The 53,872-nt window shown below is 63.3% G+C and carries 58 protein-coding genes and 3 pseudogenes (2 of these 61 only partly in view); 29 read left to right on the top strand and 32 right to left on the bottom strand.

All coding sequences use genetic code 11. From position 1 onward, the window contains the following. The 4 genes in view from ABQM86_RS02485 to ABQM86_RS02470 are tightly spaced (each overlapping or abutting the next) and all read left to right on the top strand, a layout consistent with a single transcriptional unit that may run on beyond the window. Positions 1-414, top strand: partial view of a squalene/phytoene synthase family protein gene (locus ABQM86_RS02485; RefSeq protein ID WP_207595950.1) — the 3' end only. The gene continues 507 nt to the left of window position 1, outside the view; 414 of the gene's 921 nt are visible here — the last part of the coding sequence; its start codon lies beyond the left edge, outside the window; it ends in the stop codon at positions 412-414. After that, complete coding sequence (gene crtI, locus ABQM86_RS02480; protein ID WP_369745854.1) at positions 411-2,063, top strand: phytoene desaturase family protein; 1,653 nt, start codon at positions 411-413, stop codon at positions 2,061-2,063. The genes ABQM86_RS02485 and crtI overlap by 4 nt, the downstream gene beginning before the upstream one ends. After that, positions 2,063-2,413, top strand: a complete 351-nt coding sequence (locus tag ABQM86_RS02475; RefSeq protein WP_369745853.1) for a lycopene cyclase domain-containing protein — start codon at positions 2,063-2,065, stop codon at positions 2,411-2,413. The genes crtI and ABQM86_RS02475 overlap by 1 nt, the downstream gene beginning before the upstream one ends. Continuing rightward, entirely contained in the window at positions 2,410-3,621 is a 1,212-nt protein-coding gene (locus tag ABQM86_RS02470; RefSeq protein WP_207595947.1) for a prenyltransferase, read from the top strand. Before ABQM86_RS02475 ends, ABQM86_RS02470 begins: the two co-directional genes overlap by 4 nt. On the opposite strand, the gene ABQM86_RS02465 is transcribed toward ABQM86_RS02470, so the two are convergent. Further along, complete coding sequence (locus tag ABQM86_RS02465; RefSeq protein WP_337340743.1) at positions 3,616-4,152, bottom strand: MarR family transcriptional regulator; 537 nt, start codon at positions 4,150-4,152, stop codon at positions 3,616-3,618. The two genes, ABQM86_RS02470 and ABQM86_RS02465, sit on opposite strands and share 6 nt — an antisense overlap. Before the next feature lie 148 nt (positions 4,153-4,300). On the opposite strand from ABQM86_RS02465, the gene ABQM86_RS02460 reads away from it, so the two are divergent. Together ABQM86_RS02460 and ABQM86_RS02455 are read left to right on the top strand one after the other, a co-directional pair. Then, on the top strand, positions 4,301-5,110 hold the full coding sequence (locus tag ABQM86_RS02460) for a tryptophan-rich sensory protein (RefSeq protein WP_207595945.1): 810 nt from the start codon (positions 4,301-4,303) through the stop codon (positions 5,108-5,110). Between the two features lie 126 nt (positions 5,111-5,236). Further along, the gene (locus ABQM86_RS02455; RefSeq protein WP_369745852.1) at positions 5,237-6,661 is read left to right on the top strand and encodes a DUF222 domain-containing protein; all 1,425 of its coding nucleotides are present in this window, start codon (positions 5,237-5,239) and stop codon (positions 6,659-6,661) included. Positions 6,662-6,700: 39 nt separating this feature from the next. Here the strand turns inward: ABQM86_RS02455 and ABQM86_RS02450 are convergent, their stop codons facing one another. The 3 genes and pseudogenes from ABQM86_RS02450 to ABQM86_RS02440 all read right to left on the bottom strand — a co-directional run. Next, the gene (locus tag ABQM86_RS02450) at positions 6,701-7,036 is read right to left on the bottom strand and encodes a hypothetical protein (protein WP_089593344.1); all 336 of its coding nucleotides are present in this window, start codon (positions 7,034-7,036) and stop codon (positions 6,701-6,703) included. Between the two features lie 95 nt (positions 7,037-7,131). Then, positions 7,132-8,250: a hypothetical protein gene (locus tag ABQM86_RS02445; protein ID WP_369745851.1), complete on the bottom strand. Its 1,119-nt coding sequence runs from the start codon at positions 8,248-8,250 to the stop codon at positions 7,132-7,134. A 390-nt stretch (positions 8,251-8,640) separates the two neighbouring features. Beyond that, positions 8,641-8,781 (bottom strand): annotated as a pseudogene (locus ABQM86_RS02440) (SAM-dependent methyltransferase); the annotation flags it as partial. A gap of 60 nt (positions 8,782-8,841) precedes the next feature. Here ABQM86_RS02440 and ABQM86_RS02435 point away from each other — a divergent pair. Then, positions 8,842-9,372, top strand: a complete 531-nt coding sequence (locus ABQM86_RS02435) for a MarR family winged helix-turn-helix transcriptional regulator (protein WP_369745850.1) — start codon at positions 8,842-8,844, stop codon at positions 9,370-9,372. Here ABQM86_RS02435 and ABQM86_RS02430 read toward each other — a convergent pair. Then, positions 9,308-10,555: a glycoside hydrolase family 26 protein gene (locus ABQM86_RS02430; protein WP_369745849.1), complete on the bottom strand. Its 1,248-nt coding sequence runs from the start codon at positions 10,553-10,555 to the stop codon at positions 9,308-9,310. The genes ABQM86_RS02435 and ABQM86_RS02430 overlap by 65 nt on opposite strands. Positions 10,556-10,716: 161 nt before the next feature. On the opposite strand from ABQM86_RS02430, the gene ABQM86_RS02425 reads away from it, so the two are divergent. From ABQM86_RS02425 to ABQM86_RS02415, 3 genes are all read left to right on the top strand, one after another. Continuing rightward, positions 10,717-12,219 (top strand): MFS transporter, encoded by a 1,503-nt coding sequence (locus ABQM86_RS02425; RefSeq protein WP_369745848.1) that lies wholly within the window; start codon positions 10,717-10,719, stop codon positions 12,217-12,219. A 72-nt stretch (positions 12,220-12,291) separates the two neighbouring features. After that, on the top strand, positions 12,292-12,621 hold the full coding sequence (locus ABQM86_RS02420) for a hypothetical protein (RefSeq protein ID WP_369745847.1): 330 nt from the start codon (positions 12,292-12,294) through the stop codon (positions 12,619-12,621). 150 nt (positions 12,622-12,771) lie between these two features. Then, positions 12,772-13,179 (top strand): hypothetical protein, encoded by a 408-nt coding sequence (locus ABQM86_RS02415; protein WP_369745846.1) that lies wholly within the window; start codon positions 12,772-12,774, stop codon positions 13,177-13,179. On the opposite strand, the gene ABQM86_RS02410 is transcribed toward ABQM86_RS02415, so the two are convergent. The 6 genes from ABQM86_RS02410 to ABQM86_RS02385 form a co-directional block, all read right to left on the bottom strand. Then, positions 13,150-13,959, bottom strand: coding sequence for an RNA polymerase sigma factor (locus ABQM86_RS02410; RefSeq protein ID WP_369745845.1), 810 nt, complete (start codon positions 13,957-13,959; stop codon positions 13,150-13,152). The genes ABQM86_RS02415 and ABQM86_RS02410 overlap by 30 nt on opposite strands. Before the next feature lie 163 nt (positions 13,960-14,122). Then, positions 14,123-14,503 (bottom strand): RidA family protein, encoded by a 381-nt coding sequence (locus ABQM86_RS02405; protein WP_207595938.1) that lies wholly within the window; start codon positions 14,501-14,503, stop codon positions 14,123-14,125. Positions 14,504-14,543: 40 nt separating this feature from the next. After that, positions 14,544-15,308, bottom strand: a complete 765-nt coding sequence (locus tag ABQM86_RS02400; RefSeq protein ID WP_369746616.1) for an amino acid ABC transporter ATP-binding protein — start codon at positions 15,306-15,308, stop codon at positions 14,544-14,546. Continuing rightward, on the bottom strand, positions 15,308-16,231 hold the full coding sequence (locus ABQM86_RS02395) for an amino acid ABC transporter permease (protein WP_369745843.1): 924 nt from the start codon (positions 16,229-16,231) through the stop codon (positions 15,308-15,310). The genes ABQM86_RS02400 and ABQM86_RS02395 overlap by 1 nt, the downstream gene beginning before the upstream one ends. A 27-nt stretch (positions 16,232-16,258) precedes the next feature. Next, positions 16,259-17,200 carry an ABC transporter substrate-binding protein gene (locus ABQM86_RS02390; RefSeq protein WP_207595936.1) on the bottom strand — a complete coding sequence of 314 codons (942 nt, stop codon included), beginning with the start codon at positions 17,198-17,200 and terminating at the stop codon, positions 16,259-16,261. Next, complete coding sequence (locus ABQM86_RS02385) at positions 17,200-18,501, bottom strand: alpha-hydroxy acid oxidase (RefSeq protein WP_207595935.1); 1,302 nt, start codon at positions 18,499-18,501, stop codon at positions 17,200-17,202. The genes ABQM86_RS02390 and ABQM86_RS02385 overlap by 1 nt, the downstream gene beginning before the upstream one ends. 194 nt (positions 18,502-18,695) lie before the next feature. On the opposite strand from ABQM86_RS02385, the gene ABQM86_RS02380 reads away from it, so the two are divergent. After that, on the top strand, positions 18,696-20,279 hold the full coding sequence (locus ABQM86_RS02380; RefSeq protein WP_369745842.1) for a PucR family transcriptional regulator: 1,584 nt from the start codon (positions 18,696-18,698) through the stop codon (positions 20,277-20,279). Positions 20,280-20,313: 34 nt separating this feature from the next. On the opposite strand, the gene ABQM86_RS02375 is transcribed toward ABQM86_RS02380, so the two are convergent. The 4 genes from ABQM86_RS02375 to ABQM86_RS02360 all read right to left on the bottom strand — a co-directional run bounded on the left by ABQM86_RS02375 (position 20,314) and on the right by ABQM86_RS02360 (position 24,666). Beyond that, the gene (locus ABQM86_RS02375) at positions 20,314-22,668 is read right to left on the bottom strand and encodes a glycoside hydrolase family 65 protein (protein ID WP_369745841.1); all 2,355 of its coding nucleotides are present in this window, start codon (positions 22,666-22,668) and stop codon (positions 20,314-20,316) included. 30 nt (positions 22,669-22,698) lie between these two features. After that, positions 22,699-23,424, bottom strand: a complete 726-nt coding sequence (locus ABQM86_RS02370; RefSeq protein ID WP_207595930.1) for an HAD family phosphatase — start codon at positions 23,422-23,424, stop codon at positions 22,699-22,701. 80 nt (positions 23,425-23,504) lie between these two features. Continuing rightward, a complete protein-coding gene (locus ABQM86_RS02365; protein WP_369745840.1) occupies positions 23,505-23,858 on the bottom strand; it encodes a hypothetical protein in 354 nt (117 codons plus the stop codon). 190 nt (positions 23,859-24,048) lie between these two features. Continuing rightward, entirely contained in the window at positions 24,049-24,666 is a 618-nt protein-coding gene (locus ABQM86_RS02360) for an alpha/beta hydrolase (protein WP_207597425.1), read from the bottom strand. A 26-nt stretch (positions 24,667-24,692) separates the two neighbouring features. Between ABQM86_RS02360 and ABQM86_RS02355 the strand changes: the two genes are divergently transcribed. Continuing rightward, positions 24,693-25,160, top strand: a complete 468-nt coding sequence (locus ABQM86_RS02355) for a helix-turn-helix transcriptional regulator (RefSeq protein ID WP_280626063.1) — start codon at positions 24,693-24,695, stop codon at positions 25,158-25,160. Between the two features lie 10 nt (positions 25,161-25,170). Beyond that, a pseudogene (locus ABQM86_RS02350) lies at positions 25,171-25,573 on the top strand (VOC family protein). 63 nt (positions 25,574-25,636) lie between these two features. On the opposite strand, the gene ABQM86_RS02345 reads toward ABQM86_RS02350, so the two are convergent. The 3 genes from ABQM86_RS02345 to ABQM86_RS02335 all read right to left on the bottom strand — a co-directional run bounded on the left by ABQM86_RS02345 (position 25,637) and on the right by ABQM86_RS02335 (position 28,297). After that, complete coding sequence (locus ABQM86_RS02345; protein ID WP_337340731.1) at positions 25,637-26,815, bottom strand: glutamate--cysteine ligase; 1,179 nt, start codon at positions 26,813-26,815, stop codon at positions 25,637-25,639. 37 nt (positions 26,816-26,852) lie between these two features. Continuing rightward, a complete protein-coding gene (locus tag ABQM86_RS02340) occupies positions 26,853-27,308 on the bottom strand; it encodes a hypothetical protein (RefSeq protein ID WP_207595925.1) in 456 nt (151 codons plus the stop codon). A gap of 215 nt (positions 27,309-27,523) precedes the next feature. After that, a complete protein-coding gene (locus tag ABQM86_RS02335) occupies positions 27,524-28,297 on the bottom strand; it encodes a GAF and ANTAR domain-containing protein (protein ID WP_207595924.1) in 774 nt (257 codons plus the stop codon). Between the two features lie 175 nt (positions 28,298-28,472). Between ABQM86_RS02335 and ABQM86_RS02330 the strand changes: the two genes are divergently transcribed. The 5 genes from ABQM86_RS02330 to ABQM86_RS02310 all read left to right on the top strand — a co-directional run bounded on the left by ABQM86_RS02330 (position 28,473) and on the right by ABQM86_RS02310 (position 33,793). Continuing rightward, positions 28,473-28,904, top strand: coding sequence for a hypothetical protein (locus tag ABQM86_RS02330; RefSeq protein ID WP_207595923.1), 432 nt, complete (start codon positions 28,473-28,475; stop codon positions 28,902-28,904). A gap of 723 nt (positions 28,905-29,627) precedes the next feature. Then, complete coding sequence (locus ABQM86_RS02325; protein ID WP_280626056.1) at positions 29,628-30,419, top strand: DeoR/GlpR family DNA-binding transcription regulator; 792 nt, start codon at positions 29,628-29,630, stop codon at positions 30,417-30,419. Then, entirely contained in the window at positions 30,416-31,408 is a 993-nt protein-coding gene (locus ABQM86_RS02320; RefSeq protein ID WP_207595921.1) for a 1-phosphofructokinase family hexose kinase, read from the top strand. Before ABQM86_RS02325 ends, ABQM86_RS02320 begins: the two co-directional genes overlap by 4 nt. Further along, the gene (locus tag ABQM86_RS02315; protein WP_280626052.1) at positions 31,405-33,414 is read left to right on the top strand and encodes a fructose-specific PTS transporter subunit EIIC; all 2,010 of its coding nucleotides are present in this window, start codon (positions 31,405-31,407) and stop codon (positions 33,412-33,414) included. Before ABQM86_RS02320 ends, ABQM86_RS02315 begins: the two co-directional genes overlap by 4 nt. Positions 33,415-33,514: 100 nt before the next feature. After that, on the top strand, positions 33,515-33,793 hold the full coding sequence (locus tag ABQM86_RS02310) for an HPr family phosphocarrier protein (protein WP_017197107.1): 279 nt from the start codon (positions 33,515-33,517) through the stop codon (positions 33,791-33,793). A gap of 100 nt (positions 33,794-33,893) precedes the next feature. On the opposite strand, the gene ABQM86_RS02305 is transcribed toward ABQM86_RS02310, so the two are convergent. The 4 genes from ABQM86_RS02305 to ABQM86_RS02290 form a co-directional block, all read right to left on the bottom strand. Beyond that, on the bottom strand, positions 33,894-34,481 hold the full coding sequence (locus ABQM86_RS02305) for a TetR/AcrR family transcriptional regulator (RefSeq protein ID WP_207595917.1): 588 nt from the start codon (positions 34,479-34,481) through the stop codon (positions 33,894-33,896). Between the two features lie 6 nt (positions 34,482-34,487). Then, a complete protein-coding gene (locus ABQM86_RS02300; RefSeq protein ID WP_207595915.1) occupies positions 34,488-35,048 on the bottom strand; it encodes a hypothetical protein in 561 nt (186 codons plus the stop codon). A 77-nt stretch (positions 35,049-35,125) separates the two neighbouring features. Next, positions 35,126-36,112, bottom strand: a complete 987-nt coding sequence (locus ABQM86_RS02295) for a DNA topoisomerase IB (RefSeq protein ID WP_369745839.1) — start codon at positions 36,110-36,112, stop codon at positions 35,126-35,128. 42 nt (positions 36,113-36,154) lie between these two features. Beyond that, complete coding sequence (locus ABQM86_RS02290) at positions 36,155-36,634, bottom strand: Dps family protein (protein ID WP_024819119.1); 480 nt, start codon at positions 36,632-36,634, stop codon at positions 36,155-36,157. 311 nt (positions 36,635-36,945) lie between these two features. Between ABQM86_RS02290 and ABQM86_RS02285 the strand changes: the two genes are divergently transcribed. Continuing rightward, positions 36,946-37,116 carry a hypothetical protein gene (locus ABQM86_RS02285; RefSeq protein WP_207595912.1) on the top strand — a complete coding sequence of 57 codons (171 nt, stop codon included), beginning with the start codon at positions 36,946-36,948 and terminating at the stop codon, positions 37,114-37,116. Between the two features lie 109 nt (positions 37,117-37,225). On the opposite strand, the gene ABQM86_RS02280 is transcribed toward ABQM86_RS02285, so the two are convergent. After that, positions 37,226-37,447 (bottom strand): hypothetical protein, encoded by a 222-nt coding sequence (locus tag ABQM86_RS02280; protein WP_369745838.1) that lies wholly within the window; start codon positions 37,445-37,447, stop codon positions 37,226-37,228. Between the two features lie 116 nt (positions 37,448-37,563). Between ABQM86_RS02280 and ABQM86_RS02275 the strand changes: the two genes are divergently transcribed. Together ABQM86_RS02275 and ABQM86_RS02270 are read left to right on the top strand one after the other, a co-directional pair. Next, complete coding sequence (locus ABQM86_RS02275) at positions 37,564-38,088, top strand: DUF6328 family protein (RefSeq protein ID WP_207595908.1); 525 nt, start codon at positions 37,564-37,566, stop codon at positions 38,086-38,088. Positions 38,089-38,093: 5 nt separating this feature from the next. Then, a complete protein-coding gene (locus ABQM86_RS02270; RefSeq protein WP_207595906.1) occupies positions 38,094-38,807 on the top strand; it encodes a DUF6766 family protein in 714 nt (237 codons plus the stop codon). 161 nt (positions 38,808-38,968) lie between these two features. Here the strand turns inward: ABQM86_RS02270 and ABQM86_RS02265 are convergent, their stop codons facing one another. After that, complete coding sequence (locus tag ABQM86_RS02265) at positions 38,969-39,835, bottom strand: Ku protein (protein ID WP_207595905.1); 867 nt, start codon at positions 39,833-39,835, stop codon at positions 38,969-38,971. Positions 39,836-39,873: 38 nt separating this feature from the next. Here ABQM86_RS02265 and ABQM86_RS02260 point away from each other — a divergent pair, with 38 nt between their 5' ends. Then, the gene (locus ABQM86_RS02260; RefSeq protein WP_369745836.1) at positions 39,874-42,429 is read left to right on the top strand and encodes an ATP-dependent DNA ligase; all 2,556 of its coding nucleotides are present in this window, start codon (positions 39,874-39,876) and stop codon (positions 42,427-42,429) included. Between the two features lie 91 nt (positions 42,430-42,520). Here the strand turns inward: ABQM86_RS02260 and ABQM86_RS02255 are convergent, their stop codons facing one another. Continuing rightward, positions 42,521-42,781 (bottom strand): hypothetical protein, encoded by a 261-nt coding sequence (locus ABQM86_RS02255; protein ID WP_207595896.1) that lies wholly within the window; start codon positions 42,779-42,781, stop codon positions 42,521-42,523. 34 nt (positions 42,782-42,815) lie between these two features. After that, positions 42,816-43,049, bottom strand: coding sequence for a hypothetical protein (locus tag ABQM86_RS02250; RefSeq protein WP_207595895.1), 234 nt, complete (start codon positions 43,047-43,049; stop codon positions 42,816-42,818). 294 nt (positions 43,050-43,343) lie between these two features. Between ABQM86_RS02250 and ABQM86_RS02245 the strand changes: the two genes are divergently transcribed. Continuing rightward, entirely contained in the window at positions 43,344-44,168 is an 825-nt protein-coding gene (locus tag ABQM86_RS02245) for a putative protein N(5)-glutamine methyltransferase (RefSeq protein ID WP_369745835.1), read from the top strand. 229 nt (positions 44,169-44,397) lie between these two features. Then, positions 44,398-46,023: an MFS transporter gene (locus ABQM86_RS02240; protein ID WP_207595890.1), complete on the top strand. Its 1,626-nt coding sequence runs from the start codon at positions 44,398-44,400 to the stop codon at positions 46,021-46,023. Between the two features lie 156 nt (positions 46,024-46,179). On the opposite strand, the pseudogene ABQM86_RS02235 reads toward ABQM86_RS02240, so the two are convergent. Continuing rightward, positions 46,180-47,594 (bottom strand): annotated as a pseudogene (locus ABQM86_RS02235) (PLP-dependent aminotransferase family protein). Here ABQM86_RS02235 and ABQM86_RS02230 point away from each other — a divergent pair. From ABQM86_RS02230 to ABQM86_RS02220, 3 genes are read left to right on the top strand one after another with little or no spacing between them, the layout of a single operon-like run. After that, the gene (locus tag ABQM86_RS02230; RefSeq protein WP_369745834.1) at positions 47,593-48,513 is read left to right on the top strand and encodes a DMT family transporter; all 921 of its coding nucleotides are present in this window, start codon (positions 47,593-47,595) and stop codon (positions 48,511-48,513) included. The pseudogene ABQM86_RS02235 and the gene ABQM86_RS02230 sit on opposite strands and share 2 nt — an antisense overlap. A gap of 7 nt (positions 48,514-48,520) precedes the next feature. After that, positions 48,521-49,144 (top strand): FMN-binding negative transcriptional regulator, encoded by a 624-nt coding sequence (locus tag ABQM86_RS02225; RefSeq protein WP_207595887.1) that lies wholly within the window; start codon positions 48,521-48,523, stop codon positions 49,142-49,144. A gap of 9 nt (positions 49,145-49,153) precedes the next feature. Further along, a complete protein-coding gene (locus tag ABQM86_RS02220) occupies positions 49,154-49,573 on the top strand; it encodes a VOC family protein (protein WP_369745833.1) in 420 nt (139 codons plus the stop codon). Positions 49,574-49,584: 11 nt separating this feature from the next. Here the strand turns inward: ABQM86_RS02220 and ABQM86_RS02215 are convergent, their stop codons facing one another. Both ABQM86_RS02215 and ABQM86_RS02210 read right to left on the bottom strand, forming a co-directional pair. Continuing rightward, entirely contained in the window at positions 49,585-50,100 is a 516-nt protein-coding gene (locus ABQM86_RS02215) for a GNAT family N-acetyltransferase (protein WP_207595885.1), read from the bottom strand. Further along, positions 50,097-50,567, bottom strand: a complete 471-nt coding sequence (locus ABQM86_RS02210) for an SRPBCC family protein (protein WP_207595884.1) — start codon at positions 50,565-50,567, stop codon at positions 50,097-50,099. Before ABQM86_RS02210 ends, ABQM86_RS02215 begins: the two co-directional genes overlap by 4 nt. Positions 50,568-50,700: 133 nt before the next feature. Here ABQM86_RS02210 and ABQM86_RS02205 point away from each other — a divergent pair, with 133 nt between their 5' ends. Next, entirely contained in the window at positions 50,701-51,774 is a 1,074-nt protein-coding gene (locus tag ABQM86_RS02205) for an FUSC family protein (protein WP_369745832.1), read from the top strand. A gap of 196 nt (positions 51,775-51,970) precedes the next feature. Here ABQM86_RS02205 and ABQM86_RS02200 read toward each other — a convergent pair whose 3' ends face one another. The 3 genes from ABQM86_RS02200 to ABQM86_RS02190 all read right to left on the bottom strand — a co-directional run bounded on the left by ABQM86_RS02200 (position 51,971) and on the right by ABQM86_RS02190 (position 53,740). Continuing rightward, complete coding sequence (locus ABQM86_RS02200) at positions 51,971-52,195, bottom strand: hypothetical protein (RefSeq protein ID WP_280625999.1); 225 nt, start codon at positions 52,193-52,195, stop codon at positions 51,971-51,973. 365 nt (positions 52,196-52,560) lie between these two features. Beyond that, entirely contained in the window at positions 52,561-53,154 is a 594-nt protein-coding gene (locus ABQM86_RS02195) for a hypothetical protein (RefSeq protein ID WP_369745831.1), read from the bottom strand. Positions 53,155-53,215: 61 nt separating this feature from the next. Next, entirely contained in the window at positions 53,216-53,740 is a 525-nt protein-coding gene (locus tag ABQM86_RS02190) for a recombinase family protein (protein ID WP_369745830.1), read from the bottom strand. A gap of 78 nt (positions 53,741-53,818) precedes the next feature. On the opposite strand from ABQM86_RS02190, the gene ABQM86_RS02185 reads away from it, so the two are divergent. Then, a protein-coding gene (locus tag ABQM86_RS02185; RefSeq protein WP_369745829.1) for a hypothetical protein crosses the window boundary here: on the top strand, positions 53,819-53,872 show its beginning. It continues 423 nt past the right edge of the window; 54 of the gene's 477 nt are visible here — the first part of the coding sequence; the start codon lies at positions 53,819-53,821; its stop codon lies off the right edge, out of view.

Raw genomic sequence — 53,872 nt, 5'->3', positions numbered from 1 at the left:
ATGCGGGATGAAAACATCGACGACGGCGACGCCGCAGCTTTGCAGTATGGCGCCAGCAGGTTGGGCGCTGCGTTCCAGAACATCAACTTCCTCCGGGATCTGGCGGACGATACCTCCCGGTTGGGCCGCAATTACCTCAGCACTGCGGACCACCTCGAGGAGCACGACCGGGTGGAGTGGGTCAAGACAGTCCGGGCCCAGCTGGCCGACGCCAACGCCGTCATTCCGATGCTGCCACGCGATGCCAGGGCCGCTGTCCGGAGCGCGTTGGCGCTGTTCCAGGCCCTCACGGACCGGATTGAACAGACCACGGTGGACGAGCTGTATCGCTCAAGGGTCCGGGTGCCGGATGCCGTTAAAGCCGGGCTCGCCGCCCGGGCCGTCGCCTCAACCTGGATGGAGCTGCACCGATGACGCGGACTGTAGTGATCGGCGGTGGCATCGCTGGGCTCGCCACCGCTGCACTCCTTGCCCACGAGGGCCACGAGGTCCAGCTCCTGGAGCAGCGCGACCAGGTGGGCGGACGCGCCGGAAGCCTTGAACGGGACGGTTTCCGCTTCGACACCGGTCCCTCCTGGTACCTGATGCCCGGCGTCTTCGACCACTTCTTCAAGCTGCTCGGCACCAGCGCGGCGGAACAGCTGGACTTGCGGACGCTCAGTCCCGCGTACCGCATCTTCAGCGAGCCGGACCACGACGGCGGACGGCCGGTCCCGCTGACAGTGCCGCTGGGCAGCGATCAGGTTCTGGAAACCTTCGAGAGCGTGGAGCCCGGCAGCGCCAGGGAACTGACCTCCTACCTCGCGTCCGCGCGCCACACCACTGAAATGGCTGAACGGTTCTTCCTCTACAACCCGTTCACCAGGCTGCAAGGGCTGCTTCATCCGGAAGTGCTGCGGAGCCTGCCCAAACTCGCGCAACTGCTCCTGACACCGTTGGATAAGTACGTATCCCAACGGTTCCAGCACCCCGTGCTCCGGCAGGTCCTGGGATACCCGGCGGTGTTCCTTGGCACCAATCCTTCCGATGCTCCCGCCATGTACCACTTGATGAGTGCCCTGGACCTGGGCGACGGCGTGCAGTATCCGATCGGCGGATTCTGGGAGCTCGTGAGGCGACTGGAGTCGTTGGCGGTGGATGCCGGTGTCAGGATCCATACCGGTGCCGAAGCTTTGAAGATCACCACCCGCGAGGCGCCCCGGACCAGGAAGGTGGGCCGCTTCGATGGCGTGAAGCTCCCGCCTGCCCTGTCCGGGAAGGATTGCCGTGAAGTCACCGGGGTCAAGTGGCGCGACAACTCGGGCACGGAGCACTACAGCGTTGCGGACCTGGTGGTCTCCGGCGCCGACCTGCACCACACCGAAACCCAACTGCTGGGCGTCAGGGACCGGAGCTACAACAGCAGGTACTGGCAGAGCCGCACCAGCGGACCCGGCGCCGTCCTGGTGATGCTGGGCATCAAGGGTTCCCTGCCGGAACTTCCCCACCACTCCTTGTTCTTCACCCGCGATTGGGAGGCGAATTTCGCAGCCATCTTTGGCGAGGAGACCAAGATCCCGGATCCTGCTTCCATCTATGTCTGCAAACCCAGCGCCACCGACGCCGGGGTCGCGCCACAAGGGCACGAGAACCTCTTTGTCCTCGTCCCCGTCCCGGCCGATCCGCAGCTGGGGGCAGGCGGCCCCGACGGCAGCGGCGATGTCCTCATCGAACGAACCGCGGACGCCGCCATCGACCAGATCGCCCAGTGGGCCAACATCCCGGACCTCCGCGACCGTGTGGTGGTCAGGCACACCATCGGACCCGCTGACTTCGCTGATGAGTACAACTCCTGGCGCGGCGGCATGCTGGGACCAGCGCACACGCTGGGACAGAGCGCCATGTTCAGGGCGCAGAACGCCTCGAAGCGTGTGCAGGGCCTCTACTACGCCGGTGCCACCACAGCCCCCGGGGTAGGCGTGCCCATGTGCCTCATCAGTGCCGAGCTGGTCTTGAAACGGATCCGCGGCGACCACAGTGCCGGCCCTACCACTGTGAGGCCCGTAGCTAGCAGGATTGGCTGATGGGTGTTATCTACTTGGTGTCGTTGCTGCTGGGTATCACCTGCATGCTCCTGCTCGACCACCGCTTCCGTCTGTACTTCTGGCGGGGTCCTAAAGCAGCGGCGATCGTCACCGCCGTCGGGGTCTTGTTCCTTCTCGCCTGGGACCTGGCCGGGATCGGTTTGGGAATCTTCCTGCGAGGTGAAGGCACCATCGCCACGGGACTGTTGATCGCCCCGGAGCTGCCCATCGAGGAACCCGTCTTCCTGCTTTTCCTGGTGCTGTGCACCATGGTCCTCTACACAGGCGCCCGGCGGCTGCTTGACCGGGCACCGGCCACACGCAGTGCGAAACAGCGGGAGCACGTATGACGTACTTATGGCTCGCGCTCGCCTTCATCGTCGCGGCAGGAGCAGCCGGCGTGATCTTTGCCCGCCGGGGCGCGTATCCCGGCGAGGCCGGCAGGCATTGGAAAGCCGTAGGCCTGGCCTTCACGGCCTTGGCCGTCCTGACCGCGGTGTTCGACTCCGTCATGATCGGGATGGAACTCTTCCACTACGACGCTTCGCACATCCTCGGCGTCAAAGTAGGGCTCGCGCCGATCGAGGACTTTGCGTACCCGCTGGCCGGCGTCGTGGCGCTTCCCGGGCTGTGGATGTGGCTAACGCGAAAGCGCACGCAATCCAGCCAAAGCCGCACGGAACCGGGGCGCAAGGGCCTCGTCCCGCAGGCCTTGCTCGCCTCCCGCCCGGTCAGCTGGATCAACACCGCTTACCCGTTTGCCGCGGCCATGCTCCTGACCACCCGCGAGATCGACTGGGTCCTGGTCGTGGGCACCTTCTATTTCCTCATCCCCTACAACCTGGCCATGTACGGGATCAACGACGTCTTCGACTACGAATCCGACCTGAAAAACCCCCGCAAGGGCGGCATGGAGGGTGCACTCCTCCAACCCCATCTTCACCGCCCCATGCTGTGGCTCGCAGCGATCACCAACGTGCCGTTCCTGGTGGTCCTCGCCGTCGCGGGCGGTCCTGCCGCGTGGCTGAGCCTTGCCGTCAGTGCCTTCGCGGTTGTGGCCTACTCCGTGGCCGGGCTTCGCTTCAAGGAACGCCCGGTCTTGGACTCGCTGACGTCCAGTACGCACTTCGTCAGTCCCGCCGTCGTCGGCTTGACGCTGGCCGGTGCCGAGGTGACGCCTGGTCTCCTCATCCTGCTGCTCGCGTTCTTCCTGTGGGGCATGGCCGCCCATGCCTTCGGCGCCGTCCAGGACATTGAGCCTGACCGGCAGGCCGGCATCGGCTCCATAGCAACAGTCATCGGTGCCCGCCGCACGGTGCGGCTCGCCGTCGTGCTCTGGTTTGTTGCCGGCCTGGCGATGCTGGCCACGCCGTGGCCCGGACCGTTGGCGGCCATCATTGCCGTCCCCTACATCGCCAATTGCGCGCCGTACTGGAACGTGACGGATACGACGGCGGCGCGCACCAATGTGGCATGGCGACGGTTCATCTGGCTCAACTACGGGTCAGGATTCCTGGTGACGCTCATCGTGATCCTGCAGTGGAGCCTCACGTCATGACTGGGCTGGTTTCCCGGCATCAGGGCCCACAGGCTCTTCGTCGATGGTGTCCAGTGCTTCGCGCATGTGCTGCAGGAAGTTCACCACAATCTGCGACTCGTCCGGGCTCAACGCGCAGGCAGCGTCGAGCATCCGCCGGTGCATTCCACCAAGCGTGTGCCGCACTTCCTGGTCCGACCCCGGCGTTGCCTTCAGTATCAGCGCGCGACGATCGGTGGGATGGGGTTCGCGGCGAATATGGCCGGACTCCACCAGGCGGTCGATCAGCGTGGTCATGGAAGCCGACGTTATCCCTAGCTTGTCGCCCAGATCCTTCGGCTTCATCACCTTGCCCGCGGCTTCAGCTTCGAACAGGTAGCGCAGGGCCAGCAGGTCCTTCTCACCCATCCCCATGGAGGAACGGGTCCTGCGGCGCATCGCTTGCTCGGAAGCACGGTAATCGCGCAGGGCATTCAGCACGTCAATGGCAATGGCCTTCTGACCTGGGTCTTTGCCGTACCAATAGCCCTTTGCGTGGCCTTCCGAGTCCATCCGACGGTCCTTTGATAAACGTAAAGCTTGTCTTGCTAGCAATTTGATAGTAAGTCACGTACCCCGCGAATGCATGACGCCGCACATCCGCCGCCCCGCTCGTCCACAGCACGTCCCCCGCACGTCCCCTAGGAAAGAGGCTTTGCACATGGCAACAGTAAGCCCGGACCTCGCCCGGCAGATCACGGTTACCGTGAGCTTGGTGATCTGCATTGTTGGCTCGATGATCGGCGTCGGAGTCTTCGGCGGAACCCCGATCGCCCAGGCAGCGGGCGGTGCTTTGTCCGCCGACTCCACGCTCCTCGCCCCCGCAACCCCCGCCTTCTCCATCTGGTCCGTGGTGTACACCGGCCTGGTTGCCTACACGGTATGGCAGTGGTTGCCGTCCCAGCGGGCCAATCCGCGGCAGCGCTCCCTCGGCTGGATCGTGGCCTTGTCCATGGTCCTGAACGCCGCGTGGATCCTGTCTGTCCAGGCTGGCTGGCTCTTTGTCAGCGTGCTGGTGATCCTGGCCCTGCTGGTGACACTTGTCCTGGCGTTCCTTCGGTACAGCCAGAGCCGCGCCACTTCGTGGTTTGAGGCTGTAGCGGTGGACGGGACTCTGGGGTTGTACCTCGGCTGGACCAGCGTGGCCGTGTGCGCCAACATTGCCGCCGCTTTGAAGGCTTCCGGCTTCTCAGGCTTCGGGTTGCGGCCCGAGGTCTGGTCAGTGGCTGTGTTGGTAGTGGTGGCCGTTGTGGGCATCGCTCTGGCCATCAAGGGACACGGCCGCCTCGCTCTCGCAGCCGCCATTGCGTGGGGCCTGGCCTGGATCACAGTCGGCCGCAGCGCCGATTCACCCGAGTCATTCCCGACGGCGGTCGCGGCGGCTGTCGCTGCTGCGCTGGTTCTCGGTGCAGCGATCACGGTGAGGGCCCGGGTGGTGCTGGCTGGGGCCGGGGTTTCTGGTAGCCGGTAGCCGGTAAACCCTGCCTTGCTTCGCGACAGCAGGCGGCAGGGCAGGCGATGCCGGCTACTTGCGCGGTTTTCCACATAGGCGAAGTCAGGCCTGATATCCGGTTCTCCCGACTGGAAGAGTTGGGACATGGAGCGGATTCGGACCAGTCAGGCGGGCAACAACGCGATGCCCTTACCGGCCGATGCCTCGACGCCCTGGGAGTCTGCCCAGCCCGGTGCTACGTTGGCGGGCCTCGCGGCCGTTATTGGTTCCTTGCCCGCGAGCACCAGCAGCGGTGGGCTGGTCAATGAGATTCGTGCCCTGGAGGACCTGAAATCCGCGATCACTGCGCGTCAGGCCAGGGCCGCCGTCGCTTTGGATCTGGCTCAGCGCCGGGAGCAGGCCGAAGCAGGCGTTCCCACGGCAGAGCAAGGCCGCGGTGTAGCCGCCCAGGTGGCCCTCGCCCGACGCGAATCGCCGAACCGTGGATCCCGGCTGCTCGGACTTGCGCGGGCGCTTGTCATCGAGATGCCGCACACCATGGCCGCCCTCGAAACAGGTCAGCTCAACGAATGGCGTGCCACACTGTTGGTCAAGGAAACTGCGTGCCTCAGCATTGAAGACCGTGCCGCTGTGGATGAAGAACTGGCGCCGGACACGGGCACGTTCAACGGGTCCGGGGACCGGTCCATCATCGCCGCAGCCAAGGCCGCAGCCTACCGGCGCGACCCCCGCTCGGTCACCCAGCGGGCCAGTCACGCCGCCGCAGAACGCCGGGTCAGCCTTCGCCCGGCTCCGGACACCATGACAATCCTCACCGCTCTGCTACCAGTGGCTCAAGGCGTCGCCGCCTACGCTGCCCTTAGCCGACACGCAGATTCAGCCCGCTCGTCCGGCGACGGCCGAAACCGTGGACAGATCATGGCCGACACCTTGGTAGAACGGGTCACCGGAACACCTAGCGGGGTCGCAGGGATCGACCTCCAACTCGTCATGACCGACCGCACGCTCTTCCAAGGCGACAGCGAACCGGCCCGCCTCCAGGGTTACGGAATCGTCCCCGCTGAATGGGCTAGAGTTCTGCTGGCCGACGGGCCCACCGAGCCAGAGGGACAGCGCCAAGAATTCCGAGTGATGATCCGGCGACTTTACACTGCTCCGGGAAGCGGCGAACTCCTGGCCATGGACTCCAAAGCGAGGGTCTTCCCCCAACGATTACGGCGCTTCATCGAGGTCCGGGACGCCACCTGCCGAACCCCGTACTGCGATGCGCCTATTAGGCATATGGACCACGTGGTCCCTTGGCACAACGGCGGGACCACCACCCTGAACAATGGCGCGGGGCTATGCGAGGCATGCAATCACACCAAGGAAAACCCCGGCTGGAGCGCCAGTGTGCCGCACGGCCAAACGCACACCTTGGAAGTCCGCACCCCTACCGGGCACATCTATCAATCGAAGGCGCCACCTCTGCCTGGGCGCGAGGATGCGTCGCCACATGCTCCGCCGGACAGGCCACCCGCGTCGGAACGACACTGGGAGCCACAACTGCAGCATGCCCGGCAGACGTAATCCACGACAAAGTCATACACAGCCGCGTCGCAACAGCTGCTATGCCGGGCAGGCATCCTTCAATGCCTGAACGGACTCTGCCGGTACTTGGTCGCCGGCGTCGGCGATCTGACGGAGGGGCGTGGTGATATCGGAGGGGACGCCTGCGGCATCGGCGGCTGTCACCAAGCCGGCAAGTACCTGCTTGTCCTCGGCGCCCACCAAGCCGTCTTGGACAACGGCGCAGATCTGTTTGGTCACTTCGTCGGCAGCGGCGGTGGCAACCTTTGATGCGGCCTCACTGGCAGCGTTTCCGGCTGCTTCCTCAACGGCTCCGCAGCCCACGAGCAGCAGCAGAACGGGAACGGCGGACAGGGCTGCAAGTCGACGGGTCATGGGTCCAGCCTAGCAATCCTGCAGCAGAGCCTGCCGCGGCGTGGCTCCGCTGTGCCGGCAGTGCCTGAGGCGACCACCGACACAGCGCAGCAGCCCTAGCCTGCAATCAGTTCATTGACCGGGCCTTCGTGCAGGGCAAGGTAAACGTCGTCCCGGATCTGGTTCGCCTCTGGATCGGTCATTGTCCGGCCAAGCGGACGCATCACCACGCGTATCAGGGCGTTGGCCTGCCCGCGTCTAATGCGGAGCCGGTCCCGCGCCGCGGCCGGAAGCTGTCGGCAGGGAGTCAGCGCCAACAGCTCCACGCTTTCCAGATCCTCCGCCTGCTCCCCCAGAGCCGTACGAACCGTATCGCCAAGCAACTCATCGTCGATGTCCTCTGCAACCACGATTGAAATGTCCCTGCTGATGGAAGGCATCCGGGAGACAGCTTTCCACGGCGACAGGTCCAGCATTTGCCGTTGAATCCTCGGGTCCGCAGACCTCAGCAGCCTGATGTCGGGAATGCCCTTGCAAAGCATCAGGGCGCGGTCCAAACCCATCCCCAGCGCAAGGCCGCACCATTTTCCGGGATCAAGGCCCGCGTCCAGGAAAAGCTGCGGTGCCATGAGCCCACACTCCGCGAGTTCCAGCCACTCGCCACCCATCAGAACGTCAAGCTGCAAGCCCTCCGTCGTGTAAGGGTGGGAGGCCGGAACGGCACGCCACTCAGCGCCCGGGAATACAGCAGCCACCAAGGCACTGACCATTTCCTGAAGATGCCCGCCGTGCAGCTTTCCGGTGGAACTCACACGCCACAAGTCCACCTGGTGGGGCGTGCCCACATGGGTGCGATCAATGGAGTCCCGCCGGTAGACGAGGCCGGGGATCGCCCAGAGCTCGTCCACAACCTCGGCTGGATCAATCGCCCGCAAGAGCGTGGGGATGGACGCCGAGGTGTGGCTGCGCAGCATGACGGTGGGGCTGACATAGCGGGAGTATCGCTGGTCGCGGGTAATGTCCGCCCCGCTGAAACCCAAACGGTCATAGTTATCCGCAACGCTGACCAAGGGGCTGTGACGTATGGTTCTGCCGGGCACGCTCCACTGCGTCTGAAGGGCGTCCACCACGTCACGCAGGAGTTTCTGCATGGCATGCGGACCATGGTCGGGGTTGGCGAGGTCCCTGATGGTCAAAGCATGGTGAAGCTCGGCAGGGCTTAAATAGACAGGCATTTCTGGTCCTTAAGTTTCGGAGTGATTGGGTTCCTCCCCCGACTCACTCCGGCGCCAGGACCTAGGCGCGCGCCTTAGTGCCCTCGCGACCGGATACCGGTCGGGGGCAAGTAAATCGACGCATGGAGAGCATGGGCCGACTCTACCTCTGTCCGCCGCGAAGGCACAGGCCCCACCGAATGCCCCTTAAGGGGCCGTTTGCCGGCGTCGGAACCAGGCGTCGCCGATGCAGAAGGCACGACGACGGCGGACGCCGAAGTGGTCGGGCCGGGTGAAGCTTCCTGATGCGTACAGGCCACCAAGCCCGCAGGAAGGACTACCGCCCGGCAGACTCAGGTCATCCGGTGATCGGTGAGCCGATATACCGACACGTGGCTGCGGGACTCCGCGAAGATAACCGGGCTCGCTCACCTCCACCGTTCCGCCATGCCCGGGCGGCAGTGAACGCAATTGCGGCACCCAGAGCTCCACGACGAAGCGGCCGCCTGGAGCCAGGTGGTGGGCAGCGTTCTGGAAGCACCGCACTTGTTCCCACTATTGCAGCCGACGGCCAGGGAGTTGAAGAGGCGAGGCCCCACCTATGCTAGGGGGATGGGAGAAGAGACTGTGGACCACAAGGCCTTGGCCGTCTGCATGATTGATATCTCGTCCGACATTCGCCGCAAGTCACTCAACGAGACAGGCCTCCGCCCCATCTCGAATGGTGTGCTGGAAATCCTTCGTGTTATTGAAGGCCATCCGGGCGTCACCGTTGCCGAGGTGGCGGGCAGGCTCGGGCGGCAGCTGAGCAACGTCAGCTCGCAATTGCGCGAGCTCGTAGCTGCCGGCTTGGTCACGCGTGTCAAGGATGCCTCGGACAAGCGCTACGTTTCCCTCCATCCCACGGACGAGTCCAGACGGATCAAGGCGCTCCTGGAGGATGGATGGGCTGACGCGATCATCGCGGCGAGCGCCCGGCTGCTCCCGGAGGAACGCGAACAAATTGCAGCCAGCCTCCCGGCGCTGCAGCGGTTGGCTTCGTTCCTTTCGGAACCTGAACACGTATCCGGGCCCACTATTACTGCGGCGGCCGACACGACTCCTCCGGGCCGTAGCGGAACCAGTCCGGCAGCGCCGCGGTAAAGGCGTCGCGCAGTTCGGGGGTGTTGGTCACGGTCCAGTCCACCCGGCCTTTGACTTCCACCTCGTCTTTGTCCCATTCGAACCAGTTGATCATCTTCAGCTGCGGGAATTCCTGGTGTGTTGTGGGGCTGAAGAGTTGGTTCCACCAGGCTTCTTTGATAGCCCTCTCCGGCTCGCCGCCTGCTCCTGGAGCGAACAGTGCGGCCGTTTCGGGGATGGCTACCGGCTTGCCATGCTGCGTGCCGTACACGCCGTAGAAATCCGGAAGCAGACTGTCGTCGCCGTTGGCACCCTTGTAGTCGCCGGTAAGCTGATCCGCGAACTTGTTGGGCTCAGGGAGTTCATTTTCACCCCACGGGTAGGTGCTGCCCCAGTGATAGAGGGACATGCCAACCCAGTCCACAGCCTCGTCTCCCGGGTAGTAGGGGGCGTAAGCGTCGTCGTCCATGGCCAAGGCGCCGTCGCCGCTGGTATCCAGCGCCAGAAATTCGGGGGTGCCTGGTTTAGCTTCGAACTCTCCGCCCGCGAAAGGATATCCGCCCCCGTAATTGGGAGCCCACATCATGGCGGAACCCGGCGCGGTGGAGTGCACCGCCTTAGCCAGCGTTTGGAAAGCTTCTTTGTACTTTTGTGGCTGCTGGGACCAGGCGTACCAGGAGCCGTTCATTTCGTGGGCGAACCTGACAACCACGGGTACGCCGTCGTCGTTGAATCCGGCGAGGTCTTTCGCCAGTGCCGTAGCCGTTTCTTCAGTCACAGTGGAGAGTCCGTTGTGAGGTTCCAGGGTCAGCAGCATCATGTGCCCGTCGGCTCGAATCTGCTCCACTGCCCGCCGGAGATCGTCTTCGTCCTTGGCTGTGAGGGGAAACCCCGTGAAGGAGACGCTGACTGCGGGCTTGTGGCCAAGGTCGTTGGCGAAGGCGGCCAGCGGTTTGGAATGCCAGTCCAGGTTCACACCGAACAGGGCACCGGTGTCAGGGGCGAGGGCCGCCCGTGGGAGGACTTCACAGTTTTTCTCGCTGGAACCCGATTGCGCTTTTTGTTCCGCGAGGCCGTTGGCAAAGTTCACTCCCGCGATGCCGATCACGGCCAGGCCAATCACGGCAGGGAGCGTGAAGGCCCGCCTGAGCTCCGTCCGGTTGGCCTTGCGGGCATCGCCGCTCTCTTCGGGTTGTTCCCCCACAACAGCCACCAATCCTCTCCGACCTGCAGTTTCGTTCCATCCTAGGTACGTATCCCCCGAACGACCCCACTGGGACGAACGTCACGCCCGACAGGCTTATGCACGCCCATTAACATACTTATACTTTTATAAGTATTATTACTTTGAAGAATGGGTGACGCGTGGCATCGCAACTACTGGAGACATCGGGCGGACAAGCCCAAGCAAACACACCAGCCCCACCGGGCGTTAAGGCCAACAGCGGCTGGCGGGCTTTGCCCTTCCTGGCCCTGGCCCAATTCATGGTGGTCCTGGACGGCACCATCGTGAACCTGGCGCTCCCCCGCCTCCAGCTGGAAATGGGCATCAGTGACTCCACCCGCTCCTGGGTGGTCACTGCTTACGCTTTGGTCTTCGGCGCCTTCCTCTTACTGGGCGGACGCATCTCCGATTTCTGGGGACGGAAGCGGACCTTCATCACGGCCTCGGCAGGCTTCGCGGCGGCATCACTCATCGGCGGCTTGGCCCAGCAGCCTTGGGAACTCATCGGAGCCCGCGCGCTCCAGGGCATCTTCGCCGCCCTCCTCGCACCGGCGGCCTTGGCACTCCTGACGGTGGCCTTCCCCGGCGGCAAGGATCGCGGCACCGCCTTCGCCATCTTCGGCTCCATCAGCGGGGTCGGTGCAGCGGCAGGAGTTCTGCTGGGCGGATTCCTCACCGAATTCGTCTCATGGCGGTGGTGCTTCTTCGTCAACGTACCCATCGCAATCATCGCGCTGATCGGTGTGTGGATTTTGGTGGGAGAAAGCAAAGCGGGAGGCTCCACCAAATACGACTGGCCCGGCGTCGTTCTCGCCGCCTTGGGTCTGGGCTCGCTGGTTTACGGCTTCGCCAACGCCGAGCACGGCTGGGGTGCGGTGGAATCCTGGGGCTTCATTGCGGCAGGTGCGTTGTTGCTGGTACTTTTCGTCGCCGTCGAACGCAAGGTCAAGAACCCGCTGCTTCCGCTGCGCGTCGCCACCGAGCGCAACCGCGCCGCAGCGTTCCTGGCGTCCTTCCTCGCCGGAGCAGTGCTGATCGGCGGCATCCTGTTCATCAATTTCTACCTCCAGATCGTCCTGGGCTTCGCCCCGTTCGCGGCCGGAATCGCGTCCCTGCCCATGACGGTGGTGCTGATCATCACGGCGGGCGTTGTGGCGAAGAACCTGCCCCGGCTGGGCGCCAAGGTCCCCAGCGCACTTGGTCCGGTCTTCATGGCCGCAGCCATGCTGTGGCTCACCCAGGTCACGGCGGATGGGACCTATCCGGTGAACATGCTGCCCGCATTGATCCTCATGGGCATTGGGCTGGGCCTGGTCTTCGTCCCCATGCAGAACCTGGCCCTCTTCGGCGTGGACAAGGACGACGCCGGCGTGGCGAGCGCCCTGGTCAACGCTTCGCAGCAGATCGGCGGATCGCTGGGCATCGCACTCTTCAGTGCCATCGCAGCGGCTGCCACCGCGGCAGCGACCACTACAGCCGCCGGTGGCGGGCCCCTTGCGGCGCTGACCTCGGGCTATTCGATGGTGTTCCTTTGGGCAGCCGGGGTGGCGGTCTTGATAACCCCACTCGCGCTTCTCCTGATCAGGATCGACCGCAAAAGCTTCAGCGGAACAAGCGATACCCCGCACGTCCACCTGGGCTGAACAACCGGCGCCGCCACCTGCCTGGGTGGCGGCGCCCGTGTCTCCAGGACAGTTCCGATAGATACTGGGACCATGCACAATCAAGAGCTGCACTATCTGCACGGCTTGGACGAGTTGCTGGCGGACCCCGAATCCCTGACCATGGCGAGGGTTGCGGAATATCTCGCCACAGTTCGCGTGGCAACCGCAAACTGGTTCGGTCGGACCGGCCGCGCCGAACTTTCGGCTTGGATCGACCGTGACGGCACGGGCTGGCGCGTGTGGGACACTGACGAGCGCGCTGGGATCATGGACTTCTCAACACTTCGCACCGAGTCGGAAACAGAGGCGCTCGGCAGCTTTCTCCGCCGGGCGCGCCATCACTTCGATCAAAACAAAATGGCGGTCCGGCGCATCCCGTGACGAGGTCCGCCGGCCGCAGCCGCAGAACGGAATTTCAGATCACGACGGCGGATATCCCGCGTCATTATTGACATGACATAAGTCACATTCTGTAAGCTAATTTCAAAGTCAGGCATACGGCTTCCTTCGCCCTACCCGGGGAGGTCCCCCATGGCCCCGAATTCACTCAAGGCCGAGAATCTCATGGCCCATGGCGTCGCGCTCTCTGCGGCCACCATCGCCAGGCGACGGGCAGCCGCTCAACACGGCAACCACGGCGTGGCGAACAAACCCGACGCCCTCCTCGGAGCAATTGCTGTTCGGCAGTTGTTCCACCGCTGGCCGTTGGTGCCGTCGCGGGAGCTGGAACGCATCCGCCACGTACTGGTCCATTGCGACCAACTCGGATCACCCGACACTCATCACTTATCCGAACCAGCGCAGGCCCTGCTGGATTTGATCAACTGCGAGCTGGAGCGTCGACGTCTGCTGGCGAAACAAGCAACGGGAAAGCCGCCGGCAGCCGACGCAGTGGTGGCAGGCCAGACATCAGTCGCCCCGGACAAGGACGTCGCCTAACGCCGGCTGGCCCATGGCGTTGGCGCCCATGGGAGCCTGAAGCTCCCGGAGTTCCGCCAGGACGGCTGAACAGTGGGTGCATTGATCCGTGTGCCGCCTTATTTTGGCCTGCGCATTTCCGCTCAACCCGTTGCGGACGTACCTGCCGAAATGCCTCAGATAAGGTGCGCAGGACCGAATGGTGGGCTCGCCCACATGCTTCTGCAGGTACATCTGCCGGAGCCCCTCGCGTGCACGCATGGCCAAGGCGGACAAGGCGTTCGGGGTCAGCCCCAGCAACGGGCCGGCTTGTGCCGGCTTGAGGCCCTCAACGTCCACATACCAGAGCACATCCTGCCAGCGCCGGGGAAGTTCACGGAAGGCCCGCACCAAAATGATGCTCTCGTGGGTCCCCAGCACGTGATCGTCACCGGCAAAGGCCCGGGCATCCACCGTGCGTGAGTCGGTGAGGACCATCCGGGCGGACGTCTGGTTCTTTCGGTGGGCCATCCTGCGGATAGTGGTCAGGAGGTAGGGCCGGAATGACTCCACAGGGCCCCCACCCGCGATGATCGATTGCAAGACGGCGGCGAACGCTTCACCCACTATGTCCGCGGCGTCACCTGGGTTGTTTGATTCCGTGCGGGCCACGAAACCTCCTACCCGCCGGTACCGGATGAACAGTTCACCAAAGGCGGCAACATCACCTCCCCGCACCATCGCCAGCAGTTGTTGGTCGCTCAGTGGTTCTGTGGCAGCGGGGTCACCGCGGTTTGGGCATGGCATTGTTTGGACTGACATAACGGGCCTTTCAAGGGATGGACACGCCTGGACGGATCTGCAGGGATTGACGTGATGCGGCCGTGTTGAGGGCGCAGTCAAGGAAGGCCCCGCCCAATGCGCTCTGGCATGCATCGGGCGGGGCCGCGGGAAAGTTCTTGTGACGTTCCTGCGGGGGCGGTTGTTACGGGATGGCGGCCACGACGTCGATCTCCACCAGGAAGTCACCCAGGAATGAACCAACGGTGGTCCGCGCCGGGTAAGGGGCCACGACGTACTTTTCGTAGACGGCATTGAAGCCGTCAAAGTCGCGACGCGGGTGGTGCAGGTGGACGGTGGCTTTGATCACGTGGGAGAAGTCCAGGCCGTGCGCACCCAGGACGTGCCCCAGGTTCTCCATGGCTTGAACGGTCTGTTCCTCGATGGTGATCCCCACGCGCTCGTCCGTGATGGGATCATGCGGCGTCTGGCCGGCGGTGTACAGGAGCCCGTTGGCCACAATTGCCTGGGAGTAAGGGCCGGCCGGGCTTGGTGCCAGGTCTGTTGCGACGTGGAGACGGGTCATGATGGTGATGCCTTTCGTGGTGCTGAAGGAACCCTGCTGCTTACAAAACCTTGGAGAGGAATGCCCTGGTCCGTTCATGCCGGGGGCTGCCCAACACTTGCTCGGGCGGGCCGCTTTCCACCACCACGCCACCGTCCATGAAAACCACTTGATCGGCTACCTGTCGGGCGAACCCAAGCTCGTGCGTGACCACCACCATGGTCATCCCGGCCTCGGCCAGGGACTTCATGACGTCCAGGACTTCGCCCACCAGTTCGGGGTCAAGAGCGGATGTGGGCTCGTCGAAGAGCATCAGTTTGGGCTTCATGGCCAGCGCCCTGGCAATCGCGATCCGCTGCTGCTGCCCGCCGGAGAGCTCCTGCGGATAGGAGTCTCCGCGGGTGCCCAGGCCAACACGGTCCAACAGGGCCTGCGCTTCCACCACCACCTCACGGCGGGGCCGCCCCAGAACGTGCACCGGCGCTTCGATGATGTTCTCCAGCACGGTCATATGTGGGAAGAGGTTGAACCGCTGGAACACCATGCCTGCGTTGAGCCGTGAGCGGGCGGTTTGGCGTTCCTTCATCTCGTAAAGCTTCCCGTTGCGCTCGGTGTAGCCCACCAGGTGCTCGTCGACGTAGAGCCTGCCGGCATCAACTTTTTCAAGGTGGTTGATGCACCGCAGGAACGTGGTCTTGCCGGAACCGGACGGGCCAATCAGGCAGGTCACGGATCCCTTTTCAACCCTGAGGTCAATCCCTTTCAGGATTTCGATAACACCGAAGTTCTTCCGGACTCCCCGGGCTTCCACCATGGCGGTAGTCATCATGCTGTCCTTGTCTTGGGCTTGCGGGTCCGTCGCGGTGCCGAATCGAAACCGCGGCCGTACCTGCGTTCGAGTTTGTTTTGGAAGAAGCTCAGGACGGTGGTCATGAGCAGGTACCAGACGCTGGCAACAATCAGCAGCGGAATGGTCTGGTAGTTGTTCGCATAGATGATCTGCGCCGAGTAGAGCAGGTCCGAGATCGCCAGGACGCTCACCAGGGACGTGCCCTTCAGCATGGAGATGACCTGGTTGCCGGTGGGCGGCAGCACCACCCTCATGGCCTGCGGGAGGATCACCCGGTTCATGAGCTTCCCGCCGCTCATCCCCAAAGCGCGGGCGGCGTCGTACTGGCCCTTGTCCACGGAACCGATTCCGCCGCGGATGATCTCCGCCATGTAAGCGACCTCATTCAAGGACAACCCCAGCAGGGCTGCCCCCAACGGGGAAATCAGGACGTTCGCGGAACCCAAAACCATGGACGGTCCACCGAACGGAAGCCCGAAGGCAATGACTGGGTAGAGGGCCGCTATGTTGTACCAAAAGATCAACTGGACCAGCAGGGGTGTGCCCCGGAAGAACCAGATGTAGCCGCGGCTGATGGTGCTCAGGATGGGGTTGTCGGAGAGCCTCATGATGGCAAGCAACGTCCCCAGGGCTATGCCGACGGTCATGGACACCACAGTCAGCAGGATGGTCAGCCCGGCCCCGGCCAGGATCTGCGGGGCGAACAGATAGGACACCACCACGTCCCACCGGTACCGTTCGTTCACTGCGACGTCCCACGCGGCGCTGAGCGCCACCAGGATGAGGACCACTGCCAGGACCAAACGGACCGGATGCTTCAGCGGCACCACGGGAATCGAATCACTCGAAGCCGCTGTAACAGGCTCCTTGGTATCAGGAACTGAGGGTTGCTTTTGCATGGTTGTCACCTTTGACTGGGCGAATACTTACTGGGCGAAGTTGACGCGGGCTTCGGTGATGGCGCTGGTCTCCAGCCCGTACTTCCCGAGGACCTTGATGTAGGACTCACTCTTGATCACGGCGTCCAGGGCGGCGGAGACGGATTTCACCAGGCCGGACTCCTTGGGCACGCCCACCCCTACAGGAGCGAACTCGTACGTCCGCGCAATCTCGATCTGCGGGTTTTGGGTGGCAGCGAAGTTCAGGATGGGAGAATCGGCCAGCACCGTGTCCAGGCGTCCGCTGGTCAGCGCGGAGATCGCCTGCCGGGTGTCCTGGAATTCGCTCTTCTGGATTGCGTCCTTCCCGGCGGCAGCACAGGCAGCATCGTAGTCAGGAACGTTCACGGTCAGCTGGTACGAACCAGTGAGCAGCCCTACCTTCTTGCCGCAGAGCGCGGTTTCATCCTTGATGCCTGCCGGGTTGCCCTTGGGTACGGCGATCGCGTTGCCAATCTGCATGTAGTCAACAAAGTCCAGGACTTCCATGCGCTTCTCCGTGGGGGTCATGGAGGACACGGTCATGTCGTAACGGTTGGCCGCCAGGCCGGGAATGATGGAGTCGAAGTTGGCCACCTGGATATCGACCTTGACACCCAGCGCCTCACCGATGAGACGGGCCACGTCCGGGTTGGTTCCGGTCATTTCCTGCGTGCCTTCACGGTAAAACTGCGTCGGCTGCTCGTTGGTGGGTATGGCCACGCGCAGCACCTTGGACGCCTTGATGGACTCCGGCAGGAGGTCGACGGCGGCCTGGTTGACTTCCAGCGCAGGCACGCCCGTGCCTCCTGCTGCGGAACCGCCGGATGGACCCGACGTCGAGGCGTTGCCGGTGGGGCTGCAAGCCGTTACCGCCAGCATGAGCGCTGCCGACAGGACGACGGCAGGCAAACCACGTTTGGTTGGCCGGGTGGCTGGGACATTGTTCATTAGGGAGTCCTCATTTGTGCAAGGCCCATGGGGGCGGCCTTGTGAATACGGGTGGGTTGGGTGCGGGCGAACGCTTCGTTGCGGTGCCGGATCAAGTCCCGGCCTTCCGTGCGCAGTTCTTCGATGGTTGACACTCCGAGGAGCATCATGGTGCGGGTCATTTCGGAGCGGAACATTTGCAGGACGTGCGCCACGCCGGCTTCGCCGGCTGCGGCCAGTCCGTAAAGGTAGGGTCGTCCAATGGAGCAGGCATCCGCGCCCAGCGCCAGCGCCTTGACCACGTCGGAACCGCGGCGGATTCCGCCGTCGACGATGATTTCCACCTGGCCGGCGGCCCTTTCCACGATGTCCGGAAGGACATCCAGGGGAGCGGCCATGTGATCCAGTTGCCGTCCGCCATGGTTGCTGACCTGGATGGCGTCGATGCCCAGCGCAACGGCCAGCGCGACGTCGTTCGGGTTGACGACGCCCTTGAGGATGATCGGTCCGTTCCAGCGGGCCCGCAGATCCTGGATGTCGTCCCAATCCGTGGGCTCATAGGACCCGGCCAGAAGCGTGCGCCACATGTCCGGGGAACTGGCCAGCGGTCCTTCCGGAACGTCGGCATCCAGGTTGGGGAAGGCGATGGCGTCGTTGGCCAGGAATCCCAGGGCCCAGGCGGGGTGCAACATGCCCTCCACCACCGTCTTCGGCTTGATGGACGGGGGTGCCGTGAACCCGTTGCGGTAGTCGCGCTCGCGGTGGCCGATGGCCCGGCAATCAACGTTGACCAGCAGGGCTTCGTAACCGGCGTTGGACACGCGGTCCAGGACGGCTTGCAGCAGTCCCCTGTCCTGGGTGGGTTCCAGGTTGAACCACCGGCGGAGTCCCGGCGCCGCAGCGCTGACATCTTCCATGGTGGTGGTGCTGAGGTGGGCCAGTCCGTAGGGAATTCCTTCAGCGAGCGCAGCCCGGGCCACCGCGGACTCTCCCTCCGGGTGGAACAGCCGGGTACCGCCTGTGGGCGAGAGGGTCACCGGCATGGAAACCGGTCCGCCCAGGAGGGTTGAACTAAGGTCGAAGTTCTCCACCGATCCCCACTTGGGGAGGAAGGACCAGTCTTGGAACGAGGACTGGTTGCGGCGCAGTGAGACCTCGTCCTCGCCTCCACCTTCGATGTACTCGAAGATGCTCTTGGGCAGGCGCCTGGCAGCCAGCTTGCGCATGTCTTCCACGCTGTAGCACTTCCGGGACAGTCGTTCCGCGATGGATCGGGCTGGTCCCTGCACCGAGGCGAGCGCCTTGATGTCCTTGAGTTTCATGGGTTGGTCCTCTGCGTTCCTGCTGGGTTAGCCGCCCAGCTCCTTTCCCAATAGTGACGTAGATCTCCCCCGCGCCATATGTGAATTCCTCTATAAGATGCCGATTGGCCTTGTGATAACGTCCACATATGGAGACGGGCCCTCAATCAGGAATCCAGCAATCCGCCGTTCGATTGTCCGATTGCATCCACTTGATGCAAGCGGACCTGGTACATGCCAACCCCACGCCGGAGAACCTGGGGCACCCTGTCTCGGACGTGTTGATGTACGACCCCCTGGACCACTGGTCCAGCGTGGATGACCGCATCATCCTGGCCGTCGGATGCACCTACGGCTCACCGGATTTCGATCAACTCCTCCACAGGGCAGCAAACAGCAACGCCGCCGCGGTGATCGTGAAAGCGCATGGCGCAAAGATGGAGCAGCTGCGATCGGCAGCGGTGGGATACAGCATGTCCGTGCTGGTGGCGCCGGACGACGCCGACTGGACAAAGCTGGTGGCACTGGCCAGGGCCTCAGTCATGGGTGCAGCGGCCGACTCGGTGGCCGGGGTCCGACTGGGAGACCTCTACGCTTTTGCCAACGCAGCGGCCTCCATCACCAACGGCGCCGCGAGCATCGTGGATCCGCTTGGCCGGATCCTCGGCTATTCCACCTTGCCTGGCCAACCCATCGATGAGCTCCGGCGCATCACCACACTCACCCTCGAGGAAACCACACCACCGGCTTTCGACCAGGATTTCAAGATTGTCTACGCCGCCCCGGGAGCGGTGCTGGTGCCAGCGCCCGACGACGGCATGGCCCGCCTTGCGCTGGCCGTCCGGGCCGGGGGCGAGCTGCTCGGTTCCATCTGGATCATCGATCCCGGCGAGGAAAACCGGGCTGCGGCCCTGAATGCACTGGACCGGATGGCGCCGTTGGCCGGTTTGCACATGCTGCATGCCCGCTCCGCCTCGGACTTCGGGGAGCGCCGCAATGCGGACCTCATCCGTACGGTCATGGACGACGCTCCGCATGCCTCGTTCGCCGCTGCCCAACTGGGCTTGGACGCCGCCAACGGCTTGGCCGTGGCCGCCTTCTCGATCGTCCGCCCGGAGACCGGAAGCCTGGAATCGGTGCGCGACATCCACCGGCTGCTGCACTTGGTGACCACGGTCTGCAACGTGCAGTTCGGCACCGGGCACAGCGCCCTGCTCGGCTCGGTGGTCTACGCGCTCCTGCCCTGCAAGGGGAACCCGCCCCGGGCCGTGCATGGGCGGATCATCCAGGAAATTGAGGCGTACTCACACACCATCAGCCCGTTCCCGGTCATCGCTACCGTAGGGGGCATAGCCCCAGGAATCGAGGACCTTCCCCGGTCCCGGTCCGAGGCCATCCAGACCTTGAACCATCTGATGAACCTGCAGGCGCGCGGCGGAAAGACGGCCGGCGCCGGGAAGGCACCGGGAGTAGCCCTCTATGAGGACTTCCAGATCCCGTTGAACCTGCTGAAGATCGGGGCATTCATTGAGGAGAACGGACTGGGCGGAACAGACGAAATCGCCAGGATCCAGGCCCGGGACGCCGAGCAGCAAACGGACTACCTGGACACCCTCCGCGCCTACCTTGCGAGCAACGGTAATATCTCGGCCATGGCCGCCCAACTCCATGTCCACAACAACACAGTCCGCTACCGCGTGACCCGCCTGGCCGAGGACTTCAACCTGGACCTGGCGGATCCGCAGAAACGGCTGTGGTTGTGGCTGCGCCTGACCACCATGGACCTTGCCTCCACGTAACTCCCGCCGATTTTGACCCCGCGAAGCCTGAAGGCTACCGGATGATCGGAAGTCCCGCCGTCGGGAAGACGCTGGGGAAGATCGACGGCGGTGGCACCGGCACCGTTTCCAGCGGAACCAAGACGGTATCCGCACCGACAGTGACCACCTGCTCCCGCACGTTCACTTGCAACGGTTCGTCGCTGTAGTCCGGCCCGGGGATGAGTGTGAGCTCGATGGAACCCTGCGCCAGGTCCACTGCAAGCAGGCGTCCCTGGACCTTGAGGCGGAAGGACAGGCCTTCCCATTCCAAGGGGAGGCGTGGATCGAAGCGCAGCACCTCACCCTGGTCCCGCATGCCGGCGAAGCCACAGACCAAGGAGCTCCAGATCCCTCCGGTGGAGGCGATGTGGACCCCGTCGATCGTGTTGCCATGTGAGTTGTCGAGGTCGATGAACAGCGCCTCGGTGAAGTGCTGGAGCGCGACGTCGCCGTACCCCACCTCGGCGGCCATGATGCCCTGCACGCAGGCGGACAAGGTGGAATCACCTGTGGTGATGGGATCGTAGAAGTCGAAAGCGCGCTGCTTCTCCTCGGCCGAGAAGTCCTGCCATTGAAGGAACATTGCCAGCACGGTATCGGCCTGTTTGAGGACTTGGTGCCGGTAGATCACCAACGGGTGGAAGTTCAGCAGCAGCGGGTACTTGGACTTGGGTGTGTTCCAGTCCCACGGCTCAAGGGTCATGAAGTCGTTGTCCTGGCTGTGGAGCTGGAGGTGTGGATCGTACGGAAGGAACATCCGCTCGGCTGCCTGACGCCACACCAAACGCTCGGTGCCGGCAATACCCTCGTGCTCCAACGCCGCGGCGGCACGGAGGTTAAAGCGCGCCATGACGTTGGTGTACAGGTTGTCATTAACCACGGCAGTGTACTCATCCGGGCCGGTGACACCGTGGATGTGGAACATTCCGTCCTTGCCGAAGAAGCCCAGCGAAGCCCACATGCGTGCTGTCTCGATCAGCAGGTCGGCACCCAATTCCGCGCGGAAGGTGGGATCTGCACTGGCCCATTCATAGCGGTTGGCGGCGAATGCAATGGCCGCGGCGATGTGGAACTGGGCCGTACCGGCGGCATAGTAGGCGCTGGCTTCAAGCCCGTTGATGGTCCGCCATGGGAACAGCGCTCCGTCCACGCTGAGCTCCTTGGCCCGCACCCGCGCGTCGGGCAGCATGGCGTGCCGCGATTCCAGGACCTTCCGGGCTCCGCAAGGATTGGTGTACGTCAGGTACGGCAGGAGGTAGATTTCCTGGTCCCAGAAGTAGTGGCCCTCGTAGCCGGAACCGCTCACACCCTTGGCGGGGATTCCGGCAACACCGGCACGCGCGGTTGCCTGCGCCAGCTGGAACAGTCCCCACCGGACCGCCTGCTGCATCTCCGGCTGGCCACCGATCAGGATGTCGGCCGTGGTCCAGTATTCGTCGTAGTGCGCTTTGCTCTGGGCCAGGATGTCGGCGAACGGTACCAGCTTCGCTTCGGCTTCCGCCGCCAGGCTTTCTCCGCGGTCTTCGGCGTCCGTGGAACCTGCCACCAGGTAACTGACCGTTTTCTCCAAACGGAATGTGTCGCCGTGGTGGATTGCCAGAACGTAGCGGACGGATGAGTCGTCCTCGCCCACCAACGTCTCGAATGGCTGGCCTTCCGCGGAGATCCAGTGATCCACGGCCATGGCCACGCGCTGGCGTGATTCGGCGGTTTCCCATGCGAGGCGCAGGGAGCCGTCAGCACCCTGCAAATGCAACGGCAGCAGGACCCGGCCGGCATGCCGGCCCGAACGGCGGGGGTCGTGGGCCGACTGGTCCTCCACAGGCTGGTCCTGACGGTTCACGACGCCGGAAGTGATGTCCGCGGACACGTCCCGGTCAGCAGTCAGGGACAGCTCCAGGCCAAGACATCCGCGGGAATCGAACCCCACCGCCCGGCGCTCCACCGTGGTGACGGTCGCACCCGAACGGCAGGCCCACGTGATGCTCTCTTCGTAGACGCCGGTGGAAAAGTCCACGCTGCGGCTGTAGTCAGTCACCGTGGACTCAGCCAGGCTCAGGGCCTCGCCATCGATGGACACGGTGAAGTTGTTGGCATCCGGAACGTACACAATCCGTTGGCCGGTTCTGGCGAAACCATAAGCATTCTCGGCGTGCTTGATGTCCCAGATCTCGTGGAAGCCATTGATGAACGTGCCGGGCAGTTCGCCGTCGCCCGCTGTTGAGTGCGAGCCGCGGATACCAAGGTGGCCGTTGCCAAGTGCGAACAGCGTTTCCAGCGTTCCCTCGTCACCAAGGACGTGGATATTCTCCACGAGCTTCCAGGGCTCACAGGGGAAGCGCAGCCGATCGGAGCTGATGAGTGCCATGGGCGGTTGAAATCCTTCGAAAAAGTAGGGTCAGAGAAGATCGTTGAGGTCGTCCACCACCAACGTGGCACCGGCGTCGAGCAGGGTTTGGCGGCCCGCCCCGCGGTCCACGCCGATCACGGCGTAAAAGTTGGCGCCTGCGCCGGCCTGCACCCCGGACACCGCATCCTCCACCACGATGCATTCCTCCACGGGGACGCCCAGCAGGCCTGCTCCATAGACATAGGTGGCCGGGTCAGGCTTGCCGGGAAGCCCGACGCCGGCAGCCACCTGGCCGTCCACCACCACCTCGAAGTGGTGGTCCAGGCCGGCGGCCTTCAGGACGGCAGGGGCGTTGCGTGAGGAGGACACGACAGCTACCTTGAGACCCAGTTCCACCGCGGCATTGATGAACTTGACCGAGCCTTCAAACGGCTCCACGCCGCGGGAGTTCACGATCTCGTTGAAGATGGCATTCTTGCGGTTGCCCAGGCCCTGCACCGTGACGTTGTCCGGGTGGTCGTGGACCGGGCCTTCGGGCAAAGTGATGCCGCGGGATGCCAGGAAATCCCGGACACCGTCGAAGCGCGGCTTACCGTCAATGTGGTCGAAGTAGTCGCTCTCCTGATACCCCTGCGGGTGTCCCGTTTCGGCCAGGTAACCGTCGAACAGCTCCTGCCACGCCTGCTCGTGCACCACGGCAGTAGGCGTCAGCACGCCGTCGAGGTCGAACAACAGGGCCGAAGCACCCGTCCAGGCATTACGAAGATCAGTCATATGCAGTATTCCGTTCAGCGCTTGCGGCGCGTGGTTTTGCGTTCGATGAGCTTGGTATCGAGCAGGTGGTGGGCGGGGTTTCAGTATTCACTGGCACGTTCCCGGGCAGATAAACCGCGTTTCCGGAACGCCGTCAACGCACCGAACGCGGATTCATCGCCATGGGCTAAAGCCGCCGTGGGCCTCGCGCCACGGGCAATGGGTTCCGGCATTGCCCGCTCAATCACAACGGGGTGTTGATAGCTTGAGAGAACGGCCAAGGCCCCATGGCCCAGCCCCAGCAGGTGTTGGGGTGCCTGCCGGGCTGCGTGTTCGTCATCGATACCTTCATTGTCCCACGGAACATTTACCATGCCCACGCTGCCTGTAGCCAGCCCGGATGCCTCCAGGGCGAAGAACCAGGCTGAGGCGGTCGAGGCCCTGCAATGCACCACAGCCTCAACCCTTTCCCTGTTCGCCTGGCACCTTCACGAGACCCGAACCGGATCACCAGCCAAAAGTGTAAGCGCTTACAATTTTGTCATTCAATAGTGTGCAGTCGAATGCGAAATTGTGACGAGAATCGCACCACGAGGTTGATTCCGGAGCCCGGATGCCTTCTAATCCGGGCTCCCACCCAGAGCTTTACCCCAGCACGTAGAACTTCAAGAAGGCGCTGACATCCACCAGCTCGGGCGGCTCGATCCTGTGGCCCATGCCCGGATAGGTCCGTGCGGTCAGGGCCACGTTGGCTTCCAGCCACTCGGCAGTGTGGGCAATCGCGTCCTCATTGATCACGGGATCGGCCTTGTCCCGGCCCCAGAAGAACGGCGGCGGGGTGTCGAAGGACTCGCTCAGGGCAAGGAGGTCGTTGTCCAGCACAAAACCGGACAGGCCCACCGTGGCCTTGAAGGCGTGGGGCCGCAAGCGCAGGAGCGTGCTGGCCATGGCCATGCCCTGCGAATACCCCAGCAAGCTGACGCTGCTGTGGTTGTCCTTGACGGAGTTGATCCAGTTGAACACCGAGTTGGTGGACGCGATGACATCAGCAAAGTCGTTGGTCAGGAAGTAGTCCAGCAGGAACCAACCGTAATGGTCGCCGATCACTTTGGGACCGCGAAGCGCAGCGCACGTGAACTCGCCTGGCAGATGCGGGAAGAGGTCCACCATCCGCTGTTCGCTGGTTCCATACCCGTGCATCATCACCAGCAGCGGAGTGCCCTCGCGCTGGTTTTCGGGCTTTGACCACACCACTGATTCCATGGGCATGAGCCTAGTAGACTGGCGCCATGACTCCGCAGGAACTGGCCAATCTGGCCCATCTGCGGCGCGCCCGCGACTTCATTGACCGCGAGTATGCGCGTCCATTGGACGTGCCCACCATGGCCGCCGGCGCCCTCATGTCCCCCGCGCATTTCTCCCGCCAGTTCAAGGCCGCCTACGGGGAATCGCCCTACAACTACCTCATGACCCGGCGGATCGAGCGGGCCATGGCCCTGCTCCGGGCGGGGACCAGCGTCACGGACGCCTGCATGGAAGTGGGCTGTACGTCGCTGGGATCCTTCAGCACGCGTTTCACGGAAATCGTAGGCATCAACCCCAGCGAATACCGCTCCCGCGAACACCACGCCGTCAAGGCCATGCCCAACTGCATTGCGAAACAACACACCCGCCCTGAAAGAACCAGCAAAGGCAGGATTCCCGCTCTTGAAACACTGAGCAGGATTGAAGAAGCGCCCACGTCACAGCTGCAATAGCGTGTGGTTCATGAACATTTCATTGAAGTACGCACATGTCACTGTCAACCGACGTGGATGAGTCGCTCGCCTTCTACCGCGACGCCCTGGGTTTCGACGTCCGGAACGACGTCGGCTCGGACGGCCAGCGTTGGGTCACCATCGGCAGCGATGCCCAGCCGGATCTTGAACTGGTCCTTTCCCCGCCGCACGCCGGCCGCTCCCAGGCCGACGGCGACGCCATCCAGGAACTGCTGACCAAGGGCGTCATGCCCATGCTGGTATTCACCACAGATGATCTGGACGGCACGTTCGAGAAACTCCGCGCGTCCGGAGCCGAGGTACTCCAGGAACCGATCGACCAACCATGGGGTCCGCGCGACTGCGCCTTCCGCGATCCCTCCGGCAACATGATCCGCATCAATCAGGGCTGACGGCGGCCCACCGGCAGGCGGCTGCTGTCCAGCTCGGTTGCCACAGGCCCAGCGGGCCGGTTGTCACAGACTCAGCAGTCCGGCGTCGGACCTTTCGTCATCCTGATGGGTCGACGCGATGGCGGCGGACACGACGTCGGACAACCGGCGCCGCTGGCTGTACGCCTGGCGTTGCAGCCGTTCGCCGGTGCCCCGGCGGAGGATGTTGGCCACACCTGCCCGTGCGAGCGCGAGATCGCCGGCCCTTGTTAAAGCCACTCGAACGTGCCGGAGCAGGGCGCCCACAACGTCCGCGGCGGGGTAGGGCCGCTGCTCCAGCGGGTGCAACAACTGCTGGTTGATGCCAAAGCGGCTGGCCTTCCAGTTCGCCATGCGGATGACCGGCGTCAACGTGCTTGACGCCGGCTTACCCTGCCGCCACCCAGCCGCAGATGTCTCCACCAGGGCACGGGCAATGACGGCAATGGTGAGGGCGTCTTCGGCGTACAGGCAAACGTCGGCGATCCGCAGTTCAACGGTGGGGTGCCCCCTGGAGAGGCGGGCATCGAAGTAGATCATTCCCTCATCCAACGGAACGCCCGTCCCCAACAGCTCGGAGAGCATCGCCTGGTAGCCCTCCGTTGAACCGAAAACGTCCATGGGGCCGGCCGTGGGCCACCTGTTCCAGATCTGCGTGCGGTAGCTGGCAAAGCCCGTGTCGGCTCCCATCCAGAAAGGAGAATTGGCGCTCAAGGCCAGCAGGACCGGCAGCCAGTGCCGCATCCGGTCAAGGACTGCGACCCCTTCTTCCGGTGATTCGATGGACACGTGGACATGGAAACCGCAGGTGAGCTGCTCACGGGAAATCAAGCCGAACTCCGTCCCCATCGCCGCGTACCGCTGGTTGCCCAGAGTTGGTGTGGCGTGGAAGACCGGCGGGGTTGCCAACGCCGCGACGCGCGCACCCACGGCTCGTGCGGCTTTGTCAGACAACGCCCGACCGGCACGGATCTCGGCCCTGAGTTCGGCCGCAGTCCGGCAAGGACGCGAGTTGACCTCCACCTGCTCCTGCTTGAACTCGGACTTCAACGTCGCGCTCCCGGCACCGGCTTCCTCGGCGCCGGCCTTCCCGCCGGTTGTTTCTACGGTTCTTCCTCCGTAGAGGGGAGCCGCAACGTCCAGGATGTCTGCGGCCAACGCCAATGGCGTGCCGTCCGCGGGATCCGCGATCAACAGTTCCTCTTCAACACCAAACGTGCGCATAGCCACCCTCCCGCTGTTGGTTGTTCAGAGACGGCGGTCACCCAACGTGGCGTGGAACCTCCATTTGGAAACCGCAACGGCAATGCAGCACCTGCGTCTGCAAGTACACCTCCAGGAGGCTGGGGCTTTCCGGATCATCCGTGGTCCGGGGCGCCTCAATCACCCGCTCGGTGGGACGTCCCAAGGTCATGGGATCGCCGCAATGGGTGCAACTGAACCAGAGTCCCGCTGCGGAAGTGGAGAGGAATTCCCGTTGGATCTCAGGCACCAAGGCCTCCAGCCGGACAGCGTGGGCGTAGAACGTATCGCACTCACTGCAGGTGTAGCTGACTTCTACTACCTCGGACTGATTCGGCTGGGCTTCAACCACGGTTTCAACAAAAATGTACGAATCAGTGCCGCATACTGTGCACCAGGGCCGCGCTCCGGTCTCACCGGTTGCGGGATCCGTCCCTCTGGCAGGCTTCGGGACGGGCAGGGATCCAAGCGTCATTGCCATTCTCCTTTTACTTCTCCAAGGAGCCGCATGCATGCACGGAGAGCCGGCCGAAAGCGGCCACGGCTAAGAGTGCAGTTCTTGGACCATCCGTGATGGCACCAGGTGACATGAGGTTCCAAGGGCTATCTGCTTAACCCACCTAAAATGTAGTTCACCAGTGGTGCGCGTCACAAGTCACGGCCTTGCGGCCGGGAGTCCGCCTGCCTGGCTCAGGGCTCGAAATGGGCCACAGGAGCCTGCTTGGACACACTCTGGACCAGTGACTCTGCGACCTCCCGCAGCTTCTGGTTCCGGGTGCTGGAGGCCTTCTTCAGAATCTGGAATGCCTCTTCCTGGGTGCAGCGGTTCTGCCCCATGATGATCCCGCTGGCGAGGTCAATGACGGTCCGGGATTGCATGGCATCCTGGAGATCGTCAGCGTGCTGCTGCTTTACTCCTATGCGCACGGCCAACCGCAGCGAGCGTTCGGCCTGGCTTGCGTACAGCTCACAGTTTCGGATGGTGGCTTCGTCGTAGACTCCGGCATGGGGAGCGAAGAAGTTCAGTGCAGCAGTGGCTCCTTCGTCCAGCTCCAGAGGGACGCAGAGGGCTGAAAGATGGCCTCGCGCGGCGATGACAGCACAGTATTCCGACCACCGCACTTCGGTGGAAGTGTCCGGAACGTGCACGGTGGTACGGCTTCGCATCGCCTCCAGACACGGCCCATCGCCGTACGCCTGCTGAATTTCGTCGATCAACCTGGCTTCGGGGGTACTCCCGGCCACCGTTGCCGTACGGCGTCGCCGGCTAAGGGTGATGCCGCAGTGCACAGGCATGCCAACGGCCTGGGACACAGCCGCTGCCGAAAAGACCGCTAGTTCTTCCAGGAATCCGCCCACGTCCTCGCTGTCGATGACAAGGTCCTGGAGACGGTCAGGTACCGAATCGTCGTCAGACGCTGAGGCGGCATCAGGCAGCACCAAGTCAACGTTCATTTCGCTCATGCCTTAGTTTACGATCGTCCGGGCCGGGCTTGTCACCCCCGTCAGGAATGGTGGCAGAATCCTTGCATCTACGGTGCAGCTATGTGCACAATCTAGCTACAGTCCCCACGAGGACCAGGCTTTCCCAGCTCATGCAGACGGGCGTCCCGCATTTTTCCATGCAGAGGTGCAGACCATGCCGGCCCAGCCAGCGTCCAGAATCCCTGACGAAGCCCATCAACCGCCTGACGAGCCCCTTTGGTGCAAGCGCTGCAATACAGACAAGCACCTTCTGGTGAACTCCATCCAGTCGCACTATCCACCCGCGCCCAACATGGTTGATGTCGCCTACGAGTGCCACGCCTGCAGGTACGCCTATCAACAGGTTGCGTCTGTCCAAAGGGTTGCGCTGGTACTGAACCGTCCAGGCGTCTCCCAAGGTGTGCTGCAGTTCGGCGGCCAGTATCTGCATTGCGGCGAGCCCATGAAGACCAAGAGCTGCGAGCTTCGCCGGATCCAAGCCCCCTTGGTCCTGAGGCCCGGCGGCCAGTTGAGGATGTACGAGGTCCTGATCAACACCCGCATCCTCGGATGCCACTGCGGCTTCCGCATGGAGATCCCGGAATGAGGATCCGCGGCCGCAACACCAGTTCTGGAGCTACCGGGAGGGACAGCATGCACACAGAACCACAGAGGAAAGACACTTCGACAACCGGCTCGCAGCCCAGGACGGCCAGCAGGCGGAAGCTTCCCGACCCGCCGGATCCAGATAATTTGCCCATCGACTACCGGAACTCCGGATGGGACACCACCTGGTACCCCTCGTCCGTCCCGGAAAGCCTCAGACCGCACCGCTCGTCGCGTCAAAGGAGCTCCTGACCATGAGCGAATTCCCACCGGACCCTTCGCACCCGGACCCCACCCGCGAACCCGGACCTACACCCGAGCCTGTTCCCTTGCCGGAGCCTGGACCACCGCCGGTTCCTGACCCCACACCGGGACCCGCGGTGCCATCCCCGCCCGGGCACGGGGAACCGCACGCTCCCCTGACGTAAGGGGAGCTGGACACACCTCCGCACGGGCAGGTAACAACCGGTCACGTTCACAGACCGGATCCTGGCAAAATCCCCCAGTCAGGATCCGCACGAGGGCATGTCGCGCTACAGGGAGCGCGGCATGCCCTTTGCCGTGCCCGGGGACGAAACGGATACCTCCAGCGATCTTTGTTTATGTTGATTTCTCTTGACTAACCAACATAAACAAAGATAGAGTCAAGCAATTCCACATCGTTGTGACAGCAGTCACTGAAGTGGCCGTCCTGAAGACCTGGCTTGACCGCAATGGAGGGTAAGTGTTCGCCGAAGAACGCCAGCAACTGATCTCCGCACTCGTCGCAGAGCGCGGACGGGTGAGCGTCACAGACCTTGCCGACCGTTTCAGCATCACCACTGAGACAATCCGCCGCGACCTCGCGGCCCTCGAAGTCTCCGGGAACCTGCGCCGCGTCCATGGTGGCGCGGTACCTTCCGACCGCCTGAGCACCCGCGAGGAAAGCATCCTTGAACGGGCGGTACAGCGGCAGGTGGAGAAACTCCGCATCGCAAACGCCGCCCTCGCGCTGATCCCGGAGCTCACAACAGGCAGCATCCTGCTGGACGCAGGTTCCACCACGGAAACCCTTGCAGACCTGCTGGCGCAGCGGACACCCGCGGCCAACGGAAACGATGAACTCGTGGTGATTACCCACGCCATTCCGATCGCAGGAAAACTCTCCTCCACCCCGGGTATAGCACTGCAGATCCTTGGCGGCCGGGTCCGCGGGTTGACGCAAGCCGCCGTCGGGCAGTCCACGGTGGAAGCCGCGTACAAACTTCGCCCGGACATCGCTTTTGTGGGCGCCAACGGCATCCACGCAACCTTCGGCCTCAGCACCCCCGATCCTGAGGAAGCAGCGGTAAAAGCCGCTTTCGTCACCTCAGCCCGCCGCGTGGTGGCCCTGGCCGATTCTTCCAAGCTGGACTCCGAAACGCTGGTCCAGTTCGCCACCTTGAAGGATGTCGACACCTTGATTACAGACAGCCAACCATCCGCAGAACTCGCCGCGGCCTTGGCCGACGCCGGCGTAGACGTGGTGATCGCATGATCGTCACCTTGACCGCCAACCCCAGCCTGGACCGCACGGTGGAACTCCCCGGCGCCCTGGCCCGCGGCGAGGTGCAGCGCGCCGTGGCCGTCCATCAGGAATCGGGCGGAAAGGGCGTCAACGTTTCACGGGCCCTCGTGGCCTCCGGCCTCGACACCGTGGCAGTCCTTCCAGGCGCGGATTCGGACCCGGTCCTTTCCGGACTGCACGACGGCGGTGTGCCATTCGCGGCGCTGCCCATCGGCCAGGCGCTGCGCAGCAACGTCACCCTCACCGAACCGGACGGCGTCACCACCAAGATCAACGAACCCGGCCCGGAGCTGAGCGAGGAACAGCAGGAAGCCCTGATCGGGCTGCTGCTGGAACGCTCCCGCGGCGCCAGCTGGGTGGTACTCGCAGGGTCGCTCCCACCAGGAGTTCCCGCGGATTTCTACGCCACCATCGCCCGTCGGCTCCGGTCGATCCCGGATGGAACGGCCTCCCCAAGCATCGCCATTGACTCCTCCGGGGCGCCGCTTGCGGCGGCTTTGGTGGGCGATGCCTCCGGGAAGCCGGACCTCCTGAAGCCGAACGCGGAAGAGCTCGCAGAGCTTGCCGCCGCCGCCGGTTTCACCAGCGTCTCCACTGCTGACGAACTGGAAGCGGATCCGGCCAAAGCCGCTGAAGCTGCAGCCGCCGTCGTCGCCAGCGGTGTAGCCGCCGTTCTCGCAACACTCGGGTCCAAAGGAGCAATCCTGGTGACGGCGGACGGAGCGTGGCTGGCCACGCATCCGCCCATTAAAGCCGTCAGCACGGTAGGCGCCGGGGACTCTGCACTGGCCGGCTACTTGCTGGCTGCAACCCAAGGCGGCTCCGCGCAGGACTGCCTTCGTCAAGCCGTGGCGCATGGTGCCGCTGCTGCCTCCCTGCCGGGCTCCACTGTCCCGGCAGTCCACCAGACAACCCCCAATGCCGTAACCATCACGGCCCTCCAGAAGGACTCACAGTGACCCAGCTGATCACAACCCAATTGGTCACCCTCGACCAAAACCTGGGCGACTCCCCTGCCGACGTCATCCGCGTCCTGGCCGGCAAAGTTGCCGCCACCGGCCGTGCTTCCGAGGTTGAAGGGCTCTTTGCCGACGCCTTCGCCCGCGAGCAGAAGACCGCAACCGGCGTCCCCGGCGGCATCGCCATCCCGCACTGCCGCTCTGCTGCGGTCCAGGAGCCTGCTTTGGCCATGGCCCGGCTGTCCCACAAGGTGGACTTCGGCGCCAAGGACGGCCCGGCAGACCTGATCTTCTTCATCGCAGCCCCGGACGGCGCAGACCAGGAACACTTGAAGCTGCTGTCCAAGCTGGCCCGGTCCCTCATCAAAAAAGACTTCACGGCAGCACTGCGTGCGGCGTCTTCCCCTGAAGAGATCGTTGAACTGGTTGATGGCGCCTTGGCAGACAAGCCGGCTGCCGCACCAGCCGCTGCCGCTGCTCCTACAGAAAGCTCGACGACGACTGCCGCACCCAAGCGCATTGTGGCGGTGACCGCTTGCCCCACGGGTATTGCACACACGTACATGGCTGCTGACTCGCTGGTTGCCGCGGCCAAGGAAATGGGCGTGGACCTGCAGGTGGAGACCCAGGGTTCCTCAGGCGCCAAGCCGCTGGACCCGGCCGTGATTGCAGCAGCCGACGCGGTGATCTTCGCCGTCGACGTTGATGTTCGCGGCAAGGAGCGCTTCGCTGGCAAGCCGGTCATCAACGCTCCCGTCAAACGTGGCATCGACGAACCCACCAAGATGGTCCAGGAAGCACTTGCAGCTGCCGAGGATCCCCGCGCACGCCGCGTTCCCCATGCCGGGGCCGAAGAGCAGGCTGAGCGTGCCGAGGAGGAGAAGGGTGAACACATTGGCCAGAAGCTGAAGCGAGCACTTCTCACCGGCGTCAGTTACATGATTCCGTTCGTGGCCGGCGGTGGTTTGCTGATTGCCCTCGGCTTCCTGCTGGGCGGCTACGACATCACTGAGGTAGCGGACAAGGTGGTGCTGGAGAACAACTTCGGCAATCTGCCTGAAGGCGGACTCGCCATCTACCTTGGTGCGGTCCTGTTCAAGATCGGCGCCCTGTCCATGGGCTTCCTGGTCCCGGCATTGGCTGGATACATCGCCTACGCCATCGCCGACCGGCCCGGTATTGCACCCGGCTTCGTCGCCGGTGCTGTATCAGGCTTCATGGGCGCAGGGTTCCTCGGCGGCATCGTCGGCGGCCTCCTGGCCGGCTACGTCGCGCATCTGATCGGAACCTGGCAGGTACCCCGCTGGCTCCGTGGCCTCATGCCCGTCGTCATCATCCCGCTGCTTGCTTCCATCGTCGCGTCCGGCTTGATGTTCCTGGTCCTCGGTGGTCCCATTGCCGGCCTTACGGTGGCTCTCAACAACTGGCTCACCGGCATGAGTGGCGCCTCCGCTGTAGTTCTCGGCATCATCCTTGGACTCATGATGTGCTTCGACCTCGGCGGTCCGGTCAACAAGGTTGCCTACGCCTTCGCAGTTGCCGGCCTGAGCGCGGGCAGCGCAGACAACCAGGCTCCGTGGCTGATCATGGGCACAGTGATGGCGGCCGGCATGGTTCCGCCGCTGGCCATGGCCCTTGCCACGGTCCTGAACAAGAAGCTCTTCACCCTCAACGAGCGTGAAAACGGCAAGGCGGCCTGGCTGCTGGGTGCATCCTTCATCTCCGAAGGTGCCATTCCCTTCGCTGCAGCAGACCCCCTGCGGGTCATTCCCGCCAGCATGGTGGGCGGCGCCCTGACCGGTGCACTCTGCATGGCCACGGGAGTAACTTCCCAGGCTCCCCACGGCGGTTTCTTCGTCTTCTTCGCCATTGGCAACCTGCCGATGTTCATCATCGCCATCGTGGCTGGAATGGTGGTCAGCGCGTTGGCCGTCATCGCCCTCAAGCGCTTTGCCGTCAAAAAGCCGGTGGAAGTGGAAGCAACCCCGGCAACCGCCAGCGTCTAAAACTCCGGCGTCCAAAACCCAAGCGTCTCAACCCATCAGCGGTCTAGACTTCCCACAACGCCACCTCCCACAACCGCCAGCCTTCACAAAAGGAGCACCAATGCCAGAACGTACAGCCACCATCGCAAGCCGCGTCGGCCTCCACGCCCGCCCTGCAGCCATCTTTGCCGAGGCAGCAGGGGACCTGGACCTCGATGTCACCATCGCCCGCCAGGGTGAACCCGCAGATGACGCCATGGACGCGGCCAGCATCCTGTCCCTGATGAGCCTGGGCGCCTCCCACGGTGACGTGGTGGTGCTGCGCGCCGAAGGTGAAGGTGCGGACGCCGCCCTGGACAGCCTGGTGAAGATCCTGGAAACGGACCACGACGCCGAGTAGGGACACGCAACCCTCAGCGCTGCGCAAAGAGCCTGGCGACACCCGGATTCGGGTGTCGCCAGGCTCTTTTTGTGCTGTCGGCGTCCGCAGCCACAACGGGTTATGGATCGGCGAGCTCGTCGAGATGGCGAGCGAGCACGCCGGGCATCTGACTCGACTCCGGCAGTTCCCCGCTCCACAGCCCATGCATCGCGATTCCGTCAAGAAGGGCACGTAGCCGCTGCGCTTCATACTCTGGATCACGCTCGCTGTTGAACTGACCCGCTTCAGCCAGTATTTGTACCGCTGCGTGGCATGCGCGCCCTACTGCGTCGCTTAGCCTGGTCGCAGCAGGACGAAGCTCGCTGTCGGTAAGGGAGAGAACGCCGAGTTGGACTTGCGCAACCAGTTCCAAGCGTCGCTCTTGGTCGAGAGGGAGCAACTGCAGCAGCAACCCATCAACCAGCGCGCGGCCGGTCAGCTCCAGCGCGGAGACCCTGGCGGTGACCCGGTCCTCAATGAGTTGCAGGCAGTACTCCCTGAGGGCATGCTGCGTGGCAAAGGCCCGCCGCAACGAAGCGGCGGCAATGCCCGCTTCCGCTGCAACCCCGCGCACAGACAGGCCCTGGAGCCCATCACGTTCAAGGACACGTAATGAAGCCTCCGCAATCGCTGCGGTGCGTGCCTCTGCGTCGATTCTCCGGGGCATGGCGTTTCACCGCGAAGAAGAAGCAGCAGCGGGCACGGCTCGGGCGGCCTTCTTCGGCCAGATCGTGTAACTCACTGCCCAAAGGAAGTCGATGGCGAAGATGATTCCCAGAATGCGAAAGAATTCCGAGAGCGCTGAGGTTCGTTCCGCGTCGTTGACCAGCAGAATGATCGCTCCCAGCGTGGCAGCGGCGATGACCACTGCCAACGCCGTAAGGATGACATCCCGCCAGCATTTGGCCGTGTAGCGGGTTCCTGTGAGTTTTTCCGGCGCGGGGCCGCCGGAGAACCGGTGTTGGAAGTGCGCATCGGCCCATGCCACCATGCGTTTGCCGTACGCGATGGAAACGCCAATGTAGATCGCCGCCAGTCCGTGCTGCCATGAGGCTGTTCCCCCGCCCAGGAGATCGACTGCCACCAGGGCAAGCAGGACAGCATCGATCACCGGAGCAAGGATCAGGAGAGCGCTGCCAAGGCGGGGTTTCCGCAGCAGATACCGCGCTGCGAGCCCGGCGATTATCGCCACCCAGAACGCAACTTCGCACACCACGATCGCGATCAGGATCATTTACCGCTCCTCAACGTTTTTCCGGCCGAGCTTTATTAGTACGAGTGTACTCATAAAATGCGCTCGAGCGGCCGACGTCAGGACTTGGCGGCCACCTCTGGCTGCATCTTCGGCATTTCGCCATTCAGGTAGGCCGCGATCGATGCTTCCGTGGGCTTCACGTCCTTCAGTTCTCCGGAGAGGTAGGCCTCGATAATCCGCGGATCCACATAGGAGGAGCGCGCCACCGAGGGGGTGTTGCCCAGGAGTTCCGAGGCCTCCTTGATGGCCCGCACAATGGCTTGCCTGGGGGTTCCCTTGTGTCCGGACTTGATGAGGCAGAGGGCAGCGGCAGCAGTGCCCTTCCATGTCCTGAAATCCTTGGAGGTGTACGCCTCCCCTGAGATACCCCGGAGATACTCATTGATCATGGACGCGTCCACGGAGACCCACGTTCCCTCCGAGAGGTAAGCCAGCAGGCGTTCCTTGCCGGGGCGCTCGGCCAGCGGTTCCAAAAAGGCGGCCAAGGCGGGGTCGCGGATGGACTTGTCCCACAGTTGTCCGCTTTTGCCCGGGAACTTCAGGAAGACATCATGCCCTTCCACCCGGGCATGACGGCATCGAAGCGTGGTGAGCCCATAGGAGCCGTTTTGCTTCATGTACACCTCGGAGCCAACCCGAAGGGCGCCGAGGTCCATCAGCCGCACTGCCGCGGCAAGGGTCTGTTGCCGCGGATCTTCGGTGTTCTGCAGGTGGACGGTGACGTTGCGCCGGATCGCCGGCAGGACCAGTCCCAGCTTGGCGGCCCGAATGAACTTCTCGGTGTCCTTCCGCTCCCGCCACGTGGGGTGGTAAATGTACTGGCTGCGCCCTGCATCATCGACGCCCGTGGCAAGGATGTGCCCATTCTCGAAAGGACTGATCCACACATCGGTCCATGCAGGCGGGATCGCCAGCGCATTGATGCGCTGGCGATCCTCTTTGCTGACCAGGCTCCCGTCGGGGTGCCGGTAGCTGAACCCTTTTCCCACCTTACGGCGGACGATGCCGGGCTTGGACAGGTCAGTGCGCTTAAGTCGTGGCACAGTTCTTCCGCCCTACTCGTGATCGGCCCGGCCCGTTGTGTTCTAGGCCTCGTCCGGATCCGTCACTGCAGCGCCGGCGTTCATGATTTCCGCGTTGATCATCCACACCAGCTGCTCAAGGCGGGAGATGAATGCGTGCAGCAGGTCCGCCGTCGTGGGGTCTTCCTCATCCACTTCGTCATGGACATCGCGCATTGTCTGGACAGCACGCTCCACGCGGTCAGTGACCAGCTTGACCGCATTCTTGGTGTTGACCAGGCCTGCCGGGAACTCCTCCAGACGCGTGCCCTTGGCGATGGTCGCACTACGGCCATCAGGCAGGGCGTGGAGGGCCCTCATACGCTCGGCGGTGTCGTCAGCGAATTCGCGCGTGGCAACTACCAGCTCGTCCAGCTGGAGGTGAAGGTCGCGGAAGTTTGGCCCCACTATGTTCCAGTGCGCCTGCTTGCCTTGAAGCTGTAGCTCAATAAGGTCTGTCAGGACGATCTGAAGGTTGTCTGCAAGCTGCTGTGACGCTTTCATGTGTTCCTCTCATAGACGTTCATGTGAGCCTAAAACGTGCCACAAAGTCATCTGTGGCAACTGCCCAATCATCAGGTGACGACTTCAATAAGCCTTTCATAAGGAAGCTTAGTAGTACAATGGGAACAGTTAGTGTTCACGACTGGCGAACCCGCACTCCGGAGGACCGCCGGCAGGCAATAACGGCAAAGGCACTTTGAGGCGGCGGAACGCCTCCAAGTACCGGCATAACTCAATCGAAGTAATCGGAATGCATAGTTGGGAACCGGCGACATTAGTCAAAGATTCCCCCAGAAAGGAATGTGCTGACCATGAATACACTTCTGATCATTGCTGGTGTAGTAGCAATTGTTCTTCTCTTGGTAGGCGGCTTTACCGAAGCACTGAGCTGGCTTCTGTGGGTAGGCGTCGTCCTCCTCGTCGTCGCAGCCATTGGCTGGCTGCTGAGCTTTATGTCGGGCCGCAGGGGACATACGGTCTAGACGGGACAGGGTCGAACGCCGGAGGCAGTGCCTCCGGCGTTCCTGCTCTCCACGCCGAACCATTCCCAGCGCCGAGCCGGTCCCACGCCGCAGCAACCCCCGCCCTGGACTACTCTCGGACCGGGCCATCACCGGTGGCCGGGGGCGGCGGGGCAGCATCAGGGTCCTTTGGCGTCGGGAACTCGTCGCCGGGAGCGTCAGGCACCCCCTGAGCGGGCCGCTCCGGAGTCTCGCGTTGATCTCCCTGGCCAGGCATTTCCTGTTCGGGGGTAGGCGTTCCGTAACCCCCGGGTTCGTTGTCCGGGTCTACCCGATGATCGTCCTGACTCATTGTTCCTCCTTGAAAATCCGGCGAGGCCCCGATAAAGAAATCGAGGAATGCTGACAGTTCCGACCGTAGTCCGGTGCTTGGTCGGCGTCCACAGAAACCACCACGGAGGTGCATAGATGGTTGAGCCGGAGCAGGCTCCCAGAATCGGCAGGAACGAGTCCACCGAGGAACGGATGGACCGCAACTGGATGGAATTGATCCAGGAGTTACGGGTTCTCCAAACGGGGGTGCAAATCCTTGGCGGCTTCCTGCTCACGCTCCCCTTTCAGGAACGATTCGAACTCCTGGACGACTGGCAGCGGAGCCTGTACCTGTTCAACGTGATGGTGGCAGCGCTGACCACCGTACTGATTGTGCTGCCCGTCAGTGTTCATCGCCGCCTGTTCCGCAGGGGACTCAAGGCCACCTTGGTCTCCAGCGCCGACGTTGTGACCAAGTGGGCGCTGGCCGGCGTGGCCTTGTTGATTGTTGGCTCCGCCACTCTGGTTTTCGACTTTACCGCTGGACGGACCGCCGGGCTTGTTGCAGCCGGATTCATCGTCCTGGTGCTGCTGCTCCTGGTGGTGGGAACGCCGCTGTGGCTGCACCGCCGGGCCGTCCGGAACGGCAGTGGCAACAATGGGACGGCAAAGGAAGAGTGAGTGGGATGCTGCGACCCGCCAAGCACAACCACAGTTCCGGCAACGACACCAAGCCCCCGCGTCACTGGGTCAAGGATCACGGCTTGCTGCTGGTCAATGCAGGCCTGTTCGTCGTCTTCCTCGGAGGAATGATCCTCTCAGGAGCTGCCAATCACAGCGAGGAACAGCAAGCACACGGTGGGCCGGCAACCGGTGTATCGGATTTTCTGACATCAGGCAGCTTCTGGGAAGCGATTTTTGAGAACTGGGAATCGGAGTTCCTTCAGATGGCCATGTATGTGGTCCTGACGGTTTTCCTGTTCCAGCGCGGCTCCTCGGAATCCAAACCTGTGGATAAGGACGCACCCCAGGACGAGGATCCCCGCGATGCCAAAATGTCCGCCAAGACCCCGTGGCCGGTCAGGCGGGGCGGTTGGGTTCTGAAGGTCTACGAGCACTCGTTGTCTGGCCTGCTGGGCCTTCTTTTCCTGCTCTCCTTCACCCTGCACGCCGTAGGCGGTGCGGCCGCTTACAACGACGAACAGCTCAGCCATGGTCTCCCGGAGGTCTCCACTTGGGAGTACATCGGGTCCAGCCAATTCTGGTTTGAGTCCTTCCAAAACTGGCAAAGCGAGTTCCTGGCCGTAGCCGTTTTGGTGGGCGCTTCTGTGTACCTTCGAGAGAGGGGCTCGCCGGAATCAAAGCCCGTGGCAGAGCCGCACTACGAGACGGGCACCTAGCCGATAAGGACAAAGGAACCGTACCAGGAAAGAAGAATTCCAGCGGTTGAAAGACCTCCGAGGAACTTTTCCCCAAACGCTGTTCACACAAGAAGAAAACCAAGTTCATTTCCACGTTGCGGAATCACTAAAGCCAAGAGAAAACAGATGACGACGCCGGTTCAGGCCTTTTTCTTGGCCCGCGCCTTTGGCTTGCTGGCAGTTTTGGCGGCGGCAGCGCCGTCGTCGTCCGCTTTTTCCTTGCCGCGCTTCTTGTCCAGGCTGCGCTTGAGGGCCTCCATGAGGTCGATGACGTCGCCGCCTTCTCCTTCGCCCTCAACAACGCCGAATGTGGCCTCAGTGTCCAGCGCCTCACCCTTGTCCAGCTTGGCCTCGATCAACGTCTTCAACTGCACCTGGTAGTCATCGGTGTACTCATCGGGATCAAAGTCATGAGCCATGGATTCCACCAGGGCGGAAGACATCTCCAGTTCCTTGTCCGAAATCTTGATGTCGCTCTCAAGGGAGGGGAATTTGGCTTCACGGACTTCGTCGCCCCACAGCAATGCCTGCAGCAGCAGCACATCACCCCGAACCCGCAGCGCACCCAAACGGGTCTTCTGCCGCAGCGCGTACTGGACAATGGCAATCCTGTCCGTGTCCTCCAACGTCTGCCTCAGCAACATGTAAGCCTTGGGCGATTTGGAATCCGGCTCCAGGAAATAGCTGCGTTCATACATGATGGGGTCCAGTTGCTCTGCGGGGATGAACTCCACCACCTCAATTTCGCGGCTGTTCTCCTCCGGCAACGACTTCAATTCCGCGGACGTCAGGACAACGGTGCGGCCCTCTTCTTCGTAGGCCTTGTCAATGTCCTCGTACGCCACAACGTCGCCACAAATTTCGCATTTGCGCTGGTACCGAATACGCCCGCCGTCCTTGTTGTGGACTTGGTGCAGGCTAATATCGTGATCCTCCGTGGCACTGTAGAGCTTCACTGGTACGTTGACCAGACCGAACGCGATAGATCCCTTCCAGATGGCCCTCATGCACCCAGTCAACAGCACAACACAGCAGAGGAGAAGAGGTGGCAGGCAAACAACAGGAGCGCGTGAACGTGGAAGGCCACGAACTCACCCTCACCAACCTGGGGAAAATCATCTACCCGGAAACCGGGACCACCAAGGCCGAAGTGCTGGAGTACTACGCCGCCGTCGCTCCTTTCCTCATTCCCGCGGCGGCCAACAGGCCGGTGACCCGGAAGCGGTGGGTCAACGGAGTGGGCACTGCTGAGGATCCCGGGCAGGTGTTCTTCCAGAAAAACCTTGAGGACTCCGCACCCCGGTGGATTCCCCGTGCCGCCATTCAGCATTCGGACCACGCCAACGTTTACCCCATGGTCAACAACCTGGCCACGCTGACGTGGATGGCCCAGATCGCCTCGCTGGAAATCCACGTTCCGCAGTGGCAAGTGGATCCTTCAGGGAAACCGCTCCGCCCCGACCGCTTGGTCCTGGACCTTGACCCCGGTCCCGGGGCGGGACTGCCCGAGTGCGTTGAGGTGGCCAAGCTGGCCCGTTCCATCCTGCAGGACATGGGCATGGACCCTGTCCCCGTCACCAGCGGCAGTAAAGGCATCCACCTCTACACTGGCCTCGATGGGACCCTGAAGTCCGAGCAGGTGTCCGCCTTCGCCAAAGAGCTTGCCCGCGCACTGGAGTCCGACCACCCCGAACTGGTGGTCAGCGACATGAAAAAGTCCCTCCGCCACGGCAAGGTGCTGGTGGACTGGAGCCAGAACAGCGGGAACAAAACCACGATCGTTCCCTACTCACTCCGCGGCAAGGCGCGCCCTACCGTGGCAGCACCGCGTACGTGGCGTGAACTCACCTCCGCGTCGCTGGAGCACTTGGACTTTCTGGCCGTGATGAAGCGCGTCAAGACGGGCAAAGACCACTTCGCACCGATTTCCGGGCGGCACCTTCCGCCCCACGGCGAGGATGAGAAGGACGACGACGGTGCTGCCGCAGGCGGTTCGGGCAGCGGCGCCGCCAGGGAACGCGTGGTGACAGTGGAGAGCCGTCTCGCCAAGTACGTTGGGATGCGCGATCCGGGCAGGACCCCGGAGCCGTTTCCCTCGTCGTCGGCTGCCAACGCCTCCCAGCAAGCCGGCACCTCGTCATCTGACCAGCCAAAACCAGGCGACCCGCCGCCACCCGGCGGTATCTTTGTGATCCAGGAGCACCACGCGCGCCGCTACCATCTGGACCTGCGGTTGGAGCACAACGGCGTCCTGGCGTCGTGGGCCCTGCCCCGCGGCGTGCCGGAAACGCCCGACCGGAACAATCTGGCCGTGCATACGGAAGACCACCCCATGGAGTACGCGACCTTCTCCGGCGTCATCCCCAAGGGCGAGTACGGGGCAGGGACCATGACCATTTGGGACCGCGGCGAGTATACGTGCGAGAAATGGCGTGACGGCAAGGAAGTCATTGCCACACTGACTGGCGAGCCTGGCGGCGGCCTCGGCGGTACCAAACGGTTCGCGCTGATCAACACGGGTCAGAACTGGCTGATTCACCTGATGAAGGAGCAGCCTGAAGCACGGAAGGGCGTACCGGCCAGCCATGCCAAGCCTTCATCGGCCCAACCGCCTGCCGGGCCGGCCGCACCCCAACCCGTACCGAACTACGCCCCCATGCTGGCCACCTCGGGGACCACGGACGATCTCCGCGGCGACGGTTGGCTGTATGAGCTGAAATGGGACGGGATCCGTGCCATCATCACGGGCACCGAGGGGGAAATCCGGCTCATGAGCCGCAACGGAAACAACCTCACAGCAACTTACCCGGAGCTCACTGACCGCGGCTGTTGGCCCGACGGAAATTTCGTGGCTGACGGCGAAATCGTGGCGCTCGGCAAAGGGAACAGGCCGGATTTCGGGCGCCTGCAGCAGCGGATGAACCTGGTCAAAACCGCAGACATTGAGCGGGCACGGGCAGCTGTGCCGGTTCAGCTCATGCTGTTCGACCTTCTTTACGACGGCGGCACGGACCTGAGCGGGCTGCCGTTCCGTGATCGCCGCGAGAGGCTTTCGGGGTTTGCGGAGCGCCTGCGCAAAGGCTGCCCACTGCATTTGTCTGCCGTCCTGGATCACGACGTGGACGACCTCATGGCCAGCGCCGCTGAGCTTGGCCTGGAAGGTGTGATGGCGAAGAAGGCCGACAGCCGCTACGTCATTGGGCGCCGCAGCAGGTCCTGGCTCAAGCTCAAGCTGGAGCAGAGCCAAGAGGTGGTGGTCGGTGGCTGGCGTCCCGGGGCAGGTGCCCGAAGCGGAACGTTCGGTTCCCTCTTGTTGGGCATCCCGGACGGCGACAAGCTGCACTATGTGGGCAGGGTTGGAAGCGGGTTCAAGGATTGGCAGCTGCGGGACATTATGGAGAAGCTGGAGCCCCACGTGGTGAGCGCCTCTCCCTTTGCCGACATCCCCCGTGAGGACGCGGCAGGTGCCACGTGGGTCAGCCCTGGGCTGGTGGCTGAGGTGACCTTCGGAGAATGGACGGGACCCGGCCGGCTACGGCACCCGGTGTGGCGCGGCTGGCGCCCGGACAAGTCCCCTTCAGACGTCAACCAGCCCAACTGAGTCGCAGATAACGCTCTATTGAAGGTTCAGTAGGACGTTTGCTGTTACTCAGTTGGGCTGGCTACGCAGGGGTGGTGCCGTGCGGGTAACGCTAGGAGGAGTGCGGCATTTGCGGGCGGCTGGTCCTGTGGATGGCCGTCACAGCTGCCCCTTGGCCCATGCGGCCGTGGGCTTGGTCGCGCTCCTTCGGGTGGCGGCGTTTACCGTTACCGTCCGGCCACTGCCTGCCCTGGTCACCGCCAAGTGCAACGGCGATGGTGGTCGGCTCGGGCATCGGGGCCATGTCCATGGACTCCACCAAGTGGCTTGCAACCTCAGGATTGATGCGTTCGGAATCGTAGTTCGCAGTCATGGTTCTTCCTTTCCAGTGTGCCTGTCCGCAGGTTTTACCAGCGGACCTTCTTCTCGGTCTTAGCCTGCTTGCCGCTGGCCGAGGTGGGCTTGTGCCCCTTGCCGGTGCTCTGCCAGCCGGCCGGTGCACCGCCCCCGGATTTGCTGGCCAGCATGGCCTTCTGGGCATCGGTCAGCTTGGACTTGATGCCGCCGGATACCGGAGTTTTGGCTGAGCTTCCCGGTGATGGGGTCTCGGGGGTGTTGTTTTCGGAAGGGTTGGCAGTCATTCGTGGACTCCTTAAGTCTGAGTCCTGAAGAGACACGTATCCCATGTCGTTGCGGTTCGGGAAAAAGGCGTCGAGAACGGGAACGGCATGGAGGCAGGGCCTCAACAGGCGTGGATTTTTGTCAGATGAAACGCGGCTGTGCCCTTACGGGCAGAGGCCGGTCTACTCAAAAATCAGTGTTCCCATGCTTCATACCCTAACCAAGTCCCGGCGGATTTGTGAACCCCTCACCTGCAGCGACTTCCAATCCGACGTCCAATCCACCTTCCGGCCCACCAGTCTTCCTCGGCTAGCATGGCAAACGTGACCCGGAGAGCATCCATCGCCACCACACTTCGTGCAGCGGGCTGCGTTTTCGCGGAGGACGAGGCCCGCCTCCTCCTGGAGGCCGCCAACCATCCGGACGAGCTAAACCGCATGGTGGAACAGAGAGTCAGTGGACAGCCTCTTGAGCACATTGTGGGCTGGACAGAGTTTTGCGGGACGCGCATGGCTGTGCAGCCCGGCGTGTTCGTTCCGCGGCGCCGGACGGAGTTCCTGGTGCGCCGGGCGGCCCTGATCGCCAAGCCAGGTGCCGTCGTCGTCGATCTCTGCTGCGGTTCGGGGGCAATAGGTGCGGCCGTGAGCGACCTTCTGGGGAGCTGCGAACTGCACGCGGCGGACATCGACCTCGCTGCAGTCCACTGCGCACGCCGCAACGTTGAGCCCCGTGGCGGAATGGTCCATCAGGGCGATCTTTATGCCGCACTCCCCCGTGAACTACTGGGGCGTGTGGACGTGCTGCTCGCGAACGCGCCGTATGTTCCCACGGACTCCATCAGCATGATGCCGCCGGAGGCTCGGCTTCATGAGCCGCTGGTGGCGCTCGACGGCGGCGCTGACGGTTTGGCTGTCCAGCGTCGGGTTGCCGAGGGGGCGGCTGAGTGGCTGGCGCCGGGTGGGTCGCTGTTGGTGGAAACGTCGGAAACACAGGCGTCCGGGACGGCCGGGATTATGGCGGGGGCCGGCCTGCTTCCCTGGGTGGTTTCAGACGAGGATCTCGACGCTGCGCTGGTCCTCGGATCACCCGATCCATCAGCTTTTAGGCCCGAATCAGGCCAGTTAAGTGGGCTCAGCTAAACAATTTGGTAACAAGGTGCTCCGGAGGGCAAAAACAGACCGGGATCCGCATGGTTACGGGGCAAGAACGGGCAATGAGATGCAACACACCTAGGCAAATTGCACCCTCGAACGGCCCAAAAATCCGATCTCAACTCGGGTTTTCCGCCGAAACCCCGTAAAATTGAAGGCCTGCCCAGAGCGGGGCAGCAGAAGTCGCAAGCAAATGACCTCCCTAGGAGAAGCCCAAATGCCCACAGACCAAAGCAACACCGTCTCTCCGGATGGCGCAAGGAACGCCACCGGGAACCAGGTATTGGCAGGCCCAACCCCGGCCGCCACAGATGCAGTAAAGAACGCAACGAAGAAAACGAAGCTTCGCCCGAAGCGCCGGCTCAAAGAGTCCGACGTCAACGTGGTGAACAAGCCGATGCTGCGCAAAGCACTCGGCGGCACGATCGTCGGCAACACCATGGAATGGTACGACGTCGGCGTGTTCGGCTACCTCATCACCACCATGGGCCCTGTCTTCCTGCCGGAAGCAGACAAGTCCGTCCAAACACTCTTCCTTCTGGGCACCTTCGCCGCAACCTTCATCGCACGCCCCCTCGGTGGCGTGGTGTTCGGTTGGCTTGGCGACAAGGTTGGCCGACAGAAGGTGCTCGCAGCAACACTGATGCTGATGGCGGCAAGTACGTTCGCCGTCGGCCTCCTTCCCGGCTATGCGCAGATCGGCATCTGGGCCGCCGCGTTGCTGGTCATCCTGAAGCTCATCCAGGGCTTCTCCACCGGTGGCGAGTACGCCGGTGCCACCACCTTTGTCAGCGAGTACGCCCCGGACAAGCGCCGCGGCTACTTTGCCAGCTTCCTTGATATGGGCAGCTACATTGGCTTCGCCCTCGGCGCCGCCCTGGTTTCGGTCCTGCAGCTCACGCTGGGACAGGCCGCCATGGAGGAGTGGGGCTGGAGGATTCCGTTCCTGATCGCTGGTCCTCTGGGCCTCATCGCGGTGTACTTCCGTAGCAAGATCGAGGAATCCCCCCAGTTCCAGGCCACCTTGGACGCCCAGGAGGCCTCTGCCAAGGATGCAGCATCACAGGACGCTGCAGTCGCCAAGGGACCCATCGGAATCGTCAAGGCCTACTGGCGCCAGATCGTGCTGGCCATGATCCTGGCCGCAGCTGCCAACACTGTTGGCTACGCACTGACCTCCTACATGCCCACGTACCTCACGGATTCCAAGGGCTACGACCCCGTCCACGGCACCCTGCTGACCATCCCTGTCCTGGTGATCATGGCTGTTTGTATTCCACTGACCGGCAAGCTCTCTGACCGCATAGGACGCCGTCCGGTGCTGTGGGTAGGCGCAGGCAGCACCATCGTCTTCTCGGTACCTGCGTTCATGCTGATCGGCATTGGCGAGATCTGGTCCACGCTGGCCGGCCTTGCCCTGATCGCTTTCCCTGTGACGTTCTACATCGCCAACCTGGCCTCGGCCCTGCCGGCACTGTTCCCGACGTCCAGCCGCTATGGCGGAATGGGCATCGCGTACAACTTCTCGGTGGCGATCTTCGGCGGAACCACGCCGTTCATCGTCCAGGGCCTGATCGAGGGCACCGGCGATGACATGATGCCGGCGTACTACCTGATGGCCACATCCATCGTGGGTGCCATCGCCATCTACTTCCTCCGTGAATCCGCCCAGCGTCCCCTGCCGGGCTCCATGCCCAGCGTGGACACCCAGGCTGAAGCACGCGAGCTTGTAGCAACCCAGGACACCAACCCGCTCATCAACCTGGACGAGATGCCGTTCGACGGCCAGCCCATTGATGACGCAGTGTTCGGCAAAGGCAACAAGGACCTGACCCCCGCTTAGGAACTCTTTGCCTGCAACTTCTGCGCAGTGACGACTACTGCAAGCGATTCAGATAGTTCGCGGCAGCTTGCCGCCCACCGTAGCCACCACCCCCAAGGCGCTCTCCTTGAGGTTGGTGGCTACGGCTGTTAAGAGGGCACGACGGCGGTGCCCGCCTCAGGATTGCAGCAAGCCTTTGACGGCCTCGCCGATAATCCTGGCACCTTCAGGGAAACCACCCGGGTTGGGGCCGGCGTAGTTGAGCCGAATGTAGGGTCCCTCCGGTTCCGCGGGGAACCACTCCGTGCCGGCGGCAATGAGCACCCCGGATGCCTCACAATCCTTGGTGAGACGTTCGACGTCGAACCCGTCCGGCATTCGCAGCCACAGATTCAAGCCACCCTTGGGCAGGTGGCTGAGGTGCGCTTGCGGGACGTGCTCGCGGAGGCTGGTGACCAAGAGGTCGCGGCGTGACTGCAGCTGGTGGCTGAGTCCGCGAAGGTGCGTTTGCCACCCGGGCTGGGTGACGACGTCGAGCGCTGCCGCCTGAAGCACCCCACTGACGTACATGGATTCGGCGGCCTGCGCGCCCATGATTCGTTCGCGCGCCGGTCCCCGGGCGATGATCGCTGCGACGCGGATGGACGGGGAAACGCTCTTGGTCAGGGAACGGATGTAGACCACGTGGCCGGAATCGTCCTTAGCAGCGAGCGGGACCGACGGTGCGGTGATGCCGAAGTCGTGCGCCCAGTCATCCTCCACGAGGAAAGCTCCGTGCCGCTGGACGATCCGCAGGACTTCCTCGCCCCGTTCCGCCGACCATTGCGCTCCCGTGGGATTCGCGAAGTTGGGTTGCGCGTAGAACATCCGCGCTCCGGATTCCTCAAAGGCCCTCTCCAGCTCATCCGGGTCAGGCCCCTCCGGGCCGCTGGGACAGGAATGACATTGACGCCTGCCTGGCCCGCTGCCAGCAGCGCGCCCCAGTAACTGGGCGACTCCACCAGCAGCGGCTGTCCGTGTCCCACCAGTCCCCGGAAAATGGAGCTGAGCCCGCTTTGGCTGCCGGGCAGAATCACGACGTCGCTCGGCTGGGGCGGAGTCACGCCCACCGGGGTTGAGGTACTGAGTTCCTGCGCGAACCAGGTCTGGAGTTCGGGCAAGCCCTGCGCCGGCGGCCGGGACAGGGCGGCATCTCCCCTGGCGGCCCTTGTCAGCGCGGCTCGAACAAGCCTCTCGGGCAACAGTTCGCGGGAAGGGTAACCGGAGTGGAACGCGATGACGTCATTGGTAGCGCTCCGCATCGCGGCAGAGTTCAGGGGCCGCGCGGCCTGGGCTGACCGCAAGGCAGCTGTTTGCCAGCCGTAGTCGGAGGGCCTCGCAGTGCGGTAGGCCCGCACGAAAGTTCCGACCCCGGGACGGCTTTCAATCAGCCCCTGCGCCGTGAGTGTCCGCAGCGCTTTCTGCACTGTGACCGGACTGGCCTGATACTCGGCCACGAGTTGGCGCGTTGATGGCAGTTTGGCCCCCGGGGCAGCGCTTGCGATCCATTCTTTTACTCGCGAGACAATCCGAGAACTGCTATCGTTGTTCATGAGTCCTAATAGTAGCGCTACTACACTTTCGCGGCCAGTGGTATCCACCCGGACTTCGACCGGAATCTGGTGGGGCCTCCTCGGCGTCGTCGCCTTCTCTTTCACCGTTCCGCTCACCCGGGTAGCTGTGGAAGGCATGTCCCCCTTGTTCATCGGAGCGGGCCGGGCCGTGGTTGCCGCCCTTCTTGCCGCACTCGCCCTGGCCTTCACCCGGCAACGGTTTCCGCGCGGCACGCAGTGGATCCGCCTGGCGGTGGTAGCCGGCGGAATTGTGGCGGGGTTCCCCCTGCTGACCACCTTCGCTCTGACCAGTTCCTCCGCGAGCCACGGGGCAATCGTCATCGCCCTGCTGCCTGCGGCCACGGCCACCGTGGCGGTACTGCGCGGGCGCGAGCGTCCACGGCTCCTCTTCTGGATCCTCACGGCCGTGGGCGTCGTTGCTGCCCTCGTGTTTGCCTTGGTTCAATCCGGTGGTTTTGGCTCGCTTCATTGGGCCGACCTCCTGCTGCTCGGAGCCGTGGTTGCTGCAGCCATTGGCTATGCGGAAGGTGGATTGCTGGCCCGGGAGCTCGGCTCCTGGCAAACCATCTCGTGGGCGCTGGTGGTGGCTGCTCCCGCCATGATCCTGTTGACCCTCGTTTCCCTGGGCTCCGGCATGCCACAAGCCACACCGCTCCAGTGGTTGTCCTTCGCCTACCTCGGTGTGGTGAGCATGTTCCTCGGCTTCTTCGCCTGGTACCGCGGCCTGGCCATCGGGCCCATGGCGCAGGTCAGCCAGATCCAACTCGTCCAACCCGTGATGACCATCGCGTGGGCCGGCCTTCTCCTGGGCGAACCGCTGACGTGGACCACCGTGGTGGGTGGCCTCGCAGTGATCCTTTGCGCCGGAGCCGCTGTCCGCGTCAGGCTAAGGAAGTAGGAAAACCATGTACACACCAGCACACTTTGCCCCCTCCCCCGACACCGTCGAGTCGCTGCTCCGGCACGCCGGAGCAGCCAACCTCGTGACCATGACGGAGGACGGGTTGCTCGCCACCCTCCTGCCGTTCGTCTACGAACCCTCGATCGGTGAGCACGGTGCACTGCACGCGCACATGGCCCGCAACAACACCCAGTGGTCTTCAGCTGCTGTCGGTGAGGCTCTCATGATCGTGCAAGGCAACGATGCCTACATTTCTCCGTCCTGGTACGCCTCCAAAGCGGCGCACGGACGGGTGGTGCCCACCTGGAACTACTCCACGGCCCACGTCTACGGTGAACTGGTGATCCACGACGACGCCGAATGGTTGGGCCGGCACGTGCGGCGCCTGTCGAACCAGCATGAGGCCGGCATGCCCAAACCCTGGACCGTTGACGAAGCACCCGAACGGTTCATTGCCGGTCAGCTAAAGGCGATTGTCGGCGTCGAACTCGTCATCACCCGGGTGGAAGCGAAGACGAAACTCAGCCAGAACCGTACTCCGGCTGATGTTGACGGAGTCATCGCGGGACTCCGGGCCCGTGGCGACTCGGCGAGCGCAGCCGATGTGGAACGCGCGCGGACCTCGTAGACTCGGCGCATGCGTGAGGTTGCTTCGGAATCCCCAAAACCCAAGGGGTCCATCCACCACCTGGAGATCTGGGTGCCGTTCCTTGAGAGGGCAAGGGAAGAGTGGGGCTGGTTGCTGGGCGAGCTCGGCTACGAGCCCTTCCAGGAGTGGCCCACGGGGTGCAGTTGGAAGCTTGGCGGCACCTACGTTGTGGTGGAGCAGACGGATGCCGTCACTGCAACAACCCACCGCCGCACTGATCCGGGGGTCAATCACGTGGCCTTCCACGCAGGCACACGCGAAAATGTGGACCGGATCAGGGCGCTCGGCGCGGATGCAGGCTGGTACGAAATGTTCGAGTCGAAATACCCGCACGCCGGCGGCCCGGACCACTACGCTGCCTACCTGCTCAACACGGACAGCTATGAGGTGGAGCTGGTAGCGGACTGACGGTGCCGGGGCTACCTGGGCGGGACAGCTGGACGCCACATCGCTACCCGCGGCCAACGGGTCAGGCCCAGTCCAGCCTCGTGCTCCATCAGGCGGGTCAACTGCGGACCCCAGCTGCCGGCGTCGAGCACCTCGAAGCCAAGGCGGCGGTAGTACGGGGCGTTCCATGGCACATCCCGGAAGGTGCTCAGGGTTTGGCGCTGCATTCCATGGCCGCGGGTCCATACGCGGGCGGCATGCAGGAGCTCGCGGCCCAGGCCTTGGTGCGCGTAGTCCGGATGGACGCTGACCTGTTCCACATGCCCGGCCTCGTCAACGACATCCGCCAAGAGGTACGCCACCGGGTAGTCGAGTCCGTCGACGGAAACCCAGGCCCGGCCCGCTGCGGCGTAACCCTGCAGCTCATTGGTGGAGAGTGGCTCGTCGTCCGCGACTGAATCCATTCCCAACGCCCGGAACGCCTGGCCCGCGGCACGCTCGATGTCCTGCAGAATCAGGAGATCGTCCGCATGCGCGAGCCTGATCATTGCCGGGCGTCCAGTGCCGGGGGTGCCTGGGCCACCAGGAATTCGTTGCGCTTCTCGATCAGGTTTTGCATGTAGCGGCCCAGGACCAGCTTCTCCACCAAGCGGCCCAACGGTCCGAAGGGGGCAGCGAATTCGATGGTGTCCACCATGAGCGTCCCGCTGCCGTCCGGCCGAAACTCATGCGTGTGGCGGAGGTACTTGAAGGGGCCCTTCACCTGTTCATCCGAGAACGACGCCGGCGCCTCCATCTGCGTGATGCGGCTGGTCATGCGGAACCGGACTCCGAGGTGCCAGGCCTGCCAGGTGACGGTCTCGCCTTCGGAGATCAAACCAGTGGTGACCCCGTCCACTGCCTTCTCGCGGCTCTTGGTCATCGATCCCACATGGGCATCGATGTTGCGGGAGAGATCGAACAACTCCTGCGGCGGCATGGAGGAGCGGGTGCGGCAGACGAAAGCGACGGGCATACCTTGATCTTCCCAGACCTTCCCGGCTCCGTGTGCCCCATCTCGCTACGGCTTGTGACCGGGCTTATGGCGGCACAGTTGGCCATCCTGATAATTTTCAAGGGAGTCCCTCGATGATTGGTGGTGTTCCCCCGTGCCCGCAATCATCGCCCATGCCCGTGAACTCCATCGGCTGGGCCCGGCCAACAACGATCGCCTCTCCGCCGTCCGTGTTGCCCTGAGCGTCGCAGTCCCGGGACTGTTCCTCATTCTCATCGGCCGCCCGGACCTCATGATGTACGCCGTGTTCGGTGCGCTGACAGGGATGTACGGACGCAACGAAACGCATCAGCTCAGGCTCAAGCACCAAGCCCAGGCCGCCCTGTTCCTGGTGGGTGGGCTGACAATCGGGGTGTTCCTTTCCGTCCACCACATCCACTCGTGGTGGCTGGTGCTGGTGGCCACCCTGTTCGCCGGAGCTGGATCCCTGTATGCGGATGCCGTCCGCCTCAAGCCCATCGGCCCGTTCTTTGGCATCCTCGCGCTGGGCGCCTGCGCTTCGGTGCCAACCAACGTCCCACTCACGACGGCGGTGCTCATCGGGGCTGCGTCCGCCGCCTTGTCGCTGCTGGTTGGCTTCGCCGGGTGGTTCCGGCACCGTGGGTGGGAGTCCGGCGCCGTCCGCGACGTTCCCGTTCTCCGCGGCCCCCTCCGGCAGGGACCATTGGTCCAGGCGGCCATGGTTCATGCTGCGCGGTATGCCCTCGCTGTCAGCGTGGCCGGGGCCATCGGAATCCTCAGCGGCAGCGGCCATCCGCACTGGGCCATGGCCGCCGCGGCCGTACCCCTCGCTGGCGCCGATCTCCCCAGCCGCGTCCACCGGGGCATCCACCGCATCGTGGGGACGTTCCTCGGGTTGGCGGTGGTCGCCGTCGTACTTTTCCCCAGCCCGCTGTCGCCGCTCCAGTACTTCCCGGGCCACACCGCCGTGGTGTTGGCAGTGCTGGTGGTCCTGTGCCAGTTCCCTACCGAGCTCTTCATGGCGCGGCACTACGGGTGGGCCATGGTGTTCTTCACTCCCGTGATCCTGCTGATCGCCCAACTCGCGGCCCCCATGGATCCGGGCGTACTGGTGATGGAGCGTGCCATCGAGACTTTCGTGGGAGCGGTGGTGGGCATCGCGGTGGCGGTGCTGGTGCGGGCTCCACGGAGTCGCGAGCTGCAGTAGCTGTCAGTTCTGGACGACCAGGTTGAAGTGTCATCCTATCTGGGCCCCAAAACAGCTACAGTCAAAGACCTCACAGTCACGCCACAAAGCACCCCGCACCCAGCTCGGAAAGCTGGCACGCCGGGCGGTCACCACGCTGACACAGTTCAGCATTTTTCGCCGCTACCGAAACATGGCTGGGGCCAGGGGTCGCTCCTCAATCTGTACCGGCCGATGCTTCCTTGGTACGGACGGGAGATCTCAGAAAGTTACCGACCACATGAAGCAAGCTAAAGGTCTCAACATAGTCGGGTGCTTGCGCGCGGTGGATGGCGTCGTTACGTGCCAGGTTCATGCGCCTCAGTTCCTCGAAGGTCGCATCGAACTCGAAGCCCGAGGCTTCCGCGATGTCGATGTACCGGCCCAGTGTTGCACGTGCCATGCCCCTACGCTGTGGTTTGGGAAGGTCCTCGATCCGTTCATCCAGCAAGCTAGCGAGTTTGAGCTCTAGAGCAGCCGCAGCGTCGAGCCAACAGAAGGTGGATCATCGAATCACCTCCAAACCCGGCCGCGCTGGGAGGAGGCTGTGCACGGCCACTGCTCGCTCTGGTGAGGTTTATCCCGGTGGTGATGTGGTGGTTGTGTGCAGGCGGTCAGCTGGGTCCCGTCGTCCACATGTGCGGGAAAAGCCCGAAGGATTTAGCTTTTGCCGTGCCCATGTGGGCGAGGGGCTGGGAAGGAATCCTCAGCATTCTTCTACCCTTCTTGATGTTCGGGCCACGACGAAGAAACTGGTTGAAGCGACTTTTAGACGACGTCCTGCATTCTCAGATTGTCGCCATCTAGATGTTCATGGGCTTGGTGCGCAGCGGCGAGGAGCTCCTCTATTTGACGTTCAGCCTCCGGGCCCGGCTCTAACTGCCGCATGATCCTCAAGTTGACGACAAATGCGGCCACCCAGCCATGGGCAGGACGGTGGGCTTGTTCCAACTGCTCAAGCGTGCAATCTTGTCCTTCGATATTTCTCATTGTGCTGTCGAACAACTTGGCAAGCACAACATGATCGACTGCCATCCACTCACCCAACTGCTTGTAGTGAGCGTCCTGGATTCCGTCCACGAGTTCAGTTCTCGCAATCCGTAGCCGCACTAGAAGGGGCCTGAGGTCTTGGTACACAACGACGGCTCCGGTAAGGTCTTGGGCGGCGCCAATGACTTCTGTCCACAGTTCGCGCTGCCTTGCTCGTTTGCCTTCTTCTTCGGCTCGGACGGCACGCACGTCGGCTGCGGCCGCGCGCCTGTCGGCCCGCGTTGCGCGGCGGTCTGCCCGTATGGAGACGATGAAGCCGGACAGGCCTGTTACGCCGCCGAGGATGGCGAGTCCCGTTGCAAGTACGTCCATGGTGAGAGTCCCCTTCGAACAATGTCAAGATAATTCTCGCCACTGCCTGGAGGGGATCAGTTCAAGCTGATTGTTCGGCCTGCTGCTTCCGTAGGGCGCGGCTTACACTCATCCGTCCGACGCCGAGCACCTGAGCGATTTCTGTGATGGGTGTCTTCTTCGCGTGCATGGTGCGTGCGGCGGTGACTTGGGCCGGGGTCATGGTTGAAGGCCGGCCACCAACACGTCCGCGAGCACGGGCCGCTTCAAGCCCGGCCCGGGTTCGTTCAAGCATCCTGCTTCGCTCATGCTCCGCCAGTGCGGAGAAGATGTGAAAGATCAGTCGGCCGTCGGCGGTGGTGGTGTCCAGGAAGCTCTCGGTGAGGGACTTGAACTGGATGCCTCGTTGGTCCAGTTCGGTCACGATACGGGCGAGGTCTGCGGTGGATCGCCCCACGCGGTCCAGCTTCCAAACCACCAGCACGTTTCCGGGTTGGAGGAAGTCTAAACACCGCTGCCATTCGGGGCGGTCCCGCGTGGAACCGGAGGCGTAATCGGTGAAAGTAGCGACATACTCCCAGCCAGTGTCACCGGGCCGGTACAGCACTGGGGAAGAACTCTTGCGCGCCTGTTACGTTCCGCCCCTCATTGTGCAAGTATGAATTACTGACATGGGGGGTGTCCGATGAGGAACACAGACAAAATAACGTTGGCTACCGCAGCGGCAGCAGTAGCTTTG

It is taken from the genome of Paenarthrobacter sp. AMU7 (assembly GCF_041200195.1).
Classification (GTDB): Bacteria; Actinomycetota; Actinomycetes; order Actinomycetales; family Micrococcaceae; genus Arthrobacter.
The sequence above is the reverse complement of the archived record's forward strand: the minus strand, read 5'-3'. Positions and strand labels throughout refer to the sequence as shown.

Excerpts from the sequence above, each read along its gene's own strand:
- ABQM86_RS02335 (WP_207595924.1), bottom strand. The coding sequence starts at position 28,297 with ATGAGCGAAATGAACGTTGACTTGGTGCTGCCTGATGCCGCCTCAGCG.
- ABQM86_RS02410 (WP_369745845.1), bottom strand. The coding sequence starts at position 13,959 with ATGTCAGTCCAAACAATGCCATGCCCAAACCGCGGTGACCCCGCTGCC.
- ABQM86_RS02285 (WP_207595912.1), top strand. The coding sequence starts at position 36,946 with ATGAATACACTTCTGATCATTGCTGGTGTAGTAGCAATTGTTCTTCTC.
- ABQM86_RS02465 (WP_337340743.1), bottom strand. The coding sequence starts at position 4,152 with ATGGACTCGGAAGGCCACGCAAAGGGCTATTGGTACGGCAAAGACCCA.
- ABQM86_RS02275 (WP_207595908.1), top strand. The coding sequence starts at position 37,564 with ATGGTTGAGCCGGAGCAGGCTCCCAGAATCGGCAGGAACGAGTCCACC.
- ABQM86_RS02450 (WP_089593344.1), bottom strand. The coding sequence starts at position 7,036 with ATGACCCGTCGACTTGCAGCCCTGTCCGCCGTTCCCGTTCTGCTGCTG.
- ABQM86_RS02240 (WP_207595890.1), top strand. The coding sequence starts at position 44,398 with ATGCCCACAGACCAAAGCAACACCGTCTCTCCGGATGGCGCAAGGAAC.
- ABQM86_RS02390 (WP_207595936.1), bottom strand. The coding sequence starts at position 17,200 with ATGAACAATGTCCCAGCCACCCGGCCAACCAAACGTGGTTTGCCTGCC.
- ABQM86_RS02400 (WP_369746616.1), bottom strand. The coding sequence starts at position 15,308 with ATGACTACCGCCATGGTGGAAGCCCGGGGAGTCCGGAAGAACTTCGGT.
- ABQM86_RS02420 (WP_369745847.1), top strand. The coding sequence starts at position 12,292 with ATGCACAATCAAGAGCTGCACTATCTGCACGGCTTGGACGAGTTGCTG.
- ABQM86_RS02220 (WP_369745833.1), top strand. The coding sequence starts at position 49,154 with ATGCGTGAGGTTGCTTCGGAATCCCCAAAACCCAAGGGGTCCATCCAC.
- ABQM86_RS02455 (WP_369745852.1), top strand. The coding sequence starts at position 5,237 with ATGGAGCGGATTCGGACCAGTCAGGCGGGCAACAACGCGATGCCCTTA.
- ABQM86_RS02200 (WP_280625999.1), bottom strand. The coding sequence starts at position 52,195 with ATGGCACGTGCAACACTGGGCCGGTACATCGACATCGCGGAAGCCTCG.
- ABQM86_RS02380 (WP_369745842.1), top strand. The coding sequence starts at position 18,696 with ATGCAAGCGGACCTGGTACATGCCAACCCCACGCCGGAGAACCTGGGG.
- ABQM86_RS02245 (WP_369745835.1), top strand. The coding sequence starts at position 43,344 with ATGGCAAACGTGACCCGGAGAGCATCCATCGCCACCACACTTCGTGCA.
- ABQM86_RS02210 (WP_207595884.1), bottom strand. The coding sequence starts at position 50,567 with ATGCCCGTCGCTTTCGTCTGCCGCACCCGCTCCTCCATGCCGCCGCAG.
- crtI (WP_369745854.1), top strand. The coding sequence starts at position 411 with ATGACGCGGACTGTAGTGATCGGCGGTGGCATCGCTGGGCTCGCCACC.
- ABQM86_RS02280 (WP_369745838.1), bottom strand. The coding sequence starts at position 37,447 with ATGAGTCAGGACGATCATCGGGTAGACCCGGACAACGAACCCGGGGGT.
- ABQM86_RS02230 (WP_369745834.1), top strand. The coding sequence starts at position 47,593 with ATGAGTCCTAATAGTAGCGCTACTACACTTTCGCGGCCAGTGGTATCC.
- ABQM86_RS02305 (WP_207595917.1), bottom strand. The coding sequence starts at position 34,481 with ATGCCCCGGAGAATCGACGCAGAGGCACGCACCGCAGCGATTGCGGAG.
- ABQM86_RS02195 (WP_369745831.1), bottom strand. The coding sequence starts at position 53,154 with ATGGACGTACTTGCAACGGGACTCGCCATCCTCGGCGGCGTAACAGGC.
- ABQM86_RS02250 (WP_207595895.1), bottom strand. The coding sequence starts at position 43,049 with ATGACTGCCAACCCTTCCGAAAACAACACCCCCGAGACCCCATCACCG.
- ABQM86_RS02310 (WP_017197107.1), top strand. The coding sequence starts at position 33,515 with ATGCCAGAACGTACAGCCACCATCGCAAGCCGCGTCGGCCTCCACGCC.
- ABQM86_RS02320 (WP_207595921.1), top strand. The coding sequence starts at position 30,416 with ATGATCGTCACCTTGACCGCCAACCCCAGCCTGGACCGCACGGTGGAA.
- ABQM86_RS02395 (WP_369745843.1), bottom strand. The coding sequence starts at position 16,231 with ATGCAAAAGCAACCCTCAGTTCCTGATACCAAGGAGCCTGTTACAGCG.
- ABQM86_RS02405 (WP_207595938.1), bottom strand. The coding sequence starts at position 14,503 with ATGACCCGTCTCCACGTCGCAACAGACCTGGCACCAAGCCCGGCCGGC.
- ABQM86_RS02300 (WP_207595915.1), bottom strand. The coding sequence starts at position 35,048 with ATGATCCTGATCGCGATCGTGGTGTGCGAAGTTGCGTTCTGGGTGGCG.
- ABQM86_RS02355 (WP_280626063.1), top strand. The coding sequence starts at position 24,693 with ATGACTCCGCAGGAACTGGCCAATCTGGCCCATCTGCGGCGCGCCCGC.
- ABQM86_RS02330 (WP_207595923.1), top strand. The coding sequence starts at position 28,473 with ATGCCGGCCCAGCCAGCGTCCAGAATCCCTGACGAAGCCCATCAACCG.
- ABQM86_RS02470 (WP_207595947.1), top strand. The coding sequence starts at position 2,410 with ATGACGTACTTATGGCTCGCGCTCGCCTTCATCGTCGCGGCAGGAGCA.
- ABQM86_RS02265 (WP_207595905.1), bottom strand. The coding sequence starts at position 39,835 with ATGAGGGCCATCTGGAAGGGATCTATCGCGTTCGGTCTGGTCAACGTA.
- ABQM86_RS02340 (WP_207595925.1), bottom strand. The coding sequence starts at position 27,308 with ATGACGCTTGGATCCCTGCCCGTCCCGAAGCCTGCCAGAGGGACGGAT.
- ABQM86_RS02345 (WP_337340731.1), bottom strand. The coding sequence starts at position 26,815 with ATGCGCACGTTTGGTGTTGAAGAGGAACTGTTGATCGCGGATCCCGCG.
- ABQM86_RS02460 (WP_207595945.1), top strand. The coding sequence starts at position 4,301 with ATGGCAACAGTAAGCCCGGACCTCGCCCGGCAGATCACGGTTACCGTG.
- ABQM86_RS02290 (WP_024819119.1), bottom strand. The coding sequence starts at position 36,634 with ATGAAAGCGTCACAGCAGCTTGCAGACAACCTTCAGATCGTCCTGACA.
- ABQM86_RS02385 (WP_207595935.1), bottom strand. The coding sequence starts at position 18,501 with ATGAAACTCAAGGACATCAAGGCGCTCGCCTCGGTGCAGGGACCAGCC.
- ABQM86_RS02445 (WP_369745851.1), bottom strand. The coding sequence starts at position 8,250 with ATGCCTGTCTATTTAAGCCCTGCCGAGCTTCACCATGCTTTGACCATC.
- ABQM86_RS02360 (WP_207597425.1), bottom strand. The coding sequence starts at position 24,666 with ATGGAATCAGTGGTGTGGTCAAAGCCCGAAAACCAGCGCGAGGGCACT.
- ABQM86_RS02370 (WP_207595930.1), bottom strand. The coding sequence starts at position 23,424 with ATGACTGATCTTCGTAATGCCTGGACGGGTGCTTCGGCCCTGTTGTTC.
- ABQM86_RS02215 (WP_207595885.1), bottom strand. The coding sequence starts at position 50,100 with ATGATCAGGCTCGCGCATGCGGACGATCTCCTGATTCTGCAGGACATC.
- ABQM86_RS02375 (WP_369745841.1), bottom strand. The coding sequence starts at position 22,668 with ATGGCACTCATCAGCTCCGATCGGCTGCGCTTCCCCTGTGAGCCCTGG.
- ABQM86_RS02225 (WP_207595887.1), top strand. The coding sequence starts at position 48,521 with ATGTACACACCAGCACACTTTGCCCCCTCCCCCGACACCGTCGAGTCG.
- ABQM86_RS02270 (WP_207595906.1), top strand. The coding sequence starts at position 38,094 with ATGCTGCGACCCGCCAAGCACAACCACAGTTCCGGCAACGACACCAAG.
- ABQM86_RS02475 (WP_369745853.1), top strand. The coding sequence starts at position 2,063 with ATGGGTGTTATCTACTTGGTGTCGTTGCTGCTGGGTATCACCTGCATG.
- ABQM86_RS02435 (WP_369745850.1), top strand. The coding sequence starts at position 8,842 with ATGGGAGAAGAGACTGTGGACCACAAGGCCTTGGCCGTCTGCATGATT.
- ABQM86_RS02255 (WP_207595896.1), bottom strand. The coding sequence starts at position 42,781 with ATGACTGCGAACTACGATTCCGAACGCATCAATCCTGAGGTTGCAAGC.
- ABQM86_RS02415 (WP_369745846.1), top strand. The coding sequence starts at position 12,772 with ATGGCCCCGAATTCACTCAAGGCCGAGAATCTCATGGCCCATGGCGTC.